The sequence below is a fragment of the Desulfurobacterium sp. genome, from assembly GCF_027028515.1.
Lineage (GTDB): Bacteria > Aquificota > Aquificia > Desulfurobacteriales > Desulfurobacteriaceae > Desulfurobacterium_A.
Genome location: NZ_JALVIW010000078.1, coordinates 1 through 57,671 on the forward strand (window position 1 = coordinate 1; position 57,671 = coordinate 57,671).

Genomic DNA, 57,671 nt, shown 5'->3' on the forward strand with positions numbered 1-57,671 from the left:
GAATTTCTACCAATGGACAGAATGGAAAAAGGGATAGAAGAAGCGGTAGAAAACTTGGGAAAGGCAACCTCTAAAGAGGCTGCCCAGGCTATAATGACAACCGATACGTTCCCGAAAACCGCTTTTTTTGAAGGGAAAGGTTTTACCATCGGCGGAATAGCAAAAGGGGCAGGTATGATAGACCCTGCAATGGCAACGATGCTTTCGTTCATCGCTACAGACGCAGAGATAGACAAAAAATTGCTTGAAAAAGCGTTAAGAGAGGCAAACGAAATAAGCTTTAACGCAATAACCGTTGATGGTGACATGAGCACCAACGATACTGTATTCTTCCTTGCAAACGGTACATCAGGAAAGAGAATAACGGAAGAAAATTACGGCGAATTTTTAGATGGTTTGAAAGAAGTGATGAAATCCCTTGCCTACCAGATTGTAAAAGATGGGGAAGGCGCAACAAAAGTGGTGAGAATTAAAGTCATCGGTGCAAGGACAAAAGAAGAAGCAAGGAAAGTGGCAAGGAAAATTGCCCTTTCACCTTTAGTAAAAACGGCTGTTTTTGGCTGCGACCCGAACTGGGGAAGAATCATAGCAGCAGCCGGCAGCGCAGGCGTAAAATTAGTGGAAGAGAAAACCGAACTTAAAATCGGCGGTTACCTCCTCTTTAAAGGGACAAAGACAGACTACGACGAAACCGTCGTGCATAAGTACATGAAAAAAAGTGAAGAGATTGTGATAGAAGTTAACCTTAACCTTGGCAGCGCATCTTTTGAATATTTAACCTGCGACTTTAGCTATGAATATGTGAAAATAAACGCTGAATACAGGACTTAAAATGGTTGCCCTGATAGATGCAGGAAACAGTTTTGTAAAAGTTGTTTTCTGGAACGGCAAAACGTTTGAAAATGCAATTCAGATACCAACAGGGGAAGTCAGGAAATTTTTTCCTGTAAAAGGTGAATCGGCAGTTATCTCAAGCGTAGTTCCGTCACTTAATGAAACTTTTAAGAAAGCCTTCAAAAAAACAACTTTTGTAAACGCCCGGATACCGCTTCCTGTAAAGATAGACTACAAAAATCCTGAAAGGTTAGGCGCTGACAGAATAGCCCTCGCCTGCGGAATTTTAGACTACGGAAACAGCGGCATAGTTGTGTCTGCAGGAACAACAGTAGTTGTTGATATAGTTATTGAAAAAACTTTTATCGGCGGAATCATTCTGCCAGGAGTGAAAGCAATCCATAGGGCGCTGAATCTTGTTACAGAGCAGCTTCCAGAAGTGGAAAACAGATTTATAGACAAACTCCCTGGAAAGTCAACAGCAGAATGCATAAAAGTGGGAACAGCCCTCGCACTAAAAGGTGCCGTTAAAGAGGTAATGGAAAAGTATTCAGGCTTACCGGTCGTATTTACAGGCGGCTACGGAAATATTTTAAAAGAAATGATTGGAAAAGGAACCTATGATCCGTTCCTGATTTTTAAGGGAATGGTGAAAATTGTGAAGGAAAAATAAAAGAGGGGGCGTATGCCCCCTCTTCTACCTTAAATCTGCCATTAATATTCAGGCATTGGAGGTACGTTCTTCTCTTCTTTTTCAGGAATTTCAGTAATTGTGGCCTCTGTTGTGAGGAGAAGGCCGGCAACTGAAGCAGCGTTTTGAAGAGCAACCCTCTCAACCTTGGTTGGGTCAATTACACCTGCTGCTACAAGGTCTTCATATTCACCTTTTCTTGCGTTGAATCCGTAGTTTATGCCTTTCTCGTTGATAAGCTCTTTAACCTTCTCAACAACAACCTGTCCGGCGTAACCTGCGTTCTCAGCAATCTGCCTTAATGGTGCTTCAACAGCTTTCTTAACTATCTCAACACCGTGCTTTCTGTCAATCTCGTTAGCTTCGTCAAGCTCTTTTATAAGCTCATCAAGCTTCCTTGCAGCGGCAAGGAGTGCTGTTCCACCGCCGGGAACAATACCCTCTTCTACTGCAGCTCTTGTTGCGTGAAGTGCGTCTTCAACCCTTGCCTTCTTCTCTTTAAGTTCAGCTTCAGTAGCAGCACCTACCTTGATGATAGCTACACCGCCTGCAAGCTTGGCAAGTCTTTCCTGAAGCTTCTCTTTATCATACTCAGAAGTTGCCTTTTCAAGCTCTGCTTTAATCTGCTTAATTCTTGCTTCAATCTCTTCCGGCTTACCTTTACCGCCGATAATAGTCGTGTGCTCTTTGTCAACAACAACCTTGTCAGCCTGACCAAGCATATCAAGTGTAACGTTTTCAAGCTTGATGCCAAGGTCTTCAAGGATAGCCTGTCCACCTGTGAGGATAGCAATATCCTGAAGCATAGCCTTTCTTCTTTCACCAAAACCAGGTGCTTTAACCGCACATACGCTTAATGTTCCACGGAGCTTGTTAACAACGAGTGTTGCCAGAGCTTCACCTTCCACATCTTCAGCGATGATGAGAAGTGGTCTTCCCTCTCTTGCAACAGATTCAAGAACTGGAAGAAGCTCTCTTATGTTTGAAATCTTCTTACCGTAGATGAGAATGTAAGGATTCTCAAGAACAGCTTCCATCTTGTCAGGATCTGTTACGAAGTATGGTGAGAGATAACCTCTGTCAAACTGCATACCCTCAACAACTTTAAGTTCTGTCTTGAGACCTTTAGCCTCTTCAACAGTGATAACGCCTTCCTTGCCTACTTTATCCATAGCTTCAGCGATGAGCTCGCCAATCTCTTTATCGTAGTTTGCAGAAATTGTTGCAACCTGAGCAATCTGCTCTTTTGTCTCAACAGGCTTTGATATTGCCTTAAGCTCTTCTACAACCTTCTCAACAGCAGCGTCAACACCTCTTTTAAGCTCAATGGCATTATCGCCGGCAGTTACAAACTTGAGACCGTCGTTAAAGATAGCCTGAGCAAGAACGGTAGCTGTTGTCGTTCCGTCACCGGCCTTGTCAGCTGTCTTTTGAGCAACCTCTTTAACAAGCTGAGCACCAATGTTCTCAATTGGATCCGCAAGCTCAATCTCTTTTGCAACAGTAACACCGTCTTTTGTAACAAGTGGTGAACCGAACTTCCTTTCAATAACAACGTTTCTACCACCAGGACCCATTGTTGCCTTTACAGCGTTGGCAAGCTTATCAACACCTATCTTAACTTTCTGCCTTGCTTCATCAGCAAATCTAATATCTTTTCCTGCCATGGTTCTCACCTCCTCCTTGAATTTTTTTACTCAACGATGGCAAGGATGTCTTCTTCTCTGATGATGAGATACTTTTCACCATCAAGCTCAACTTCGTTCCCTGCATACTTGCTGTAGAGAACCCTGTCACCGGCTTTAACCTTGAGAGGTCTTACCTCGCCATTGTCAAGAAGTTTCCCTTCACCAACGGCAACAACTTCTCCAATTTGAGACTCTTCCTTAGCGGTATCCGGAAGGATAATTCCACCAGCGGTCTTCTGCTCCATCTCAACTTTCTTTACAACCACCCTATCGTAGAGAGGCTTTAACTTCATCGTCACACCCTCCTTTTTCTAGATTTTTAGCACTCATCTAAGGTGAGTGCTAATCAAGCTTACTATATAATTTAAACGAAAGATGTAAAGTGTCAAGAGAATCATTGGATAAAAAGGCAAAAATAAAGGAAGGTTTTTAATGAGCTTGATAACAACGGATAAAACCGTTTACATGTCCGTAAGCAGTATCGATATCACAAACGATTTTTATTCCGTGAACGTGGAAAGTGCAGTTAGAATTGGCAATCTTAATGTAAGAATTTGCCGCAGAAGAATTTGAAGCATTACTAAAATCAATTACCAGAGTACAGGTATCACTGGAATCATAAACTCTACATACCTTTGTAAGTGTTCCGTTATTGGCAAACTGAGCCATAAGCTCTCCGGCACAGGTAATCAAGTCTGACTGCACTCTTGAAACAACAGCTTTTTCTTTATAGTTAACAAATGTCTGAACAGCTATCAGTGAAAGGATAGAAATAATGGAAATAACAATAAGAAGTTCTATTAATGAAAAAGCCCCCTTTTTGTTCATTCAATTCTCCCCTGCATAATTATATACACATAAATAAAACCGCATCCGGGTAATCCGGACGCGCAGATATCAAATTTGACACGAAAATTTATTATTGTGGCGTACAGGTAATGGTATTTGTATTACTGTCAACTGTGCAGGAAACATTATGCCCTTTCACTTTAAAAGTTGTTGGAGTAATAGCTTGAAGTGTACCATTTGCACTTAATGTAATAGTAGCATTGGTATTGTTATCATCTTTTACAGGACAGGTGTAAGTTGTATTGCCCGTATCGGCAAACTTAGCCATGGCTGCAGTCACGCAGGAAGCCAGCGTTGATTGAATATTTGCCGCAGCCGCCTTTCTTACATAGTTGGTGTACTGCGGAATAGCGATTGCGGCAAGGATTGCAATGATTGCCACGACGATGAGAAGTTCAATCAGCGTAAACGCCTTTCTCATGATGTACCTCCTTTTCTATACGAGTTTTTTGTAGGCTTTTTTAAAACCTCACCAACTTGCATTAGCATTAACCGTGCCAGGTTTATGATTTTAATGATAAAAACGAAAGATATATACTGGACACCACAGAATTAGTCTTATTTGCAATTTACAGGCACAGACAAAAATCCCCATAAAGCAGGTGACAAATTTTGTCACTTATCCGGCTGAATTTAAATTCAGGTGACAATAATTGTCATCTTAAAAGATGGTATCATTTGTTAACGCAAGCTCAGGAGAGAAGCAGTGAAAGGAATAACCGAAAAGTTCAGAGGAAAGAAAATACTGGTTATCGGTGATCTGATGATAGACGAGTATATCTCTGGAAAGGTTGAAAGGATTTCTCCGGAAGCACCCGTTCCAGTTGTGGAGGCAAAAGAAATAGCGGCAAAACCGGGAGGTGCGGCAAATGTTGCGGTAAACTTAAAAATGCTGGGAGCAAAGCCTATCGTTCTTGGCGTGGTCGGAAACGATGAAAAGGGAAAGATGTTAGAGCAGATGCTGAAAAAAAGAGGAATCGACACTTCCCTTCTGATAAAGGATGAAATGAGGCCGACAACCGTAAAAACAAGAATCATAGCCGGCGCTCAGCAGCTTTTAAGAGTTGATTGGGAATCAAAAGAGTATTTAAACAGGGAGATTGTCCTTAAAATAATAGAAGAGTTCAGGGAAGATTTTAAAGAGTTTGACGGAATAATTATTTCAGATTACGGAAAAGGGGTTATTACAGAAGAGCTTTTTAAAGCTGCAGCAGAAGTAAAAAAAAGCGGCAAAATTGTAACCCTTGACCCTAAAGAGAGAAATTTTCATCTCTACCACGATGTAACAGCTATGACGCCAAACATGAAAGAGACATACCAGGCTGTCGGCATATACCCTGAAACGGAAGAAACTGCAGAAAAAGCCGGAAAAAAACTGATTGAAAAGTTTAAGCTTGATCTTGCACTGATAACAAGAAGCGAAAAAGGCATGAGCCTGATAAAGAGAGACAAAAGCTACCACATACCGGCAAAAGCCAAGCAGGTTTATGATGTTACAGGAGCCGGCGATACGGTTATAGCGGTTTTCACTCTATCTTTGGTTGCCGGCGCATCACCGGAAAAAGCCGCGGAAATTGCAAACATTGCAGGCGGAATTGTTGTAGGAAAGTTAGGAACAGCCTTTGTTAAACCTGAAGAAATTGAAAAAGCAATAGAGGAAGGGGCGTAACCCCCTCCTTTTTAAAGCTTTTTAAAGCAGAGCCACCAGTCAAAGCACTCAATTTCACCTTTTGAAGCGGCTTCAAGTCTCTGCCTGGCAGATTCAACATCTGTAGCAGGCGGAACAATCACCTTATCACCAATAAGCTCATTCTCAGGCCAGTTAGCAGGAAGGGCAACACCGTTCTTATCGGACACCTGAAGACCTTTAACTGCCCTTAAAATCTCATCAATATTTCTGCCTAACTCCTGAGGATAGTAAAGAATCAATCTTACAACTCCTTCAGGATCAACCACAAAAACCGCCCTAACCGTATTTGTACCTTTTCCCGGATGAATAAGACCAAGTACATCGGCAACTGCACCTGTATCGGCAATTATCGGAAACTCGATTTCAACGCCCAGTTTATCCTTTATCCACTCTTCCCACTTAATGTGCGAAAAAACCTGATCAACGCTCAGGCCTATAAGCTCACAATTTAACTCCCTGAACCTATCATACCTTTTCTGGAACGCTACAAATTCTGTCGTGCACACAGGTGTAAAATCGGCAGGATGGCTGAAAAGGACAAACCATTTACCTTTAAATGCTTCAGGTAACCTAATCTTTCCGTGAGTTGTTTGAACTTCAATTTCTGGAAACTTTTCACCCAACAACGGTATTCCTTTTCTCTCTTCCATAAAAACCTCCTTTTCTGAAAATTATTTTCATTTGCATTTATAAATATAGTCCTTCGAAATACAATTGCAACTAATTTTCAATTAATAAACCCTCCTGAAAGGATCGTGTCAATCTACCTTCTCTTTAAAGTTACCTGTGACAGGCTGTTCGTTAAAGGTGAGCATTTCTAAACTACAATAATACTTTAGATTTATTGACAAAATGCGTTAGAAAATATATCTTTATACATGAAAGATAACAGGAGGAAAAAACATGACTGTAGCCGAACTCAGAGAAATACAGGCACTGAATACGCTGGTGTTTGAAACTTTAGGACAGCCCGAAAAAGGAAGGGAGTTTAAATTCAAAAGCTTAAAAAGGTGGGGACTTGACCTGATAATCGGGAAAAAGAACGGCCAGAAAGCTTTTTTCGTTTCTGAATACGGGAAAAGAAAAGCGGGTGACACATATGAGGAAGAAGGTATTCATTATGAAGTTACAGAAGTGCTTTACGAAATGCCAAAGAATAAAAAACTGTTTGCTCACATAGAAATGAAAAACGGAAGGGCATACCTCGTAGGTGAGCTTATAGAAGGAAGCGAAAACATTGAAATACTTCGTCTTCCCGCACCATCACTTCTGATTGCATATTTAAAAAAACACAAACTTCACCACTTAATAGAAGCCTTAAAAAACATCGGCACGGCAGCGGAGCTTGTTAAACAGCGGGGACAGGAAGGGAAACCTTACCCTTTTGAACAGCTTCCAAATGTTGCAAGAAGGTTTCTAAGAGAAGCGAAAAAAGTAGAAAAGGAAGCCGGTTTTGGAAGAGTAGCCCTTGCATATTTCGGAGAAAATAAAGATGGAGAGCCAAGATTCAGAGTTTCATGGCTTCTTCCAACAATAGCCCTTTTTGAGATAAACATAGCAGAAAAATCCGACAAAATCCTCGCCGCTTTCAAGTAGGGGGAAAATTATGGAGCTGCTGACATGGACTCCTATGGCATTCTATAAAAAACGATTTCCAAGAAATAAGGAAGGTAAACCGTTCATACCTGCAAATGCTTTCAAAGAGGCTTTTACAAGCGCTGTAATCTATTACTACATAAAAAAAGATAGAGAAATAGAACAGCGTGTAAAAAATTACCTGCTTAAAAAAGGGCTTAAACCTGAAGAGGTTGTTGACAAAATAAAAAACATAATTGCAGAAAAGTACAGCCTCCTTCAAGAAATAGAACTTCCTGAAAAGATTTTTATTAATGAAGCGGATCTTTACGAAACGAGAATATCTGTTTTTGACCTTAAAAAGCGGGAAGACACAGGCCACTTTGAAATAGAAGTATTTAAAGGAAGGGCAAAAGTTCCCGTTAAAGTATCGCATCCCGAAAAGCTTAAATCTACATGCCATTCATACTGTGAAGCTTTAGCAAACATAGAGAAGAAAATGTTGAAAGACCATCCACTGGCAGAAAACTTCTATCTTCCCCTTTCTGACTCCATCAAAAAGTGGGAAATACCGCTGAGAATGGGAATGTGGACAGACCTCAGATTCAAAGGATATCTTCTCTTTTTTCTGGAGGATAAAAGAAGTTAGAGAAAAACTTTTCAGGGAACTTAAAACAGACATAAGACCATCAAAAATCATTTATCTGCCTGAAGAAAAGGCAACAGCAGGCTGGTGTGAGCTTTCAATCTAAATAATCTCAAATAAAAGGAGGTGGAGCATGTTGAAGAAACTGTTAAAGAAAGATGACAAGAAAATGGCAGAACTCAACAGGCAGTTGAGAAGCTACATTGCACAGATTGAAGCCCTGCGCGTAGAAATTGCGAACATTGACGACCTGATATCCGAATACAGAGCAACAATAACCACACTCAAAAACCTTAAAGACCTTGGCGACGGTAAAGAAGTCTTACTTCCAGTAGGCAGAATCGCACAGGTTGCTGCAAAACTTGAAAAAGTTGAAAAAGTAGTCATAAGCATCGGAAGCGGAATATCCGTTGAACTGCCGTTTAAAGAAGCAGTATCTCAGATAGAAAAAGAAATTGCCGCTCTAATTGTTCTCAGAGAAGCACTTGAAAAAGCGATGGTTGACCTGTATGCTAAAGTAGAAGAGACAACAGAGAAAATAAGAGAGCACGGACAAGCTGAAGCTTCAGAAGAGGCCAAAGATGAAGAAGAAGAAAAAGCAGAAAAATAAAGAAATCGTAGAATTCCTGAAAAAACTTCCTGCTGAAAGGAAGATATACTACAAAGCCGGAAACATCATGGTAGAAGTTTCCAGAGAAGAGGCGATAAATCTTCTTGAAAAAGAAAACCGCGGGGAGAATTAACCCGCGGTTTTAAATCAAAAATGAGTAATTTTATCAGCCCATTCAACGATTTCATATAAATCTTCCATCGTTGAAAGAGGGCAGGCACCGGTATCAACATATTTCTCAATAACAATGCACGTTCCACAAGTGTAAAGTTGTCCGCCCTTTTCCAGAAAACTCTCCATTCTTTCCTTTAAGTTAACCTCTTCAGCATTAACTATCTTTGTATCAAAATACTCGCCAAGGAAAAAGACCTTTACTTCATTACCGGCATCAACAGCAATGTTGGCAAACTTCATAGCACTGCGGATAGCCTGATTTTATCAGCACCAATAACAACAGCAAGTTTCATGTACTTTCCCCCTCAAAAGGTTAAAAATTATTATTAATTAAAACTGACAACTAATCTCACACAACAGCTTATTGTATACCTTAAAAATGAAATTAATTATGAACTTTAGAGAAAAACCTATCGTTTTTAATCAGCCCTGTTAGAAGGCATAACCGGTCTAATAGGTATAACTTCATTTTGTTCAGGTTTTAAAATCTGTATCCTTTGATTTAGCCAATCAGATACAATAACATCTCCTCTATTATCAACAGCAATATCCGTCGGATAATCAAACCATCCAGGAGCCCAACCAAGACCACCAAATTCAAAAAGAAACTTTCCAGACATATCGTATGCAAGCACAGCGTGCCTCATTGGGTCACAAACATAGATACGCCTGTTATCCTCATCAACTGCAACGGCAGAAGGCTGGCTTAACTGACCGAAATTTGCACCGTGAGTTCCAAATTTAAACAGAAACGCACCATCCTTATCAAAAACGTAAACCTGACCAAAATCAAGTGCAACAAGATAAACACGGCCAAGAGAGTCAACACCAACATTGGAAACTATAGACCCTACCCTTTCACCTTTAACTTTTTTAATTTTTATTTCCGGATATAGAAATCTTGTGAAATTTCCATTTTGATTAAAGCAGACAACAAAATCCTTTCCAGCACCGGTAACGTATATTTCACCCGTAATAGGATTAACTGCCACATGAGTCGGAATAAATTTTGAAGCCCCCTTAAAGCCTTTTATGGGAATTATTTTTTTCAATATAAGAGATGGAGAAAGAACATAGATCTTTCGTTCATTAGAAGAAATAAAATAAAACTTGCCCTTTTTATCCACAAAAAGATCAACGGGATCCTTTATTCCGTACCCTTTACCCAACGCCATAAAAGGGAAGAAATCTGGTGTATAGAAAATAACCTTGGACTTTCCAGGTTCAACAACATAAAGCTGCCGGGATTCTTTGTCATAAAAGATGGAGCCGGGATAGGTCAAGGCCTTCCCGGTCTCATCTATGTTAATGATGCCGAGCACTTTCGTCGAAACAACCTTTTGTCCCTGTGCCTCAACAGTAATAGAAAAAGCAAAAAACAACCCGGCAAAAAGAACAGCTATTAACCTTTTGTTGTATGACATACCATGCATCCGCACTCATTCATAAGAGTAGCATTCGTAGTAGCACTATCAGCAATACAGGTTGAGTAGTCCCATCTGAGAAGGTCGTAGTATGGTGAGCCGTGAGCCCTGTGGCAGGACACACACGTAACTATGGCATCATCACCCGTCCAGGAAATTGTATTGTCCGTGAGAAGTGTATAGTTATCCGTTGCGACAGGAGCAAACATACTGTAAGGAGATGATGTCCCGTTACCGCCGTTGTAGTATCTATATTCTGGAAGGGTGTTGCCATCAACACCTATTGTAGCAGGTCCTGCATTTGAAAGGTCAAAGTCTGTCGGGTGCCTGAGCCATGGCGTTCCTATAGGTGAATCAATAGTATTCGGATCTTTTGAAATTTCAGCACCGCTGTGGAACATACCGTGACATTCTGCACACAGGTATGAAATAGTATGCGGATTAGCCGTTGTGGGATCTTCTGATGTCCTATCAACGCCGTAGTAAATATTGTGGGAGACTCCATTAGCATCTGGAACCGCCGCGTATTCATAATAATCATGCTCATATCCGGCAATACCGGCAAGGAATCTGTAGCTGTTACCTATTGTTCCCGTACCGTTAACCCATCCATACATGTTTGAGTGGTGGGCGCCGTTAACCCCTGCAAAACTATCAAGAGTAGCTGCATTGTGTCTGCCGTGGCATCCGTAAACACCGGCACATGTAAGCTGATGCGTCCACGTAGCTTCTCCATTAGCAACTTTTGAACCGAAAATAGCATCAGTGAAGTGTGTAGCGTTTGAGTCCCATCCAGGTGGTGTAAGACCGATGTTAGGATCAGGAGGCATGCCTAAATCAGCCACATTGTGAGCACATCTTGGATCTTTCGTTCTTCCCCAGTAAAAACTTCCACCAGCAAGAGCTCTATTTTCTCCCCAAGTTGCAGTAGAATAATTACCCGTTGTATAGGCATCACCGGTTGCAGGATACTCGGGCTGAGTTGTTGAATCAACATAAGGCCAGAGATGGTCACCGTAATAAAGAGTAGCTGCTTTTGGTGCTTCTCCGTAAGTATGGCAGTACTGACAGTCACCGCGCAGGAGATTTCTAATAGGCGTTGCATTTGTTGAGTTAAGGTTGGCAAACGTCATAGCCACGACGTTCGTAGAACTCACAGTACCCGTAGCATAAGTAGTATTACTATCCCATGGATATACACCGTGCTGAGAGTTGTGCATTGTGTGACAGTTCACACAGGGACCGACAACAGCACTGGCATTTTGATATAAGATAAAACCAGAACAGGCCAGTGCCGCAAGCGTCCCTGCCAGCAGCTTCTTTCTCATCTCTCCACACCTCCTACATAGTATTCGCGTAACAACAGCACACCCATTTTAGCAGAACTTGCAATAAAACTCCAATTGCCTTTCAATCGTCTCCTTGGCTCTTAATAAGTAAAGCATAATAACATTACCCGTTTTTTAAAATATATATCATAAAGCTGAGAAAATTCAAGAGGACGACCCAGGCAAAAGTTAAAGCAGATATAAACCTTTCCTAATTAGACCACTTTTTATCAAATATATTTCATCACACAGAGCATCCACCACTGCGGGATTGTGACTTATAAAAAGATAACTAACAGAAAACTTTTCCTGAAGCTCCAGAAAAAGATTTATTATTTGAGATTGGATGGACACATCAAGAGCAGAAGTTGGTTCATCAGCAATTATTACTTCTGGTTTTAGAATTATTGCCCTTGCTATTGCAATCCTCTGCCTCTGCCCACCAGAAAGCTGATGAGGATAAAGGTTAAGAACAGATTGGGAAAGTCCACATAAAGAAAGTGTCTCTTTAACTTTTTCCTCTATCTCATCTCTTCTCAAATCAAAGTTGATCTTCAACCCTTCAGCCACTATATCCTTTACTTTCATGCGGGGATTGAGAGAACCATAAGGATTCTGGAACACTGCCTGAACATTTAACCTGTAGGTTTTATAGCGTTTCTTATCCATTTTGTAAATTGAGTTACCTTTGTAGAGGACATCACCCTCATCAGGTTTCTCAAGGTCAAGGAGAATCTTTGCAAGGGTCGTTTTACCACAGCCGCTGTCCCCTAAAATTCCTACACTTTTTCCCTTTTCTATCCGCAGAGAAACACCTTTTAAAACGGAAAGAGAAAAGTTTCTCCTGATAGGAAAAGATTTATAAATGTCCTTACACTCTAAAACAACCATCAGTAAGAATGCTCCTCGCCGGGAAATACGCCGTTTTTCACCTCTTTAACGTAACTTTCAACGGCACTGCGTATCTCTTTCCCGACTTCCGCATAACGCTTGACAAACTTAGGCTTAAACTTATCAAACATTCCTATCATGTCATGAAAAACTAAAACCTGACCGTCACAGTACTTTCCAGCACCGATACCGATAGTCGGAATGGAAAGAGATTCCGTTATCTCTTTAGCAAGGTCTGAAGGTACCTTTTCAAGAACAACGGCAAAGGCTCCTGCTCTCTCAACAGCTTTAGCGTCCTCTACCAATTTCTCTCTCTCCTCTCCCTTCCCTCTTAACACATAACCACCATAGACGTTAACACTTTGTGGCTGAAGTCCTATATGACCACAAACAGGAATTCCAGCATCAACAAGCGCTTTTATCGTATCCTCCTGTTCTTTTCCACCCTCTATCTTAACGGCATCACATCCGGTTTCTTTTAAAGCTCTTCCAGCATTTAAAATAGCATCTCTCTTTCCCGTCTGATAAGAGAGGAAGGGCATGTCAAAAATCACCATTGCCCTTTTTCTTGCCCTGACAACAGCCCTTGTATGGTGAACCATCTCTTCCATGGTTACGGGAATCGTTGAATCGTAGCCAAGCATAACCATACCAAGTGAATCACCTACAAGGATAATATCAACGCCTGCACTATCAACTATTAAAGCAGAAGTGTAATCATAAGCGGTAAGCATGGTAATCTTTTCACCGTTCCTTTTCATTTCAAGCAATGTTTTTGTCGTAACTTTTTTCATCACCGCCTCCAGTTCATGTTTAATCTAATTCTACAAAATAAAAAAAGGGGGCTAAAAAGCCCCCTATCAAGTTAGCGAAAACAGCTATTATAGACCTTCAGGCCTCTTAACATCATAGAGAACATCATCCATAGGATGCCTGTAGAGAGGCATTGCAAGTCTCTTCTCGTCAAGAATGTGGCCTATAAATCCGATAGACCTTCCAAGAACGAAGAACGCGTTAAAGGCACCTGCATTGATAAGCTCGTCAATTTCAGAATCTGAGTATCCAAGGTTTCTGAACATATCAACAAGGAGAACACCTATTGTTCCATCAACGTTAAGGATAAGGTTCTCTTTCTTGGCAGTCGTAACCTTTTCTACTTCAAGAGCATAGTCTAAAAGCTCTGTTGATGGGAACTTTTCCTTTGCAAAGTTTTTGAGAAGTTCAACCCTCTTGTCAGGGTTCTTTGTTGATTTAATTCTGTGACCGATACCTGGAATAGGGATCTTCTCAACATTCTTCATATAGTCAACAAACTCAAACGGATCCATACCCTGTTCTTTAGCAAACTTAAAGTACTTGGCAGCTCCGTCAATAGCACCACCGAACCTTGGTCCTATCGTAAGGATACCTGTTGCAAGAGCTGACATGAGATCTTTTCCTGCTCTTGCAGTAACCTTTGCGTTGTGAGCACCTGAAACACAGGGACCGTGATCCGCAACAACTTTAATAACCATATCTATGAACTTAGAAGCCCAGTCAGGGAACTTCCTCTTAAACCAGAGAAGACCTATAACGTCAGCGATTGAGAATTCTCTCTCAATAACTTCTGAAATTGGAAGTCCACAGTACGTTGCCTCTTCGCCTCTGTCGTCGGATATAGTACAGATAAAGTTGGTAGGCTTTCTAACCTTTCCAGCTTTAACAAGTTTTGCGTAATCTTCAGGAAGTTCTGGAACTTCAGGTTCTTCAATCTCCCCAATTAGACCCTTTGACTTAAGATCTTCGTAAACACCCCTTATAAGTTCAGGGAATTCGTCAAAAGAGTTAGGAACAAGCGCACCTGCAGCCCTTAAAGCAGCATTTTTAGCATCTGCTGTTTCTCTATCAGCACCGGCTTTTGCACCTGCGTGACCAAACTGAACTTCTCCAGCAAAGTGCTTTGAAATAGTTCCAATACACCATGCAATGAGAGGCTTGGTAATAAGACCATCCTTAAGAGCCTCAACAACTCTGTATTCAAGGTCTCCACCAAGTTCTCCAAGCATAATCATAAATTTAACCTGTGGATTCTTCTGAAATCTGAGAAGATGATCGAGGAAATCAGACCCTGGAAATCTGTCACCACCAATAGCGATACCTTCAACAATACCATCAGCATTCCTTGCAATTACATTTGAAAGTTCGTTGAAGAGTCCACCGGAACGGGTAACAAGGCCAACAGAACCGGGTCTGTGAAGCTTTGATTTAACGATATTCTCAATCGTTCCGCCGGCGTTTCCAATCCTAAATGCTCCAGCGGCAATACCACCAACAGTAGCAGGGCCAATGATCACTTTTCCTGCCTTTTTCGCCTTAAGAGCCATATCCCTTGCAAATCTTTCAGGAATACCTTCAGCAGTAATAGCTACTGTTTTTATTGTTGGAATGTTGATAGCCTCAAGTGTAACGTTGTAGGCAGTTCTGAAAGAAGCAAAGTTAACCAGAACATCAGCTTCCGGATGCTTTTCTGCTGCCTCTGCTGTTGACTTGTAGATAGGTATCATAATCTCTTTTGTGCCGTGGAAGAACTTTTCAAATTTCCTGTTCTGAGTAGGTGCAACGATTGCAACGATACTCGGGCTCCTTCCAACAATAAAATCGTAATCGAGCATCCTTTGAATAGCATTTCTGTTTAAGTTCCAGAAAATAGCCTTTGTATTTCTATCAAAAAGAATGTAATCGGGTCTTGCCATTCTTAATCCCTCCTTATTTATTGTCGCTTAAAGCTTTGCTAACTATTGCTGTAATGTGAGTTTCAGGACCGTAAACCTCTATTGGAAGGCCGAGACCTTCAGCCGCTTCTTTTATCTGCTTAAGTCCAAGCTCATAATTTGGACCACCACGTCTAACGTAAATCCTGACACCAACATCTCTAAGCTTATCAGCATACTCCTTCATAGCGTCTATGATTCCGGCAAACGTCTTGGCAACGTCTGTAAAGTTAGCAATAGCACCACCTATGATGAGAATCTTCGGTCTTCCCTGTGGATCTTTATTTCTCGTCATAAGATCAAAAACAGTTTTGACGTACTCCCTCGTTTCAGCCCTTGAAGGGTTACCTGAATACTCACCGTAGTTGGCAAGCTCATCAACATAACCAAGGTCTGCAATTGTATCGGCATAAACAACAGAAGCGCCACCACCGGCAACCAATGTCCAGATTCTACCTTCAGGGTTGAGAATTGTCAGTTTAAGAGAAGCACCTGACTTTTCGTCCATATCTTTAATGTACTTCTCTTCAGGTGTAAGCTCCCTGCCAAATCCGCTCGGGAACTCTATCTCTCCCCACTTTCTTCCAGCAACAAACTGAGCCGTATCATCAAGCCTTGCCACAAAGTCAAGAGGATAAACCTGGTTTCCTGTCATAGCAAGAGGGTTGATTTCAAGGTAGGTAAAGTGAAGGTCTTTAAAGAAGTTATAAAGCTTCTGAACAAAGTTTGCATACTTATCCTTATCTTTTATTTCCGCAGGAACATTTTCTCTTATAAGCTTTTTAATTTCCTCATCCGTTGCAAGTGCAGGAATGAAAACCTCCTTCACCTTATCCCAGTTTTCCTCAACATCAATACCACCGAAGGCAGACATGAAGATTTTGTCACCTTCCCTTTCCATCGTCATAGCAATGTAGTACTCCTCATCATGAGGAACGAACGGCTCAACGATAAAGTGTGTGAGGTAACCTGTCTGCCCTTTAATAGTAACAGGCTCAGACATCTTTTCCTTTATCCACTTTTTAACATCTTCCCACTTAACATCACCTGGCTTTTCAATCTTATAAAGGACAAGACCGAGTTTTCCTCTCTTACCGAAAAGCATGTCAGGCTTTGCGACAAGCGGCATGTGAAGAAGCCACGGATGACGTTCTGGAAGTTTATCAAGGTCTGTTTCCGGTGTTATAAGAACAGATTTGAAATCGTATTTAAAGTCACCGTCAAAATACTCAGACCAGTGGTTAAAAAGCATTCTTTTGGCATCGTATTCTCTAATCCCTCTCTGTGCCATCTATTTCCTCCTTAACAGGTTGAAATTTAAAGGGCACGGCTTAGAAGCCGTGCGAAATTTTTAAATGGAATCGATAATTTCGTTGAATGTTTTACTCGGCCTCATAGCCGCTTCCGCCTTTTCGTCATCAGGAAGATAGTAACCACCAATATCCTTTGGTGAACCTTCCGTTGCCCTTATCTCTTCAAGAATCTTCTCTTCATTTTCTTTAAGAGCTTTGGCTATCGGGGCAAATTTCTCGGCCAACTCTTTATCCTCTGTCTGGTTTGCAAGAGCTTCCGCCCAGTAAAGAGCAAGGTAGAAGTGGCTTCCCCTTGTATCAAGCTCCCCGACCTTTCTCTTAGGCGTTCTGTCATTTTCAAGATACTTACCTACAGCTTCGGAAAGCGTTTCAGCAAGAACCTTAATCTTTTCATCACCGGCTTGCTTGTAAGCAAGCTTCAGAGATTCAACAAATGCAAGGTATTCACCAAGAGAATCCCACCTTAAGTGCCCCTCTTTAACAAACTGCTGAACGTGCTTGGGTGCCGAACCGCCTGCACCTGTTTCAAATACACCACCACCATTAATAAGAGGAACTATTGAAAGACTTCTTGCACTTGTTCCAACTTCAATAATCGGGAACAGGTCTGTAAGGTAGTCTCTGAGAACGTTTCCTGTAACGGCAATCGTATTTAGACCCTGTCTGAATCTCTTGAGCGTGTACTTCATAGCTTCTGGTGGAGCCATTATGTGCCATTCTATACCTGTAAGGTCATACTTTTTAAGCTCTTCCCTAACCTTTCTAATAAGTTGTCTGTCGTGAGCTCTGTAAGCGTCAAGCCAGAATACGATAGGCTCTCCACTTTCTTTAGCTCTGTTTACGGCAAGTTTAACCCAATCTTCAATAGCTATCTTTTTGGTAACACAACTTCTGTAGATATCGCCGGCGTTAACCTCATGTTCTATAAGAACGTTTCCATCTTCATCAACAACTCTCATAATACCGTCAGCCGGAGGGAAGAATGTCTTGTCGTGGCTACCATACTCTTCAGCCTTCATTGCCATGAGACCCACGTTGGCCACGCTTCCAATTGTTTTAGGATCAAACTGTCCGTTAAGCTTTATATCGTCAACAATCTCTCTGTACATTGTTGCGTAGCTTCTATCCGGAACTGTAATAACGCAGTCGTCAACCTCACCGGAAGGTCCCCAACCCTGAATACCGTTCTTTATAACGGCAGGAATAGAAGCATCGATAATAACATCGTTAGGTCTGTGGAGGTTTGTTATTCCCTTATCAGAATCAACCATGTAAAGCCTTGGCTGCTTAGCGTAAATCTCTTCTATTTTTTTCTTAATAGCCTCTTGTTTTTCCTCCGGAAGTTTTGAAAGCTTCTTCTCAAGGTCAACAAGTCCGTTGTTAGGATTAAAACCTATCTCTTCAAGCTCCCTGCCAAATTCTTCGAAAAGCTCCTTAAAGTAAACTCTGATTGCATCACCAAACATTACAGGATCGGAAACTTTCATCATAGTAGCTTTTACGTGAAGGGAGAAGAGAATATCGTTATACTTAGCATCCTCAATTACTTCTGAGTAAAATTCTCTAAGCTTTTCTCTGTTCATGTAAGTAGCATCAACAACATCACCTTCACCAAGCTCTATCTCTTTCATAACGGTAACGTTGCCGTTCTTATCAACGAACTCATATCGGATTTTTGTATCTTTCTGAAGTGTTACAGATTTTTCGTTCTCATAGAAGTCTCCACCTTTCATGTGAGCAACGTAACTCTTTGAATTTTCAGGAACAGGCTTCATCCAGTTGCGCTTTTCTGCAGCTTTTCTGGCATAATCCTTAACAGGCTTTGCAATTCTCCTGTCTGAGTTACCCTGCCTGAGAACCGGGTTAACAACGCTACCAAGACACTTTGCGTAAACTTCCCTTATTTTCTTCTCTTCCTCTGTTTTTGGATCTTCAGGAAAATCAGGAATATCATAACCTTTTGACTGAAGCTCTTTTATAGCATCAACAAGCTGAGGAATTGAAGCTGAAATGTTTGGAAGCTTCATAATGTTGGCTTCCGGTTTCCATACAAGCTCGCCAAGATAAGCAAGATCATCAGGTGCCTTTCCCCAGGCAGCAAGAACTCTTCCACCAAGAGAAATATCTCTCAGCTCAATCTCTACACCGGCATCCTTTGTAAAAGCCCTGACAATTGGAAGCAGGGAGTAAGTTGCAAGTGCCGGCGCCTCGTCAACTTTTGTCCAGACGATGGTAGCCTTTTTAGCCATAGTCTCCTTCCTCCTAAAGAGTTTTATCCATTACGGCAAGTTTCATTGCATTCTCATCGTATAAAGGTCTAAATTAAAGCTTGAGAAATTATATGATTTTTACAAAATTTTTACAAGTTTTTTACAGACAACAGAAAGACCTTGAAACTAAAGGGCTCTAAGGAGGAGAAAATGTCCGTTCTGGTTGAATTTGCCATGTTCCCCACCGACAAAGGAGAGAGCGTAAGCAAGTATGTAAGCAGAATTATAAAGATGATTGATGAGTCCGGGGTAGAATATAAACTCACGCCGATGGGAACCGTGTTTGAAACAGATACAATTGAAGAAGCGTTAGAGATTATCAAAAAAGCGTACAAAGAGTTAGAACCAGACTGTAACAGGATCTATTCCACCGTAAAGTTTGACATAAGAAAAGGGAGAAAAAACAGAATGAAGCAGAAGATAGAATCTGTTGAGAAGAGAATCGGGAAAGAGATTAAAAAGATTTAAAAAGCGGGGAAATTCCCCGCTTAAATCACTTTTCAAGAAGATATTCGTGAATAGCCGCAGCCGCTTTTCTCGCATCTCCCATAGCTTGAATAACTGTAGAGCCACCGTGGATAACATCACCGCCGGCAAAGACGCCTTCAAGGCTTGTTTTGCAGGTTTCAGGATCAACGACAATCTGACCCCATTTACCAACTTCAAGTCCTTCAACGCCTTCCATAACAATCGGGTTTGGCCCCTGACCAATAGCAAGAACAACAGTATCAACATCAAGAACAAAGTTTGACCCTTCTATCGGGACAGGTCTCCTTCTTCCCGATTCATCAGGTTCAGAAAGTTCCATTTTGACACACTCCATACCAACAACCCAACCATCTTTTCCAATAAACTTCACAGGGTTGGTTAATGTTTTGAAAATAACACCTTCCTCTTTTGCGTGGTGAACCTCTTCAACCCTTGCAGGCATTTCAGCTTCGGAACGTCTATAAACGATGTAAACCTCTTCAACACCTTTGAGTCTTTTCGCCGTTCTCGCAACGTCCATAGCGGTGTTACCGCCACCTATTACGGCAACCCTTTTACCAACATAAACAGGCGTATCGTAATCGGGGAACCTTGAAGCTCCCATAAGATTTACTCTTGTAAGGAATTCATTTGCAGCGTAAACGCCGTTAAGGTTAAGTCCCTCTATCTTAAGCAGATAAGGAAGACCTGCACCTGAAGCTATAAATACAGCGTCAAATTCTTTTCTAAGTTCTTCTAAAGTTTTCGTTTTACCTACAACACAGTTGAGCTTTATCTCTACACCAAGATCTTTAAGAATCTCCAGCTCTCTGTAAACAATTTCGTTTGGAAGTCTGAACTCAGGGATACCGTAAATAAGAACACCACCCGGTTCATGGAGAGCTTCAAATATTGTTACAGAATGACCGAGCTTTGCAAGGTCAGCCGCACAGGTAATACCACCTGGCCCTGAACCAATAACAGCAACTTTCTTCCCTGTGGGTTCTGCCTTTTCAGGCTTTTCAATACCAACTCTGGCCTCGTAATCACCGGCAAATGCTTCAAGAGCACCAATGGCAACAGGATCACCAATTTTTCCTACGACACATACACCCTCACACTGGTTTTCCTGAGGACAAACCCTTCCACAAATGGAAGGAAGAATGTTCTCCTCTTTTATCTTTCTGGCCGCTTCAACGAATTTTCCTTCGGCAATAAGCTTTACAAACTGAGGAATAGGTACCCTAACAGGACAACCTTCAACACAGGGTTGTGTAGGACACTGAATACACCTCTTTGCCTCTTCCATGGCAAGTTCTGGCGTATATCCAAGCTTTACCTCATTAAAATCCTTTATTCTCTCTTCTGCCGGTCTTTCAGGAACCGGAACTCTGTTCTTTCTTATTTCTCTCTTAGCCATGGCTTACTCCCTTCCGCAACCGCAGTGTTTTTTCTGAAACTCTTTTAAAGCTTCACCTTCTAATGACTTAAACATACGAAGCCTGTTCATAAGCTCATCAAAATCAACCTGGTGGGCATCAAACTCAGGACCATCAACGCATGCAAACTTCACCTCACCACCAACCGTAACACGGCAGGCACCGCACATACCTGTACCATCAACCATTATAGGGTTAAGAGAAGCTACCGTCGGAATGTCGTACTTCTTTGTTAACTCAGCAACTGCTTTCATCATTGGCACAGGACCGGCGGTTATAACCATATCTATTTTCTCACCTTCATCTATCAATTTCTGAATCCCATCTGTAACAAGGCCTTTCATTCCATAAGAACCGTCATTTGTGGTAACAATCACCCTGTCCGAGAGGGCTTTCATCTTATCTTCCCAGAAGATGAGGTCCTTGCTTCTAAAGCCCATAACTGTCGTAATTCTGTTCCCAGCATCTTTTACACCCTGAGCTATGTGGTGAATAGGTGCAAGACCAAGACCTCCACCAACGCAAACAACATGTCCCCAATTCTCAATATGAGTAGGTCTCCCAAGAGGACCAACAACGTCAGGAATAACGTGTCCCTCTTCAAAACATGAAAGGTGGAAGGTAGTTTTACCAACTCTCTGAACCATGAGAGTAATCGTTCCCTGCTCAGGGTCTTTTTCTGCAATTGTTAGGGGAATTCTCTCACCCTTTTTTGAAATCCTTACAATGATAAACTGACCGGGCTTTGCCTTTTCAGCTATCTCCGGTGCTTCAATCACAAACTCGTCAACATTCTCGGCGAGTTCCCGTTTTCTGACTATTCTGTACATGTCCTCACCTCATTCCCGTAATTTTGTCATAGAATTTTACAAAATTTTTACATTTTTCACCAAATCAGACTTTACCTGAAGAAAGAGAGAAGCTTTCTAAAATCGTCTGAAGGATACGAATCCACTATCTCACCAAGAAGCGTTATCGCTAACATTGCCTCGGCAACAACCGCAGCCGCCGGAACAGCACATATATCGGAACGCTCTATAGAAGCTTCATAAGGTTCAAGGGTTTTAAGGTCAACACTCCTCAAAGGCTTGTAAAGTGTTGGAATGGGTTTCATAGCACACCTAACAACAACCGGCTCTCCGTTTGTCATTCCACCTTCTAATCCACCTGCTCTGTTTGTTTCCCTGTAGAAACCTCTTTCCTCAGAGTAGAATATCTCATCGTGAACTTTAGAACCTGGCGTTTTAGCTCCTTCAAATCCAGAACCGATCTCAATACCCTTTATTGCCTGAATACTCATCATAGCCTGAGCTATCTTACCGTCAAGCCGCCTGTCCCACTGAACGTAAGAACCAAGACCAACAGGAACGTTCAGAGCAAAAACCTCAAAAACACCACCAAGACTTTCTCCCTTTTCTTTCATACTGTCAACATAGCGCTTAAACTCTTCTTCAATAGCTTCATCTTTTACAGGAAGCCTGAGCTCCGAATTTTCGGAATTATCAAACCGCTCCTTAAAGGAAATATCCTCATAAAGTTTCCTGTCAACCTGCTTTTCACCAATTGAAACAACGTAACTTCCTACAAAAATACCTAAATGCCTCAATAGATTCTTACAGAGGGCACCGGCAGCCACCCTACCTGCTGTCTCTCTTGCACTTGACCGTTCAAGAACGTTCCTTATATCATCAAAACCGTACTTAATAAAACCTGTTAAATCTGCATGCCCCGGACGGGGTCTCAAAACCTTCTTTTCTTCCGGAAGCTCTCCCGGTTCCGGTTTCATTATTTCCGTCCAGTTCTCATAATCCCTGTTCCAAACAGCCATCAAAATAGGAGAACCAAGCGTTTTTCCAAGCCTTACACCAGATAAGAACTCAACTTTATCCTTCTCTATTTTCATTCTACCGCCACGGCCATATCCCCCCTGCCTTCTAAGAAGCTCACCGTTAATAAAATCAAAATCAACAGGAAAGTTGGCCGGAAAACCCTCTAAAAAAGCAAAAATACCTTTCCCGTGAGACTCACCCGCAGTAAAAAACCTTAAAGCCACGCTACCTCCCGCAAAAAACTTTTTCAACAGGGAATTATGCCAGATACAACTTGAATTCTAAACCTCTATATCCTATCATTTTTAATGAAGACTTCCGTTGCGGGCGTAGCTCAGCTGGCAGAGCATCAGCTTCCCAAGCTGAGGGTCGCGGGTTCAAATCCCGTCGCCCGCTCCATAAAAATTTTCAGGTGGAAAATCACATTGAAACAGGAAAAGTTTTTTAAGGACGAATACGCCAAATTAGATATTGTTGCCCTCGCCATTTCTATTCTTATACACGCCTCCATTTTAAGCATATTTCACATTAAAAACAGCATACTCAAAACAACAGAGTTTGAAGTTATAGACTTTAACGCCTTCAGCCTTGACACAGAAGTCGAATCAAACCTCATAGCTTTAAAAAGTAATCCCGGCAAGTCAACCTCTCTTTCTAATGCAGACATAAGAGTTGAAATTCCCTCAGGATTGATTACAAAGAAAAACAGCAGAGGAAGTTCTAAAAACAGCTTAATCTCAAAAGTTTTAAAAAAAGGCGAAATAAAAACCACAAATATTTATAAAACCGGAAACAAAAATGCACCTAGTTCAGAAAGAGAAAACAGCAAATCTTTAGGAAATACCGGCTACACTTTATCCATTTCTGACAGCACAAGCGGAACAGGGAAAAATTCCTTTTCAGATCTCAAAGTGAAAGGCTCCTCTATTGCACCCTATGCGCTTATGATAAAAAAGATAATAATGAGCAACTGGAAAAACCCCTACGCCGGAACTCGAAAGGACTTAAAGGTAGAACTCTCCTTTACAATAGACAAACAGGGAAAAATGACTTCTTTCAACATTGAGAAGCTATCAACCGACAGCCTCTTCAACGATGCTGCAATAAACGCCATTTACAACTCTGCACCATTTCCGCCAATACCCAAAAACATCCCAATAAAGAGCCTCACCTTAAAAGTAAAGTTTGAGGTTAAATAGCGTGAAGGAAACATTCACTACTTTGATTTTAAATGCATATCTCAAAACACTTAGAATAGAAATTCACCTTAAAAAAGGAGCAAGGCTCCCTTCACCTGAAAACCCGGGAATATATATATTCTGGCATGGAAGGATGTTAATTCTCCCATTCGTATTTAAAGACAAAGGGCAACTTGTAAAAGTTCTTATAAGCCGACACCGTGACGGAGAAGAAATAGCAGGAATAATACACAAACTCGGTTTTGGAACAGTGAGAGGCTCAACAGGAATAAAAAAGGGAGGAGATAAAGCTTTTAGAAATCTCGTAAAAGCACTTCAAAACGGCTACAGCATAGCGATAACACCTGACGGACCCAGGGGACCCAGAGAAAAATTAAAAGCAGGGGTGGCAAAACTTTCAATGATAACTAAAATTCCTGTATTTCCGGTAACCTTCTCGACAAATAGGGGAAAGGCTCTTGGTTCATGGGATAGATTTTTAGTACCCTACCCATTTTCAAAGTGCAAAATTGCAATCGGTGAACCGTTAATTCCAGAAACCGATGAAGATTTAAAAACTTTCGTTAATAGGTTAGAATTAAGCTTAAAGAGTCTTACACAACAAACGGACGGAGAGATGGGATGGAAAACCTGATAGCTGTAATGAGCGATTACGGCCTTAAAGATGCCTACGTTGGAACTTTAAAGGCAACGCTTTACATGAACAATCCCGAAGCACGGGTTGTTGACATAACTCACCATATCAGACCCTTTGATTTAGTGGATGCAGCAATCAAACTAAAGTGGTCTTACAGATACTTTCCATCAGGAACAGTTTTTCTAATAGCTGTAGATCCAGATCCTTCAGCAGAATTGATAATCATTTCAACTGAAAAATATTACATAGTAACACCAAACAACGGCATTCCAAGTTTAATGTTAGAGGAAGAACCTGCAGACTCTGTTTATATTATTACTGCCGATCACTACTTCATTGAAGGAAAAGGCAACTTCAGAGGAAGAAACCAGCTTGCTCCCATCGCTGCCCAGCTTGCAAAATTCCAATCGCCATTTTACCTTGGTGACCAGAAAAAACTTTCAATCATCAAAAGGTTTAGAATACCGTCTCCAAAAGAGATAGAACCCGGAAAATTTGAATGCATTATTATAGACGTGGACAGTTTTGGAAACCTAATACTTAATATGGAATACAACGGACAACTTCCTTCGCGAATCGAAATAAACGGCGTCGAAATCACATCCTCCTCTTTAAATTTTAGGGGTAAGAAAAAAGGAGAATTTTTCATATCAGTTAACCCGGAAGGTCACTATCAGCTGATATCCTATATGGCCTCTGCCGCAAGGCTATTAAAAGCCACAAGGGGAACCAAAGTAGTGGTGGAGTTTTAAATGTGGGACGGCATCTATGACGTAATAGTTGTTGGAGCCGGCCATGCAGGATGTGAAGCAGCACTTGCTGCAGCGAGAATGGGATGTAAAACCGCTCTATTCACCATAAATATTGACAAAATAGCCGAAATGTCCTGCAATCCATCAATTGGCGGCGTGGCAAAAGGAACGGTGGTTAGAGAAATTGATGCCCTGGGTGGCGAAATGGCAAAAAACATTGACGCCACAGGCATCCAGTTTCGAATCCTCAACAGGAAAAAAGGACCTGCTGTCAGAGCTCCAAGAGCACAGGCAGACAAGGAAGCTTACCGTAAAAGAATGAGAATGGTTATAGAAAATACTGAAAACCTTGACATAATACAGCAAATAGTTGACGATATAATCGTTGAAAACCAGGAAGTAAAAGGTGTTTTAACACACATAGGGGCAAGATACGCAGCAAAGGCGGTAGTAGTTACAGCCGGAACGTTCCTGAAGGGAAAAATTATCATCGGATTCGAAGAATTCGAAGGCGGCAGAATGTGGGAGCCGTCTGCCAACAAACTTTCCGATTTCTATGTAAGGCACGGCTTTCGCGTTGCAAGACTTAAAACAGGAACACCGACAAGGTTAGACGGAAGAACCATTGACTTTTCAAAAATGGAAGAGCAGCCTGGCGATGAACCACCTCCGTTTTTTTCCTACTGGACAGAGCCAAGGGAAATCAAGCAGATACCCTGCTATATAACATATACAACACCTGAAACCCACGAAATCATAAGGAAAAACCTTCATCGTTCCCCGATGTATGGTGAAAAAAAATTAATAACAGGAACAGGCGTTAGATACTGTCCCTCAATAGAGGATAAAATTGTAAAGTTCCCCGACAGACAGAGGCACCACGTTTTTGTGGAACCTGAAGGCAGAGATACTATAGAGTTTTATCCGAACGGAACGTCAACAAGTTTACCTTACGATATTCAGGAAGCAATAATTCACTCAATACCGGGATTGGAAAACGCAAAAATAATAAGGCCGGCTTACGGGATTGAGTACGACTTCATAGATCCAACACACCTATATCCAACACTTGAAACAAAAATAATAAAAGGGCTTTTCAACGCAGGTCAGGTAAACGGAACAACAGGATATGAAGAGGCAGCGGGACAAGGAATCGTTGCAGGTATTAACGCAGCGCTAACTGCAAAGGAAAGTGACGAAAGATTTGTTCTTGGAAGAGACGAAGCTTACATCGGTGTTATGATAGATGACCTTGTAAACAAAGGAGTCAGAGAACCTTACAGACTCTTCACCTCAAGGGCAGAATACAGGCTTATTTTAAGGTACGACAACGCTGATCTCAGACTGGCAAAGTACGGCTACAAGTTTGGTCTAATCACAAAAGAGCAGTACGAAAAAGTAAAGAAAAAGTACGAAACTGTCAAAGTTTTCATAGAAAAATTAAAAGAGCTTAAAGTCAAACCGGAAGAAATAAACCCTATACTTGAAAAAGAGGGAACAACACCCGTAAAAGAAACGGTCAGCTGCTACAACATTCTAAAAAGACCGGAAGTTAAACTCTCTTCCCTTCTTAAAATAGTCAACCTTCCAAAACCCTCAGAAGTAGATGAAAAAACGATAAAAGAAGCACTTGAAGAAACAGAAATAGAAATAAAGTACGAAGGCTACATAAAGAGACAACTTGAAGATGTCAAAAAATTTAGAAAGCTGGAAAACATAAAAATACCTGAAGGCTTTGATTATGATTCTGTTCCCATATCAACGGAAGAAAAGCAAAAACTCAAGGAGGCAAAACCTCTAACACTCGGGCAGGCATCAAGACTTGAAGGTATAAGGCCTGCATCAATATCTATTCTTTCCGTTTACATAAACAGATGGAAGTCCCGTAGAGAGGGAAAAGGTGCTTGAGAATCTCTGCGCCCTAAATGGCATAACCCTGCCAGATGAAGGTTTTGAAAAGCTTGAGATTTATAAATCCCTTTTAAAGAAGTGGGGGGAAAGGATAAACATCACATCTATACTTTCAGACGAAGAGATTGAGAAAAAGCACTTTCTTGATTCGTTGACAGGAATCAAAGCTTTTGAAAAAGCTGGAATTAACTTAAAAGATAAGCATGTGGCAGATGTTGGTTCAGGTGGCGGATTCCCAGGAATGGTGCTTGCCATTGCGCTTCCTGAAACAATGTTCACTCTTGTGGAACCAAGGCACAAAAGGTGCGTTTTTTTGGAACAGGTGAAAAGGGAACTGAAAATTAACAACGTTTCAATAGAGTGCACAAGGATTGAGGAGTTAACAAATAAAAATTTTGATATTTTAACAATGCGGGCCGTGGAAGACCCCAGAAGTGCTGTTAAAATCACAAAGCCTTTTTTAGAAAACCGTGCCGTGCTGTGTATCTACCGGGGAAAAGAGCCGTTTACAGGCGAGATTCCCGGATTTATAATTGAAAGGATAGATCTTGACCTTAAAGGAGTAAACTTTAAGAGACACTTTCTCTTCATAAGAGAGGAGGAGCCCGTTGGAACCTGAAATTGTTGGCGAAAAAATTGTCCTCAAGTTAGGAGAAGAAGAGGCATTTGTAAAGTTTAAGATTGAACAAAACATAATAATGGTAACAACAACCTACGTCCCTGAATCCCATAGAGGAAAGGGCATTGCCGGAAAACTCAATGCAAAATTGGTAGAAATGGCTAAGGAAAAGAGAATGAAAATCTACCCGCTCTGCGAATACACAAGAAAATACCTTGAACGCAAACAGCTACACGAGCTGATTTATGAATAAAACGCAAACAACAATCATTTGCACTTGACTATTAAAGAGAAATGTATTAGTTTGATACACAACTGAACGAAGATTCACAGGATAAGGTGAAGAGATGAAAAGGACGATAGCACTGCTGCTTCTTTTAACGGCAAATGGCTACAGCATGACCATAGGAGAGCTTAAAGAGGCTCTCAAGAATAACAACCTCGAAGTTAAACAGTCCATAAAAAGCCTTGAATCAGCGCAGTTCCAGAAAAGAGCAGACCTAAAAAAATTCTTTCCTGTTTTCAACATTCAGGCTTCAGCCTCAAGGTTTTATCCGTACACAACCACAACGGGGAAAGCGTGGGAAAACGACTATAATGCCGGAATAACAGCAACGGCAAACATCTGGAACTTTCAAACAAGAACAAAGGTAAAAATTGACACGGCTCAGATAGAAAGCCAGAAATTAGCAATAGATAAAACATTTGAAGACATATACCTTCAAGGAATAAGCTACCTGTTGCAATTAAAAGGAGCAGAAAAGAAGATAGCGTTAAGAAAAAAAGAGCTTGAAAATGCCCAAAAAATATACAGGGTAGCAAGGGCAAGGTACGACCAGGGACTTGTGCTTATAACGGACGTCTTAAAAGCCCGTGCAAACGTGGAAAAGGCAAAAAGCACCCTGATCGCAGCAGAAAGTGAAAAGGAAAAGATAGAAACGGCACTGCAGAGCCTTTTAAATACCGATAGGAACATAACAGCTGACGTAAAACTTTCTGACAACCTGACAGTCCCTTCCGTAAAGGAACTTGTTAAAAATGCGGTAGAAACCAGAAAAGAGATAGCAATTCAGAAACTGAAGATAAAAATCGCTGAACTGTCAGTTCAATCTGTAAAAGACGGCAACAAACCTTCTGTAACTGTTTCAGCATCGTACTTTAGAGAGAGTCACGACCTGTCATTTGAAAATGAAAACTACAACCTTCAGGTAAGCCTTAACTGGAGGATATTTGACTCATTCCAAACAAAATACGCAGCGCTATCTGCCGAAAAAGAGAAAGAGATGGCAGAAATTGAACTTGCAAAACTTAAAAATCAGATTAAAAAAGAGGTTTTAGATAGCTACACTGACTTCAAAACGGCAAAGGCAAACCTTGAAAATGCCAGAAGTTACCTGAGGTTTGCTCAAAAAACCTACGAAAGAACACTAAATGAATATGAACTGGGCGTTTCTGACCTTGTATCTTTGCTTTCGGCCTACAACGAATACACAAATGCCGAAGAAAACTTTACCGATAATCTGGTTAACCTTAATATAGCTTACTACAAACTACTTAAAAGCGCTGGAATGCTTGGAGGATCAAAGTGAAAAAGATAATAGCCCTGATAGGAATAATCATACTGATAGCTGGTGGTGTGTTTATCGCTAAAAGGGAAAAGAGCAGGGAATTAATACCTGTAAAAACGGCAAAGGTAAAGAGGGGAATGGTAAAAAATGTCGTTGAAGCGTCCGGAATGATGAAACCTCAGGTGGGTGCAAAGGTAAAGGTTGGAGCAAGAATATCCGGTACTGTTTTAAAAGAGAATGTAAAGGTTGGCGACTTTGTTAAAAAAGGTGATCTTATAGCCGTAATAGACAACAGAGAACTAAGAGAAAACTTAAAAATAGCAGAAGCAAACCTGAAAGAAATAGAAAAGAACTATCCTAAGAGAATAAAAACACAGGAGCTTGCCGTTAAAAGTGCAGAAGCAAACCTGAAATCTGCGGAACTTAAACTTAAAACGGAAAGGGCAAACTACAACCTCAAAAAGTGGGAGTTCGAAAGGCAGGAAAACCTTTACAAAACAGGCTACACAACAGAAAACGCCTACAGACAGGCAAAGGCAGCTTACGAAAATGCCAAAAACAGCTTAAAAGCGGCAGAGGAAGCCGTAAAACAGGCGAAGCTTGCACTTGAAAAAGAGAAAGAAGCACTCTCACAGCTTAAAACAGAGTTTAAGGAAAAACTCAAGCAGGCAAAAGCCCAGTATGAACAGGCAAAAATCAGGTTCTCCTACTCATACATCTATGCACCTAAATCCGGTGTTATCTCCTACGTTTCAACACAGGAAGGAGAAACCGTGGTAGCAGGATTGAACGCACCTGAATTTGTAACAATTCTCGTTCCTGATAAGCTTGAAAACTGGATATACGTAGATGAAACAGAGATCGGAAAGATAAAGAAAGGACAGAAAGTTCAATTCACCGTTGACACGTACAGAAACAAAACCTTTGAAGGAAAAGTCGTTGAAATATATCCGGAACCAAAAGTTCTTAACAATGTCGTTTACTACATCGTCGTTGCAAGAGGATTTAAGAAGGCAGCTCTTCTTAAGCCTGACATGACAACCCATAACGAAATTATTATAGGTATCAAGAAAAATGTGCTGGTTGTTCCAAACAGTGCCGTTAAATGGAAAAAAGGGAAGTACGTGGTTTATAAGGTTGTTAACGGAAAAGTGAAAGAAGTTCCTGTTGAAGTGGGCTGGTCTGACGACAAGTACATGGAAATTGTCAAAGGTCTCAAAGAGGGCGATACCATAGCACTCAAGGTAAAGGTGAAGTAAATGGAACTTATAAGGCTTGAAAACATAACAAAAACTTTCTACCAGGGAGACATAGAAACAAAGGTCCTAAAAGGAATAAACCTGACCATAAACGAAGGTGACTTTGTTGCCATAATGGGTCCTTCCGGTTCTGGAAAATCAACCCTTATGTACATAATAGGTTTCCTTGACAAACCTACCAGTGGTAAATACTACTTCCGGGGCGAAGACGTATCATCGTTTGATGACGACAGAATATCAAGGTTAAGAGGAAGACACATAGGATTTGTTTTCCAGTCTTTCTATCTTGTTCCATACCTGAGTGTAAGAGACAATGTCCTTTTACCAACAATTTACCTCAAAGGTAGTGAAAAAAAAGAAGTATTTAAAGATACAACACCTGAAAAGAAGGCAGAGGAAATACTGACGCGCCTTGGCCTAAAGGAGAGAATACCCTTTAGACCAGACCAGCTTTCCGGCGGGCAGAAACAGAGAGTTGCAATAGCAAGAGCTCTTATAAACTCTCCATCTCTCATCATAGCCGACGAACCTACAGGTGCACTTGACCAGGCTTCCGGAAAAGCGGTTATGGAAATATTTACGGAACTTAACAGAGAGGGGAAAACAATACTTATCGTTACTCACGACCCTGAAGTTGCCCGTTACGCAAAGAGAATTGTCAGAATAAAAGATGGAGTGATTGAAGAGTGAACGGGCTTTACTTTAAGGACTTATTTTCATCTCTATACCACAATAAGGTTAGAACAGCCTTTGCTCTGCTTGGCATTGTAATGGGCGTGGCATCTCTTGTTCTTATTGTTGCTGCCATACAGGGAAGCACCTTAAGGGCGAGAAAGATTATTCAGAAACTTGGACCTGATTCAATATTTATAGTATCGGGAAAGATGGGAGCAGGCCCAAGACACAGAACAATGACACTTACAATGGAAGATGTAAGGGAAATTTCAAGGCTTGAAGGCATCTTCGCACTTACATACGGACTGATAAAACCCGTTAGAATTTCTGCCGGAAAGTACGCAAAGACAACAACCAGCTTTGGCGTCGGTCCAAACTGGATAACCTCCTGGAACTATCATATAGATGTAGGTAGAGATTTCACCCCGAACGACTTTAAAAACTTCAGAAAGGTTTGCATCGTCGGATGGGATGTTGCGAATTTCCTTTTTCCCAATCAAAACCCCATAGGAAAAGTGGTTATAGTTGAAAAAACACCTTTTAGAATCGTTGGTGTCTATAAAAGGCGGGGGAAAACACCTCAGGGAAGAAACATGGACGACAGAATTTTTATACCCTATCCCATATACAAAAAGGTTGTCTTTCCGCTCAAAGAGGATTACATATCACTCATAAGATTCAGAGTAAGAAACATGGATGAATATAATCTCATTTTAAAGGAAACAAAGCAAATACTCTCACGGAGACATAATATAAAAACAGAACTTACAATAATTACACCATCTCTTGTGAAAAAAGTGCTGTCCATGATAAGTGCAAGTCTATCAATGTTCCTGGGACTTGCATCAATAACGGCTTTGGTCGTTGGTGGTTTTGTTCTCTCAAGTATTTTCTACATAAACATCTACGTGAGGCAGTGGGAAATAGGACTTAGAAGAGCAATGGGAGCAACAAAAAGGGACATTCTCATAAGGATAATGGCAGAAAGTGTCGTAATAGCAATACTTGGAGCTATAATTGGAACGGCCGTAGGACTCTTGGGCGTTAAAATCGTCCTTCCGCTGCTTTCCATACCCGTGGTTTATCCTGTTGAAGCCTTTATCCTTGCAGTTGCCTTTTCAATTGCAGTTGGACTGATAGCATCCTACGCACCGGCTAAAAAAGCGGCAGAATTTGAACCGGTAGAATCTTTAAGGTCAAAGGTTTAAGCGATGATAGAGATAGAAACGATACTTCATTATTTTGGAAGTAACAAAAAGAGAACTGTTTTAGCGGTCATAGGCGTTGCCATTGGTGTCTTTTCACTTGTCCTCATGATGGGAATAACAGGCGCCATGCAAAACAAGGTAAATAGGTACCTTGGTGACCTGGGAAGTCAGGTCTTTGTTGTTATTCCCGGAGAAATCAAAAACTTAGGCGGAAGGCTGCTCCAGGTAAAATTCTTTCCAACATTAACGTTAAAAGACGCAAAAGCAATTGAAGAAAGGTGTGTTCTTGTAAAGGAAACATCACCAATAAAAGAGGTCTATCCTCCCGTTCACGCAAATGGAAAGTTCTCAACACCAAAAGTTTTAGGCGTTGATGAAAACTACGCAGAGATAACCTCTTCATACCCTGCAGCGGGAAGATTTATAACAAAAAACGATGTAAAAGAATTTCGGCAGGTAGCTGTCATTGGTGTTGAGGTAGCCAGGGATCTTTTTGGCGAAAAGTACCCCGTTGGAAAAACGCTTTACTTATACAACGCCCCCTACAAGATAATCGGCGTTCTGCCCGAAAAAGGAACAGACATATCAGGTGAAAACTTAGACAACAGAGTTTTAGTCCCGATAAGCTGTGCAGTAAGAAGATTGGAAAACGTTGACTATATAGATGGCATCTATGTCCTACCCGTATCTGAAAAGGTTGTTGACAATGCGATGAAAGAGGTCTCTTCCCTCCTTAAAAAGAGGCACGGAAAAAAAGACTTTTCCATAAGCCGTTACGAAGACCTTGTCAACACTCAAAAAGAAGCTATGAAAATATTTTCTGTTCTTAGCGTAACCGTAGCAACAATAGCTTTCAGCGTCGGTGCACTTGGAATATTAGCAGTGATGACACTATCTGTCTATGAAAGACTTGTAGAAATTGGTGTCAGGAGAGCTTTTGGTGCAACCAAGATGGACATCTTCAAACAGTTTCTCACGGAAGCAACAATTCTCTCTCTAACCGGTTCTGTTTCTGGCGCCGTAATAGCAACGGGGCTTGTAAACATCATCGCAAAAATAGCAAAATGGCAGCCATATATCCCGGTAAAAGGAATACTTATATCCATAGCACTCTCTGTGGCAGTTGGACTTATTGCAGGCGTCTATCCGGCAATGAGAGCCACATCTTTTGAACCGAAGGAGATACTGAAGGATGCATGAAATAAGCGTCGAAATAGATGGAAAGGTGATAACCGTCCCAATAAAAAAGCGTTCCATAAGGGTGGATTCCTTACTTGAAAAACTTTCAATCTATCCTGAAACTGCCGTTGTTATCAGAGGGAAGGAACTTTTATGCGACGATGATAGGATAAACGAAGGGGAAAAGGTTAAAATAGTCGTAGCTACTTCAAAAGGTTAAGGCGGTTTACATGCTATGTAAAATCTGTAAAGCAAAAGGGAAGAGAGAAAAAGCTGTTATTTTTATAAGACACCACAAACTTGCCCTCTGCAAAAATCACTTTTTAGAATGGTTTGAAAAACAAACGCTTAAAACTATAAAACACTTTTCCATGTTTAACAGAGGAGAAAAAATTGGCGTTGCCGTTTCCGGTGGTAAAGACAGTCTATCTTTATGGCAGCTTTTAACAGAAGCTGGTTTTGAAACGGTAGGTATTCACATATCTTTAGGTATAGGTAAAGATAATTACTCAGAAAAATCTCTAAAACTCTGTGAAAAACTTTCAGAAAAGTTAAATCGTCCGCTTATCGTCTTTGACCTAAAAGAAGAATTCGGTTACACAATAGAAGAGATTGCAAAGCTTTCGGGAAGAAAAGACGTCTGTTCTGTCTGTGGAACGTTTAAAAGATACCTGATGAACAAAATAGCCATTGAGGAAAACCTATCAGTAGTAGCAACCGGACACAACCTTGACGACGAATCTGCAGTTCTGCTTTCAAACACCATAAGATGGGAAACGGGATACCTTGGCAGACAATATCCTGTTCTTAGTGAAAGAGAAGGCTTTGCAAGGAAGGTAAAACCTTTCTGCTTTCTAACAGAAAAGGAGATTGTAAGCTACGCCATTTTAAAAGGAATAGATTTCATGGAAACGGGCTGTCCCAACGCAAAAACTGCAACTTCTCCCGTTTACAAACAGGCCCTTGCCTTCCTTGAACACAAAATGGCAGGGACAAAACTCAGGTTTTACAAAGAATTCTTAAAGAAAGCTAAACCACTGTTTGAAAAAGAGGCAAAAGAGGAATACAATCTTACACCGTGCAAAATTTGCGGAATGCCAACAACTGCAAATGTGTGTTCCGTCTGCAGAATTCTTGAGAAGATAAGAGGTGTAAATGCTAAAAGTGGGAAAAATTGAATATATAAACGTTCTACCTGTATACTTCGGATTTATTGACAGCGCCGTACCCTTTGACTACCAGTTCACAGAGGCAGTACCCTCTGCCCTAAACGAGTTTTTAAGAGAAGGAAAAATAGATGTAAGCCCCATATCTTCCTACGAATTCATAACAAACAGTGAAAGGTACCTTCTATTTCCAGACCTTTCAATATCATCTTTTGGAAGAGTAAAAAGTGTTCTCTTCTTCTCAAAACTGCCAATCCATCAGCTCCACAGAAAAGATGTATGGCTTACAAAAAGTTCAATGACCTCAAGGGCACTTATTGAATACCTTTTAAAAAATCGGTATGGTGTCGAACCTAACTACTACTACTACAGCATGAAGGAAGGCAATCTTCCAAAGAGTGCAACAGCCGTTCTGGCAATAGGTGATGACGCCTTCAAACTTCTAAAAGACAAAAACTACCGCTTCATATACGATTTAGGGGAGGAATGGCACAACATCTACGATCTTCCATTTGTCTTTGCCGTCTGGGCAGTAAGAAGGGATACTGCTGAAAATCATCCACTATCTGTTAAAAAAATCTTTGAAAAATTCATAGAATCAAAAAGTTACGGTCTGGCACATCTTGAGAAGATAGCTAAAAGGTATGCTAAAAAAGTTGGACTAACGGAAGACGAATGCATGGAATACTTTAAGTGCCTCAACTACGACCTGACAAACCTTCATAAAAAAGCTATCAATAAGTTTGCAAATCTTTTAGGTTTTGAAATAGACGTTGAAAAGTTCCTGCTTTCTACCTGAATTCCTATATTTTTCTCTAACAAATCACCGCGGAGATCTGCATGCACATAGACTTTTTCAGACTCTATTTAATGATAATATCCTCAATAACCTTTGGATATCTGATAGCTGCCATAAGTGTTGAAACGGGTTTTATTAACTGGCTCGGACTCAAAACGGTAAAACTTTCTAAAATAGGCATTCATCCGCTACTATCGCCCATCCCCATTCTCTACCTTGTAAGTCCCCGGGCAGCACACCTTCACGCCTCTAAACTGCTGAAAGAGGGAAAGATAAAACCGAGAGACCTTTATATTACCGCTGCCGCTTCAAACTTTCCTATGAGAATAACTTTTCTCTACAGATACTACTTTCTTGTTCTGATACCGTTAATAGGATGGATTGCCGTTTACTATGGCCTTTTAAGACTCCTCTTTGACACTGTAGTTCTGTTTATCGTACTTATAACAGGAAGACGCATCTACAAAAACATAAAAAGACCAGGAAACGACAGTGAAACGATAAAAATTCAGCTTAACTACGAAACTTTAAAAAAAGGAATAGCCTCAGGCCTAAAAGAGGGGGGAAAGTTCATTATAAAATTTTCACCTCTATTTGGATTTGTCACATTTCTTATAAATCACGGCATAATGGACAAAGTGCTTACATTTATGTCACCTCTCCTTAAATGGGCAGGGCTTGACAACCTGTGCGCAACCTACGTAGCAACAGCAGCCATAAGCCCTCCAGTGGCATACGGTCTTATAAAAGTAATGATTGCAAAACACTACCCGCTTATAAAAATTTTAGGCGCTATGTTTATCGGAAACGCATGCTTTACATTTTTAAGAGCCTGGTGGGCGTATGTTCTACCTTATTATCTGGGACTTTATCCCATGAAAGTAACGATAATTCTTATATTTATACAGAGTTTTCTGCCAGCTTTATACAATCTTTCCATGGGCATAATATTCAGCAAGTTTTTATGAGGAAAGGATGGAAAGAGAAAGTGTAAAAAAGCTTAAAAACTGGATTCTGTCCCTTAAAAATTTTTTAAACTCAGCGGAAAACACGGCCGTTGTCGTTGAGGGGAAGAGGGATTTAGCCGCATTAGAAAGGTTTGGCGTTTATCCGGTATTTGCATTAAAAGGCATGGGATTTCACTCTTTCTCAGAAATGCTGGCCGATGAAAAAGGCATAAGGCTTGTAATCCTCATAACAGACTTTGATCCAGAAGGTGAAGAAATAGCGAGAAAACTTCAAAGAGTTCTCTCAAAATACAACATTAAGGTTGATACCTCTTTCAGAGAAAGTTTAAGAGAAACCGGGCTAAAATTTGTTGAGGAGATCCCGGAAAAACTGAGAATGGCTTTTTAAAAAGCCTGTCCGAAGACAGGCATAAAATTCACTGGAACCGCTGACTTACTTCAATCACCTTCTTCAAAACTTCAAAAGGCCTACCTTCGTTTAAAAGGTCAAGAGCAAGCCTCACACCTTCAGAAGGTGAAGCAACTTTCCCTGCAACGTAAAAACCAAACCCGGCGTTAAGGGCAACCATATCCCTTTTAGCAGATTTGTCTTCTCCTTTCAAAATAGCCTCTATCATTCTCTTATTATCGTCAAGAGTTTCTGCAGCAGCTATTTCTTTAATGTCAGCTTTTTCAAAGCCAAAATCTTCCGGAGAAACCACATAGCTTTTAACATCACCGTCCAAAAGTTCAGTTATCTTCGTTCTTTCACAGATTGTAATCTCATCCATACCGTCAAAACCATGAACTATACAGGCTTTCTTAACTCCAAGCTTTGAAAGAACACCGGCAATCTTCTCTGAAAGTTCGCCGTCAAATATACCCATAAGCTGCCTCATGGCACCGGCAGGGTTGGTAAGAGGTCCTAAAATGTTAAAAACTGTCCTGACACCAAGTTCTCTTCTTGGCTTTATAACATTTGCCATAGCCGGATGAAAAACTGGAGCAAACATAAAACCAAATCCCGTTTCTTCTATACATTTCCCAACTTCTTCAGGCTGAAGGTCTATCTTTACACCAAGAGCCTCAAGGATATCGGCACTTCCACACTTACTTGAAACAGACCTGTTGCCGTGTTTCGCAACAGAAACACCACCAGCAGCAAGGACAAAAGCAACCGTCGTAGAAACGTTGAACGTTCCTTTTAAATCACCACCAGTTCCACAGGTATCCACTATCTTCTCTTTAAGGCTCTCTGAAAGATAAACCTTTCTACTTTTTTCTCTCATCGCAGAAGCGGCACCCGCTATTTCCTCTGTCGTCTCACCCTTCATTCTCAGAGCAACCAGAATACCTGCTATCTGCGCCGGCGTAAGCTCACCCCCCATGATCTTTCCAAAAAGCTCTCTGGTCTCCTCATAAGAAAGGTTCTCTCTTTTTATTACCTTCTCAAGAACTGCCCGATATTCCATAACTCACCCCCTGAATTTGAAAACGATGAATGGTAAATCGGAAACAATTTTATCAATTTCAGAAAGAGAATTAACGATAAAAAGGTGAGAAACACAGGAACAATCAGAACAACCAAAGCCTGAAATAGCACTAAAAACACCCTTAAACCTTTCAGCAATTTCACACTCAATTCTTTTTTCTAAAAAACAGTAAACGGCAACTGGAGTAAAAAACCTTGACGTAGAAACGTAATCAAAATGCCAGTGTTTCTTTTTTCTCTTCTTCAAATGTCTATTTAATCTGCTATTTAATCCGCCCGAACCAAAAGCAGAACCAATATAACCGTAAGTCGCTTCAGGAAGAAGAAAAACTCTTCTTTTCGTTTGAATTTTTCTCTCTTTTTTCAGGTTAAAAACAATAATGTAGGTTCCCCTGCTATCTGGAAATTCTATTCTGGACTTCAACTATTATCCTCCAGAATGGAAAGGGCAACATTCATACCGTCAATGGCAGAACTTGTTATACCACCGGCATAACCTGCCCCCTCACCCGCCGGATAGAGATTTTTAAAATTTAAAGCTCTAAACCGCTCATCCCTCAATATCCGAACGGGAGAAGAAGTTCTGGTTTCAACACCTACAACTGTAGCTTCATCACTGACAAAACGTTTTAATTTCTTTTCCCAATATTTAAAAGCCCTTTTAAGCGAAGCTGTAACAAATGGAGGCAGAATACGGTCAACCCGGGCAGGCGAAATTTCAGGAATAAAACCGTGTTTTGGCAGTTTCTTGAAGGGTGTTTCCCTTCCCTTTATAAAGTCCATAAGGTTCTGGGCAGGCATAGCATAGTTACCACCACCTGCCATAAAGGCTGCCCTTTCAAGCTTTCTCTGAAACTCAACTGCCTTAAGGGGATCATTACCAAAATCATCGGGAAGAACCTGAACAACTATGGCACTGTTTGCCATAACACCTTCCCTTGCAAAGTTACTCATACCGTTGGTAACAACCGTGTTCTTCTCTGAGGAGGAACAGATAACAACACCACCGGGACACATGCAGAACGAAAAAACGCCCCTATCCCCGGCCTTTGCAGTTACAGCATACTCTGCCGGTGGAAGGTCAGGATTCTCAAAGTATTTTCCGTACTGCATTCTATTTATCAACCTCTGAGGATGGATAATCCTCACACCAACGGAAAAAGGCTTTGCAGTAAGTTCCACGTTAAAATTTTTAAGCATTGAAAAAGTATCTCTTGCACTGTTCCCAATTGCAAAAATAACTGCATCAAACTTTTCTTCATAAACCCTATCCTCAATTAAGTCCCTCACTCTCAGGGAAGTGACCTTTCCCTCATTTACATTCATACCCACAACAAGCGAAGAAAAACGAAACTCAACACCGCCACTTTCAAGGGTCTTCCTCATAGAAGGAATCACCTTTCTCAGCTTATCGGTACCGATATGAGGTTTAGAAAGGTAAAGTATCTCCTCGGGTGCACCGTGTTCAACAAGCACACTGTAAACAAAATGTTTTTTCTTATCCTTTACCCTTGTAGTTAACTTTCCGTCTGAAAATGTTCCGGCTCCACCTTCACCAAACTGAACATTGGAGTTTTCATCAAGAACTCTTTTTACCCAGAATCTCTGAACATCTTCCTCTCTCTCTTCAATTCTTTTGCCCCTCTCAAAAACAACAACTCTAACCCCACCAGCTAACAGCGCATAGGCAGCAAAAAGGCCGGCAGGACCAGAACCAACAACAGCGACCTTTAAATTCTTATTAACAGACGGAATCTCTATTTCAGGAAGGGGCTTGTGAATGCGACAACCGGACGCAATCAACCTTTCTGCTACCTCTTCGTCAACATCAAAAAGCAAACGGTAAACAAACTCAGGTTTCTTCCTCGCATCAAGTGATTTCTTTAAAATAGCGAACCTTAAAGGATACCCCTTCTCTCTCAGTTTGTCTTCAAGCCTTTCGCCTATCTTTACTTTTACATCTCCTTCTACCAGCATGAGGAACCTCTATCTTAAGCTCTTCAAAAAACTTTAAAAGTCCATCTTCAAAAATCTCTATCTCCCTCTCAAGTTCACAAACAACTTCCTCTTCAAGAGGTTCTATATCAATAATTACAATCTCATCGAACCTTCTTAAACCCAAACGTTTTTCAACCTTCTCCTTAACATATATCAGCGAATCTCTCCTGAGCACCTCTGCTTTCTCAAGGGCATCACCTATAAATTTCTCAGCATTATCAATATCCCTCTGTTTTATCCGACCTGAAAGCAAAAAAGAAAAGGAAACCTTAACAGGTCTCTCTATGGGAAAATGCTCCATCCCGTATTTCTGTTTCTGAATGTGAAACTGGAAAACAGCCTCTCTCTGTGAAGAAAGAACGGAAGGATTATTAATAATAAAAGGCTTCATTTCACCGTAAACCCTTCTGTGAGAAATCTTTTTATAGTTAGCCTTACTTGGAATCTTACCGACAAAATAGAAACGAAATTTCTCCATAAAAAGCACTTCCAGTGTTAATGATATAATTTCCTGAAAATTGTAACAAATAAAAACTTACACAAAAGGAAGGGAAATGTCCGTACAAGAGATAAAGTACCTTAGAAAACATGTAGTAAGAAAGTTTATCCGTATTCTTATACTCTTACTCAGCGTCACTTTATTTTCCACTTTAGGAATAATGCTAATAGAACACTGGTCCTTTTTTGATGCGCTGTGGCACGTAATAATAACTATATCAACAGTCGGCTACGGAGAAATTCATCCCTTAACAAAGACAGGAAAAATATTCACAATAATTATAATAATTGTTGCTTTTAGCGTTTACGCATATAGTGCTTCAACCATAGCATATTTAATCTTCGAAGGTGACCTGAAAAAATACTTTGCGTTGAAGAGGTTGGAAAAAATGATTTCCCAGATGAAAAATCACACGATAGTATGCGGCCTTGGGAGGACAGGATTGGCAGCTATTCAGGAACTACACAAAGAACACATTCCTTTCGTGGTTATTGAAAAAGATCACGAAAAAATAAACAAAGCCTTAGAAACGTTTCACAACATGAGATATATAGTTGGAGATGCAACAAATGATGAAATACTGCTCAAAGCCGGAATAAAATCCGCTGCGAACCTCATAATTACAACATCAAACGACTCCAATAACCTTTTTATAACGCTATCTGCCAAGAACCTGAATCCAAAAGTGAAAATAGTAGCAAGAGCATCGGAAGAATCCAGCATTCCGAAACTCAAAATGGCCGGAGCTGACGAAGTTATTTCACCTAACACTATTGGCGGCATTAGAATGGCATCAATAGCCATAAGACCTAGCGTTGTCAGTTTCCTTGACATCGTTACAAGGCACGGCGAAATAGATCTAAGACTTGAAGAGGTTAAAATTCCCATGGGTTCTCCTGTCCACGGGAAACTCCTGAAAGACGTTCAAATTCCTCAGAAAACAGGCGTAATCGTCATAGGCATCAAAAGAGAAGATGGATCGTTTATCCTCAACCCGGTATCCACAACGATGCTTCTAAGAGGTGATACAATAATTATCATAGGAACTACTGAGCAATTTGAAAAACTGAAAAAACTGATAAGAGGGGAACATTGATGGACATTAAGGAAGAATTGGATAACATTTTAAAATTATTAGAAGAAGAAAATGTGTTGCTTAAAAAGGGAATAGCAGAACCCAAAACAGCAGATATGCTGTTTGAAATTAGCGAACAGAAGAGAAAGATACTCGCAAAAATAGCAAAATTAGAAGCAAAGGATCTCAATCCATTTAGAGATACCATCAAAAAAATTGAAGAACTTAACAAGCGAAATAGTATTTTACTCCTGAACAACATAGATATATTAGAAGAAACCGTTAAAACTTTAATTCCGGAAGAGTATGTTGATGTCTATTCAAAGAACGGGAAAATATCACAAAACCGCTCAATATTCGGGAAGAAGGTATAAAAATTCATCGACTTTAAACGATAATAGAGTTTAGAAGTTTGCCGGAGGGAAAAATGTCACTCTTATACGCGCTATCAATAGCTGGGCAATCGTTACTAACCTATCAAGATGCGATAAATGTCACCAATAAAAACATCTCAAACGCATTCACAGATGGATACTCAAGAGAAGAAGCCATAATTGCAGATCTTCCCGCAAGGAGCGGCGCTTACATACAAAATATAAGAAGGCTATCGAGCAAAATAATATTCAGCAGGTACATAAAAGCAAATCAGGAAACGGAAGGACTAAACGACTACAAAAGCATACTTGATCAGGTTGAAGACGTGTTTAATGAAACAGCCGGAGGCGGTTTTGGAGCTGCCCTTAACGACTTTTTTGCATCCCTTAACGACATAGCAGTAAACCCCGGTGACTTAACAGCAAGATATGCAGCCCTTTCAAAGGCAAAAGCTTTAGTAGGAAGAATAAGGGATTCTTATTCATATCTGACGGACATAAAAGATAAAACAACCTTAGGCGTAAAAGATACAGTGGATAACATCAATCGTCTAACGGAAAAGCTTGCCGACATTAATAAAAACCTCAAGCTCTTTTATGCATCAAACAAAGAAAAGTACAACGAATACCTTGACGAAAGAGATAGAGCGTTAAAGGAACTAAGTGCTCTCGTAGATACAAAAGTTACATTCCACGATGACGGCACCGTTAACGTTTCAACTGCAAAGGGATTCGCGTTAGTAATCGGCATTGACTCAAAAAAACTCTCTTTTTCGACTGATGGAAACAACAACCCGGTAATCAGGTGGAACAACACAGATATAACTTCTGAATTTCAGAACGGAAAACTTGGTGGATACCTGAAAGGTGTCTCATTCATTAACGAAACAATAGATAGACTAAATACATTCACAACAGAGTTCGCCAACGCGATAAACAACCAACATAAAGCTGGATATGATTTAAACGGAAATCCCGGAACAGACTTTTTCACGAGTGACAACGGTTCTTCAACTATAGACGCTTCAAACATAACGCTAAACTTTGAAGATCCAGAACTCATAGCAGCATCAGGAAACGCCACCTATCCAGACTCTGACAATACAAATATCAAAGCCATAATAGCGCTTGAAGATACACCAATATCAGGTCTTAATAATCAAACCTTTTCAGAATACTACTCAACCGAAATCATTACGCCGATAGCGACACAGACAAACCAGACAGACAACTTAATAAAGTCTTCTACAGAGATAAGAGATTCCCTCGACCAGCAGTTAAAAGAGATCTCCTCAGTAAACACAGACGAAGAATTTATAAACCTTACAAAATTCCAGAGAGCTTACGAAGCATCAGCAAAGGTTGTAAGCGTTGCAGACGAACTGATACAAACAATCCTCAACATGGTTTAGTGAGGTAAAGGATGAGAATACCGGATATAGCATACTTTGACATTTTTAAAAAGTACGACCGAATAAGGCAGGAAGAATTAGAAAGGTATAACCTTGAAGCAGCATCCGGCAAAAAACTTTTAAAACCGTCTGATGATCCTGTAAATTTCGTGAGAGCCTTAAGGTACAAAGAGTTAAACAAAAACATTGAGACATACCTCAGAAACAGTGATCTCGTTCTAACAAAACTTGAAGCGGCAGAATCAACAATGGGAACGATAGTGAACACAGGAGAAGCCCTGAGAGTTAAAATAGTTCAAATACTAAATACGGGCGTCATAACCGATGACGAGGCAAAAGCTCTTAAAGATTACTTCTTAAAGATGAAAGATTACATAATAAATCAGGCAAACATCTCTATTGGCGAAGATTATCTTTTCGGAGGCGTAAAATCAAAAACTGCACCTTTTACAGCTGATGGAACGTATCAGGGCGAAACGGAAGAAACCACGGCACCTATATCAAAAGGTGTGGAGCTTAACACCACATACAACGGTGCCGAATACATGGGCGTTAATTATGCATCAGGAAAAATACTTTTAGTCGATGTAATAGATACAATAGTAAACGCCATAGACAGTGGCAATTTAGATCAGCTTAACAACATGACAATAAACGTTGACCTTGATAACACCGGAACGACACAGCAGATGAAGATACTTGACGCTTTCGATGCAGGACTTTCAAAAATAATGGAACACCGCTCGCAGATAGGAAGCCAGATAGCAACCTTAAACGACCTTAAAACGCAGAACGAATCTCTCAAGCTTAAATTCACAAACCTTGTGTCAGAAATGGAAGACGCCGATTACTCAGAAGTTATAATGAATCTTCAAAAGAGTCAAACAGCATATCAAGCACTCCTTGTCGCCATATCAAACACCAAGGATTTAAGCCTGTTAAACTTCCTTAAGTAAATACCGGGGCAGCTGCCCCTTCCCATCCCAATCACCTTTGTAAGAAAATAGACACCGTAGCAAAAATTTGGTGCAGGTTTATATTTCTAACTGCCACTAACTTTCAGGAGATAGCCAATGAAAACCGTCTTAAAGTTCAAATACTTAGACACCGAAAAAATAGGACTCGCACTTGCAACAGATGGATTTAATGCTAACTACAATGAAAAAGTTGTTGTCGAAACGGATAGAGGTGTTGAAATAGTTAAGGTTTTGGGTGTTTATGAAGTGAGCGATGAAACTTTTGAAAGTTTTGGATTTAAGGAAGAAAGTACCTTCAAAGTTCTTAGAAAACCAACAGAGGAAGATTTGAAAAAATTCAGAGAGAACGAACAGTTCTGTACAGAAGCTATTCCGGTATGTAAAGAAAAAATCAAAAAACATGAACTTCCCATGAAACTTGTTAAAGCCTACACAACTTTGAACAGAGAAAGGCTCGTTTTCTACTTCACATCAGAAACCCGCGTCGACTTTAGGCAACTTGTAAGAGACCTTGCATCACACTTCAGGCTCAGAATAGAGCTGAGACAGATAGGTGTTAGAGACGAAGTGAAAATGATAGGTTCTATGGGAATGTGCGGAAAGGAGTGCTGCTGTAAAGAATACCTCGAATGTTTCGATTCAATCTCTCTATCAATGGCAAGAATCCAGGGACTTCCGCCAAACCCGGCAAAACTTTCAGGCGTCTGTGGAAGGCTCATGTGCTGTCTCAAGTACGAAGAGCCCATCTATCGAATAAGGGAATACCTCCCACAGATAGGGGAAACAATCACAATAAACGGTGTAACTGGAAGGGTGGTTGACGTAAACATCCCGACTGAAACTGTAACACTTGAAATAGATTCAGGCGTAAAAAGGCAGATAGATATAAAAACGTTTATTCCTGAAGATGAATGGGAAAGATACACGGAGGAGGTGAAAAAATTCATAGACGACACATTCAAATGCTTTACAAAGGCAAGCGCAGACCATGAAGCTGAAGAAGAGATACCAGAGCAAGTTGAATAACCTCTTTGTTTATGAAACAGAGGATGGCTACCATGTAGAATCTGTTTTCTACAGAGGTGATACTCTTTGTATATCCACTCAGGTTGGCTGTCCTATTGGATGCTACTTTTGTGCTTCGGGAAGTAGAGGCTTCTTCAGAAATCTATCTGCCGAAGAGATCAAATCACAATTCTTGCTCTTAGAGAAAACGCTTCCAATCAAAGGAATCGCCATAGCCGGTATAGGTGAACCGGCCGCCAACGTGGAATCGGTTCTGGACGCCCTGAACTTTTTCAAACAAAGAAATTTAAAAGTAACCATCACAACAACGGGATTTCCTGAAAGCGGATTTAAAAAGCTTCTCTCATGTGAACACGACGGTATAACATTTTCAATTCACGGCTTTTCAGAAAGGGTCAGAAAAAAACTATTCAAGCTGAACTTTCCTTTTAAAAAAACAGGATCAACATTTATAGACCACATCGAACCCCTGTCAAAGACAAAGAGGAAAAAGTACCAGATCGGTTATCTCTTACTTGAAGAGATAAACGACTCAAAAGAAGAACTGACACAACTTGCAGAGTTTGCCCAAAAATATAGCCTGTCCGTTATGCTCATGATGTACAATCCGGTTGAAACGAGTCCTTTCAAACCCGTATCACCTGAAAAGTATGAGAAATGTTTCAAATTTTTGAGAAAATACGGTATAAGGGTAACTTTAAGCAACAGGTTCAGAACTGACCCGCTTGGCGGATGTGGAACATTAACTATAGCAAGGAATTAAAGATGAACCGTTTTAGTTGTTACGTAGATGTGGAAAGATTCCTTGGTGAACCCGTCAAGGAACTGGCACAGTTTCTATGTTGCCTCAGAAGGGGGAAGAGGTTTGAAACGATTTTTTCAGTTGCGAATTTCTTAAAAAAAGTTAACAAAGTTGGGGACTTTTACCAATTCAAAAACTCACCTGAAAAAATAAAATTCATGGAAGAACTTCCCCTCCCGAAGGAAGACAGAGAAATTCTCTGGAAACTCATCAGCCGCTTTTTCCTGAAACATTGTGAAAACTCATCAGGAATAGAAATCCCCCAAAACGACCTCATTTCCCTCAGAAAAGGCAGGCTTTTTGAAGAAATTATCTACAGAATAGGCCCCGCCAAAAGGTGGAAGGTTGACCTCGTTTCAATGCACTGTCAACCAATGATAAACGGGAGAAAGGCTGACATAAAATGTGGCGATAAGATCATATCCGGCAAAAACTTAGACGTTGTTTTCTGGGGAAAAAACTACGTCGAAGGATACGAGTGTAAGTCCAACGTTGCATTCTTTATACAGCTCGGGATGGGACACGGAGAAAGAGCAAAGAAAATAAGAGACAAAGTGAGATACTTAAATCAACTTGCCATATTTTTAAAGAGACACTTTAGAGAAGCAGAAATAACACTTGCAAGCTTTGCCCCTGACAGAAATTATGAAAAATTTATCCCGGTAATAAAAGAGTGGATTTCTAAATGTGGTGATGAGGACAAAATTCATTTTAAAATAAAAACGATAGAAGATATCTTAAAAGAAGTAGAGTAGCGGGGCCGAAAGCCCCGACGAATACTGTTATTCAAGGTCAACTATTTTTACATTATCTACTTTAACAGGATCAACATCCCTGCTCTTCAAACAGATGAATCCATACCTGTTCAATGCAGGATCGTTATCTGTAATATCAATTACCCCTTTATCATCAACAAATACCTCTATCCTGTTCCCTTTAACTGTCAATCTTACCCTATACCATCCGTTCACCAGCTTTGGCTGAAAGCGGTTTTCCGCAACTTTCACCCTACTGCTACCTGCAAATTTATAAACCGCAACCTTGTTAGATGCATAAAAAGTAACTTCATAACCGGCAGAAGGATTCTCCGAAGCTCTAAAAATTATTCCGACAGATTTATAACCACCGGATTCCTTATCAAAAGCTAAATCAAAATCCTTGTAAGTTTTCCCTGTCAAACATACTTTACTTTGAAAACTTAAAGGAAAGGTACAACCAGCCAGAAAGAGCCGTAAATCCAGACATACACAGGATAAGAGTGTGGAAATAGACTGCGTAAAGAAGAGCCTTTTTAGCATTCATCCCTATAAGAGAAAAGCCACCAACCATTCCAGCTTCAAATGTTCCAAATCCGCCTATGCTGTGTATGGGAAGGACAGTCGTAAATTCTGCAAACGTTGAAACAAAAATAGTTTTAAAAAAGCCAAGCCCGAGATGAGCTGCATTTAGAATAAACATAAACGCTGTGAACTTCAAAATCCATATACAGATAGAGAAGAAAAACATCTGCATTAATTTATCTACCCTGAAAAGAACTGCAGAAGCGATGATTAATTTATCAAAAAAAGGAATTCTTTCCTTAAAAAAGTGTAGAAATTTATAAGCAACAAACAGAGCAATCCCGACAAGAGCAACCGCCAATATGGGGAAGAAAATCAACCTTTTATCAGAAAAAGAAACGGAAAATAGAGAGAATAGAAAGAGAATAGAAAGAGATAAAAGATCAAATACCCGTGCCCCAAAAAGGACAACAGAAGAACGCGTCATATCTATACCGTAAAGCTTCTTCAAAATAAGGGGAAAAGAGGTTTCGCCGGAGCGAAAAGGCATCACATTATTAAAAAACGTGTGAACACCTATAACAGAAGCCATCTCTGAAAGGGGAATCTCTTCAATGTAAAGTTTAAGCCTCAAAGCCCGAAAAATATAAACAAACACGTAGATAAAAAGGGAAAAAGCAATATCCCTGTAACTTAAATCCTTTAACATGCTGGAAATTTGAGAAAATACATCGTACCTATAAAGGATGTATCCAAAAATTACTAAAATTAAAAGGGAAATAACTAACTTACTCTTTCTCACTATTAATAATTCTCCTTATCACGTAGGGTTTTTTACTCTGAGACTCAAAATAGATACGCATGAGAATCTCACTGATAATACCTGTTGTTAACATTTGAAGTCCGGAGATGATGAACATAACCGATATAATAAGAAGAGGTCTGCCTCCTATTGGATGCCCCATAATCTTTATACCCATAAGGTAGGAAAAAAAGACAAGACCAATAAACAGAAGCGTTAAACCTATACCGCCAAAAAAGTGAATCGGTTTCTGCATATACTTTTTAACAAACCAGACATAAAACAAGTCAACAATTACCTTAAAAGTCCTTGAAATACCGTACTTTGACTTACCATACTTCCTTGGATGGTGCTTTACGGGAATTTCTATAATTTTATCCGGAGAAGTAACAGTAGAAACAACGGCAGGTATAAACCTGTGCATTTCACCGTAAAGCCTGACCCTCTTTATCACAGAACTTCTGTAAGCCTTGAGAGAACACCCGTAATCGTGAATTTTTATACCTGTCAACCTTCCTATCAACCAGTTTGCTATCTTGGAAGGAAGTTTTCTTGAAATCGCAGCGTCCTTTCTATTTTTTCTCCAGCCGCTCACAACATCATAGCCTTCTTCTATCTTCTCAAGAAGTCTCGGTATATCCTCAGGATCATTCTGAAGGTCACCATCCATTGTTATAATCACGTCACCACCGGCAAGATCCATTCCAGCCATCATCGCCGGTGTTTGACCAAAGTTTCTTGCAAACTCAATAACTTTTACCTTTTTATCTTTTGCGGCAATTGCCTCAAGCTTTTCAGCAGTTTTATCCGTACTGCCATCATCAACAAAAATTATCTCATAGTCAAGAGGCAGGGAATCAACAACCTTCTTAATACGCTGATAAAGTTCATTAACGTTATCCTCTTCGTTGTAAAGGGGAACAACTATTGAAATCTTTTTTACACCTTTCATCTTTTCTCTCCTGAAGTTATTATTACTAACCTGTGTTTTGTGAGAAGCTCCTGCCTGACATCAACTACCCTGTATGGAACTTTCAACCTTTTGAGCCTGTTTTCCCTCGTAACTATCAGCACATTCTTATCTTTAAGGAGTTCTGCAGCTTTTCTAAAATCTATCTGTGGAATCTTCCCTTCACCGTAATAATAGACAATCTCAGGACTTGTATAGGCAAGCGAATAGACAGAGAGATTCGGATTCTTTAACTTCATATGTCTTAATTCTTTTCCAATTAAAGGCTTTGCCCTGTAAGGTTCAAGAACGGGAAGGGTAACCCATTTAAAGAGAATCATCGTTGATAAAAATCCATAGAGGAGCGGTTTGTACGGCTCTTTGCTTCTAAAGATGAAATAGATAGAAACGGCAATAGGAACAACCATGACTGCTGCAGCCAAGGGCAGTTTTTTCACAGCAAGTGCCGCAGGGACGGCAATAATCAAAAAAAGTAGAAGAACCGCTGTTAGATAGTAAGGAAGCTTTTCTCTATAATTTCTAACATAATAAGCGGTTAAGATTGCAAATGCAGGAAAAGACGGAAGTAAGTAATGTGCAAGTTTAGTGTGAGCTATTTGAAAAAATCCACAAATAATTAGAAACCAGACAACCGCAAACATAAATAAATCATCCACTAATAATTTTTTCCTATCTGTCCAGAACCGGTAAACAGCAAATACAAAAATCACGGAAAACGGAAGGAACATCCATGGATAGTTGACAAAATAGTACCACCACTCGGTCGGATGACCCGGAATTTTAGACGTGAATCTCTCTATGTTGTGGAAGATAATGAAATCCTTAAAGAAAAGGTAACCGTGCTTCTTCAAAATTGCCGCATACCAGGGGGCAACTATGACTGTGAAAATGGCAAAGCCGGAAAACCACGGAATTTTTTTAAATGTTTTTATCAAATCACGTCTTAAAATCAGATAAACAACAGCAACAAGACCGGGAAGAGCAAGTCCAACGGGACCCTTAGTTAACGTTGCAAACCCTGCCGCCGCAAAAGCCGCTAAATAACACCGTTTCCTGTTTTCATGATAGCCGTTATAAAACGCCATAAGAGAAGCGGCTATGAAAAATGTTAAAACTATATCAGGCATAGCCGCCGACGACATCACGATAAAATCAAGAAGAGAAAGTAATATAAGCGAAGACCAAAAAGCAAACTCCTCATCCTTCCACTTTTTAATCCAGAGATACAAAAGTAAAACCAGCGCTACACCAAAAAGAGAAACGAAGAATCTTCCACCAAACTCATTAACATCAAAAAGTTTATAACCTGCAACGATGAGCCAGTAAATGAGAATCGGCTTGTCAAAGCGATATTCGTAGTTGTAGTAAGGGGTTATATAGTCACCACTTTTAACCATCTCGTGAGCAGCCTCAAGGTACTTTGGCTCATCCTTGTCAAAGGCTGAGTAAAAGCCGTTCGGAGCAACAAGTAAAAGGATCGAAACAAGAGCTAAAATTAGAAATTTCCTGTCTTTTAATATCTTCCTCATGTAAACCTCTCTATAGTCTTAAAACGGAACTGATGTAATTATAACTGAGATAGTATAATTCAACGGGAAATATTATGGAGGTTTGAATTGAAATTCAAGAAGCTTCTTAAGTGTTCTAACTGCGGAAACATAGGAGAGTTCGAATACATCGGATCAAGGAACTTGAATAGAAACGGTGAAGTGAAAGAGATAGTGGGCGATAAAGAATTGTGGGTAAGCTATTATAAATGTCCAAACTGCAACATTATAGATATAGAGATGCATCCGTCAGGAGAAAAACCCGACATACCGGAAGAATTTTTCAAAGAGGTGCTGATTGATGAAAAAAGTGAAGAAGAAACTTCCAGCGATAGATAGAAAAACCCTGAATCTGTTTTTAATCATGCTCTTTCTTGCAGGAACGGTGAACCTCTGGCTTTTAACACTCCATCACGAAGAACCGAGGCGGGGTATCGTTGCTCTTGAAATGCTGTTCAGACATAATTTTGTTCAGCCAACTGTACTGATGGTTCCCTACTTTAAAAAACCACCATTACATAACTGGATAACCATTCTATTTGCAGGGTTCAACCCTCACTGGATAAACGAATTCACACTGAGATTTCCATCACTTGTAGCGACAGGTCTAACCGCTCTCTTTCTCTACTACTTTGTAAAAGAAAAACTCGATGAAAGAAGAGCTGTCTTTTCATCAATAATATTTATGACAACGTGGACAGTATTAATAGGTTACTCAACCAAATGTGAACCGGATATGCTGTTTACTTTATTTACATTTCTTTCCATAAGCCTGTGGTACCATTTTTTTGACAAAAATAGAAAATTCATTGCCTGGACTGTGGGATATTTCCTTGCATCTCTTGCACTTTTAACAAAAGGACTGCCGGGAATTCTTTTCTTCATCATTTCCTATATAGTGGTATTGTTTTCAAGAAAAGAGCTGAAAGAACTCCTAACACTTCAGCACATAGCAGGAATAGTAATAGGACTTATGCCATTTTTTTTATGGGTTATGGCAGTGTCTCCAGAAAAAGCGGTTTTAACACTATGGCACGAAGCGGTAAGGAGAACTGCGGTAGACAACCCTGTAACAAAGACATTAAAGGGCATAATCCTGTTCATTCCAAGGTTTATACTTGCCCTATTTCCATGGTCACTATTTGTCATCTATGAAATAATAAAGGATAAAGGCAGGGTAAAAGTTATTGAAAATCCATTCATGAAAGAGATAGCTTTCATAATAATAGCAAATATAACCGTGTATCTTTTCTCACCCGGAACAAGAATGAGATATATAATTCCGCTTATACCGTTTATATCTATCCTGTTAGCAGAAATTTTAAAAGATAAAAAAGTCAATCCTCAGAGGAGCATATCAAACATCCAGTTTTTAATGGATATCCTTCTATTTTTAGGAATTATTACAACAATATGGCTGACACTTCATGCAGAAATAGCTCTAAACTCTACAATTTTCTTCCTCATAGTGGCTTACTTTATCTATTTTTACGCAATGAAAAGGATAGATGTAACAAACTTTATCCTCATGGCAGGTTGCACACTCTTTATAATTAGAGGATTTTATAGCGGTTACTATCTATCAATAGCTGAATTCAAATATCCAAAATATAAAAAAGCAGCCTGGGAAATTTCTACAATTACAAAAGGGGATAAACTATCAACGCTGATACCGGAACTGAAAACGGGATTCTACATCGAGAAATTTAGACAACAGCCTTTACCACTCAAAAGAAAAACAGAACTGGAGAAAGGTGAATTCTTTATCACGGAAAAACCTTTTGACAAGCAGGTAAAAGAGTTTAAATTGGGCAACAGGGTTCTCTACCTATGCAAAAAAGAATAAATTAAGAAAACTACAAATAATGCAAAGAGGTGTGAGCGTTGAAAACCGCTACCTTTCGAGTGTTTAGATTTAATCCTGAAACAGACAGAAAGCCTCAATACCAGGATTACGAAATTCCTATCACAAAAGGAATAACAGTTCTTAAAGGATTAACATACATAAAAGATAACATAGATCCCACACTCGCTTTCAGGGCTTTCTGCAGAAGCGGAATATGCGGTTCGTGTGCCGTAAACATCAACGGGAAACCCCGCCTTGCATGTAAAACACCTATTGAAAAAATCATGGAGGAGTTTAGTTCTAAAACTATTATTATAGAACCCCTCTCAAGATTTAAAATCATAAAAGACCTTGTCGTTGACACAGAAGGTAAAAAAGAAACGATAAAACGCTTTAACCTGTGGCTTGAGGAAAAAGAGCCTCCCAGAGATGCAGAATTTACCGTCTCACCTGAAGAGGTGAAACAGTACGAGAAAGAAACAGACTGCATCCTATGCCTTGCCTGTTGCAGTGTTTGTGAAGCGTTAAAAGAAAACATTCCATTCTCAGGTCCTTTTGCGTTTGTCAGAACCTTCAGGTTTCTGTCAGATTCAAGAGAAAAGGAAGAGATAAAAGAGAAAAGACTTGAAATAGCACTTAACGCCTCCGTATGGTCCTGCCTTCAGTGTCAGAAGTGCGTTGCAGTCTGTCCAAAAAACATTGCACCTGCAGATGATATACAGAAAGTTAGAAGAACACTCGTAAGAAGCGGGAAGAAAGAATCTCCTGGTGCAAAGAAGCTCTCCCACTACCTTAACTGGATATACGCAACAGGACAGATTAACCGCCTATTTTTGCCGGCTGATGTTTACAACAGTGAAAAAGCTGTAAAAGAGTTTATAAAAACGTGCAGAGAACACGGCATTGAAGTGTGGGACATTCCACACCTTCCCGACGGATTCCTGGCGCTGAGAGACCTTATAATCAGGGCACTGGTGGAAGAAGGGGACATTGAAGCAATAGACTTTAAAAAGATACGGAAAATAGACGAAAAGATAGAAGCACTCCTTAAAGGAGAAGAGAAGTGAGAAGAATTGGATTTTATAGAGGCTGCTGTTTTCAGGGACTTGATTTCATCCTGTTTGAAGTCATAAAAAACGTACTCAACAGGTTTAATGTCGAACTTCCCGAATTGAGAAAGACCGTGTGTTGCGGTGGAAATGTCATTGATGAAGAAAGCAGATTTCTATCGGTTTTAATTAACGGCAGAAACATGGCCGCTGCGGAGAAAGAAAACCTTGATCTGTTAATAAGCTGCAACACCTGCTTCATGGTTATAAACAGAGTGAAAAAAGTTCTTGATGAAAATGAAGAAATAAAAGAAAAGATAAACAGAATCCTTAAGGAGGAAGAGCTCACCTACACCGGCAACCTTAAACTCTGGCACATTTTACCCTTCCTGACACGAAAAATTGGTTTTAAAGAAATAGAAAGAGAAGTAAGGAGGAAACTTCCCGTAAAAATGGCACCTTTTTACGGATGCCACCTGAGATATCCTGAAAAGGTCATTAAAAACGGTGAACTTGAAAAGCTTATAGAGGTATGTGGAGGCGTACCAACAGAGTTTGAAGAATCAAACACATGCTGCGGCTACCATGCAATATATACAGACAGGGCAACTGCTCTTAAAAAAATTAAAAAGATTGCTGAAAGTGCGAAAGAAGCCGGAGCAGAAGTAATAGTAACACCATGCCCCTTATGCTTTAAAGCTTTTGATCTCTATCAGGCAGACGCAAAAATAAAAGAAAAACTACCTGTCCTATTTTTACCGGAGATGGTAGCCCTTGCTTTTGGAATGGATGAAATAGAATCAGGGATAAAGTACCACAAAATCCCTGTAGAGATATAAAAACCCCGCCCTTAAAAGGCGGGAACCGTTAATCCTTAATGGGACCAACTATAGCTATGAAAGCCACCAAAATTCCCCACGCCTTAGCTGCAAGAGCAAGAGCATCCATTTTGAACCTCCCCATCTTCTGGTATTAATTGTAATTTACCAGCTATTCTTATATATGTCAAATATTATGGTTGAAATAAAAAAGAAAGAAAGCTTTTATCTATCAAGCAATTTCAACAAAGTTTTCATTTCCCTTAAAGCGGTACTTTATTAAATCCTTAAGGTCATCAAAACCTTCAAGGTTCGGATTTTTCTCAACAAACTCAAAAGCATCTTCTCTTGCCATCTTTAAAAGTTCAAAGTCCCGCCTTAAATCCGCTATTTTAAACTCACCTATACCAGACTGCCTTGTTCCCATAAGTTCTCCGGGACCTCTAAACATAAGGTCCGCCTCTGCAACCTTAAAACCGTCTGTCGTGGCTTCAAGGACTCTCAAACGTTTTATCGCATCTTCACTTACGGTTCTTTTTGTTATGAGAAAACAGAAAGACTGCCTGTCACTCCTGCCAACTCTGCCTCTCAACTGATGAAGCTGGGCAAGCCCGAACCGTTCAGCATGTTCAATTACCATAACAGTTGCCTCAGGAACATCAACACCAACTTCTATAACAGTCGTTGAGACAAGCACATGAAACTCACCGGACTTAAATTTTGACATAACTTCATCCTTCTCTTCCTGTTTCATCCTGCCGTGAAGAAGCCCAACGGAAAAATCTTTAAGCTTCTCACTCCAGAAGTGAAACATCTCTGTTGCTGCCTTAAGTTCAATCTTTTCAGACTCCTCAACAAGCGGATAAACAATGTATGCCCTGTTCCCCTTCAAAAGCTCTTTTCTTAAAAAAGAAACTACCTTTTCCATCTCATCATCAAAAACAATCTTTGTTTTCACGGGTTTGCGTCCTGCTGGCATTTCATCTATAACAGAAACATCAAGATCTCCATAGGCGGTAAGGGCAAGAGTCCTCGGTATAGGCGTCGCTGTCATAACAAGAACATCCGGACGGCTCCCCTTATTTTTAAGTTCCGCTCTCTGCTTGACGCCAAACCTGTGCTGTTCATCAATAATAACAAGACCTAAATTTTCAAACTCCACCTTTTCCTGAATAAGAGCGTGAGTGCCAACAATCACCTTAAAATAGCCCTTTCTTATCGCTTTGAGGGTAGTCTCCTTAGCTTTCGGCGTCATGCTGCCTGTCAAAATTCCAACAGGAATACCAAAGTGAGAGAAAAACTCCTTAAACTTCTTAAAGTGCTGCTTGGCAAGAATTTCCGTCGGTGCCATAACCGCAACCTGATATCCACTCTTTACAGCAAGATAGGCAGCAGCTGCAGCAACAACCGTTTTACCACTACCAACATCTCCCTGAATCAGGCGGTTCATAGGTTTTTCACTCTTCATATCCGCTACTATTTCCTTTAGAACTCTCTCCTGAGCACCAGTTAGACAAAATGGCAGATTCTTCTTAAATTCGTCCAACATCTTTTCCGTTACAGGAAAACCTATACCCTTTTCTTCCTTTATACGTCTTCTCACGAGGGCCAATGCCACCTGGAACAGGAAAAATTCATCGTATATCAAACGCTGCTGATAAGCCGTCTTGAACTCCTGAAGTTCTTCAACAGGTGATGAAGGAAAGTGAACCTCCCATATTGATCGAGATATAGAAGGCAACTTTCTCTTTTTTACTATTTCTCTTGGAAGATACTCCGGAAAACGGAGAAGTGTTTTCTTCACAACAAAGGCTATATCTTTTCTTACAAGGTTCTGCTTCAATCCCTCCATTAGATGGTAAACAGGCAGTATAACGCCAACCTTTGAATAACTCTTTTTCTCTTCAAAAATCTCAACTTCTGGATGAACCATGGTGAAAGAAAGACCACTCCTTTTAACTTTACCGTAAGCTACCACATCCTTTCCCAACTCTCTGGCCTGAGAAAAGAGCTTTTTGTAAAACCCAAAAACTCTCTGCTGCAGAAAGAGAAGCGTTACCTTCCCGTGCCTATCGTAGAGTATAACTTTCAAAAGCTTTTTTCCTCTTTTAGTAACCGTATCTACAATCCCTGCAACCTTTCCTTTTACGAGGGCAGTTTCTCCATCTCTCAGGAGATTTAGAGGCGTTATAGTCGTCCTATCTTCATACCTGAAAGGAACATAAAAGAGAACATCTAAAATGGTGTTAAGACCCAACTTTTTTAACCGTGAAATGGCGTATTTGTTCAACCCCTTCACCGTCTCCGGCGGCTGGAAAAAAGCTTTTAAAGGATACTTTTCCGCTTCCTCTACGAATCCTGAAGAGGATGAGGATACAATCTTTTCTAACTTTTTTTTCTGAACCTCTCTTTCTATCTCTTCAAGAGAAAACCTCAAAACAAAAACTGTATGAAGTTCTTTAATAAGCCGCTTCCTATCACTATCAGAAAGGTACCTGTAACCCTTCAAAAACTTCTCGGCCTTTTCAACAAAAGAGAGTCTCTTTTCTGAAAGAAAAGGTTTTAACTTTGAAAACATTGCAAGGAGAGCTTTATCAGGATCTCTAACCCTATCAAAGTATCTAAAATCCTCTTTTACAAGAAGGGTAAGCAACCTTTTTATGTTCTCCAGGGTTTCCCTCATAAACTTTACCTTTGAAGGTGGTATAATTTGCTATAGTAAAATATCCCTATTTCAGAGGATAACCATATGAAAAAACTTGCCGCTCTGCTATCTGCCTTCATACTTGCATCTTCCTGCGCAACTCAGCAAAAGCCGGTTACAAAACCGCCAAAGTTAACAGAGAAAAAAAACGATGACTTCCTCTACTATTATATGAATTTCTCAATAGCGACAAAGGAAGGAAAGAGAGAAGAAGCAGAAAAGTACCTTGAAAAAGCCCTAAAAGTAAGACCAAACAACACAGAATTAAAACTTACAGCTGCCATGTTTTATGCATCAATCGGCGACCTGAACAAAGCGATAGAAACGGCAAAATCCATAACAAATGAATCTGAAAAATCCCTTAGAATTTTAGGAAAACTCTTCATAATGAACGGCATGAACAAACAAGCGGCACATGTATTTTTAAAACTGACTCAAAAATCTAAAAAACCTGATGATTTTGTAATCTGTGGAAAACTTTTAATAGGTGAAAAGCGGTATGACGAAGCTGCCAAAATACTGGAAAAAGGACTAAAAATCGACCCCGAAAATTCTTTTCTTAACTTCCTGACAGGATACAGTTACTACAAGGAAAAACAGTACAAGAAAGCT

The 57,671-nt window shown here is 40.2% G+C and carries 61 protein-coding genes and 1 tRNA gene (1 of these 62 running past the window's edge); 37 read left to right on the forward strand and 25 right to left on the reverse strand.

From position 1 onward, the window contains the following. Positions 1–831 (forward strand): bifunctional glutamate N-acetyltransferase/amino-acid acetyltransferase ArgJ (gene argJ, locus MV676_RS06795; RefSeq protein ID WP_297446085.1); only part of this gene is annotated, 831 nt, incomplete at its 5' end. A 1-nt stretch (position 832) separates the two neighbouring features. Beyond that, entirely contained in the window at positions 833–1,507 is a 675-nt protein-coding gene (locus MV676_RS06800; RefSeq protein WP_297446087.1) for a type III pantothenate kinase, read from the forward strand. Positions 1,508–1,548: 41 nt separating this feature from the next. Here MV676_RS06800 and groL read toward each other — a convergent pair whose 3' ends face one another. From groL to MV676_RS06820, 4 genes are all read right to left on the reverse strand, one after another. Further along, positions 1,549–3,192, reverse strand: a complete 1,644-nt coding sequence (groL, locus tag MV676_RS06805) for a chaperonin GroEL (protein WP_297446089.1) — start codon at positions 3,190–3,192, stop codon at positions 1,549–1,551. Between the two features lie 26 nt (positions 3,193–3,218). Then, the gene (gene groES / locus MV676_RS06810) at positions 3,219–3,506 is read right to left on the reverse strand and encodes a co-chaperone GroES (protein ID WP_022847014.1); all 288 of its coding nucleotides are present in this window, start codon (positions 3,504–3,506) and stop codon (positions 3,219–3,221) included. Between the two features lie 136 nt (positions 3,507–3,642). After that, positions 3,643–4,041, reverse strand: coding sequence for a prepilin-type N-terminal cleavage/methylation domain-containing protein (locus tag MV676_RS06815; protein ID WP_297446091.1), 399 nt, complete (start codon positions 4,039–4,041; stop codon positions 3,643–3,645). 91 nt (positions 4,042–4,132) lie between these two features. Continuing rightward, positions 4,133–4,483 (reverse strand): prepilin-type N-terminal cleavage/methylation domain-containing protein, encoded by a 351-nt coding sequence (locus MV676_RS06820; protein ID WP_297446093.1) that lies wholly within the window; start codon positions 4,481–4,483, stop codon positions 4,133–4,135. A gap of 285 nt (positions 4,484–4,768) precedes the next feature. Between MV676_RS06820 and rfaE1 the strand changes: the two genes are divergently transcribed. Continuing rightward, positions 4,769–5,731: a D-glycero-beta-D-manno-heptose-7-phosphate kinase gene (gene rfaE1, locus MV676_RS06825; protein ID WP_297446095.1), complete on the forward strand. Its 963-nt coding sequence runs from the start codon at positions 4,769–4,771 to the stop codon at positions 5,729–5,731. Positions 5,732–5,742: 11 nt separating this feature from the next. Here the strand turns inward: rfaE1 and MV676_RS06830 are convergent, their stop codons facing one another. Then, entirely contained in the window at positions 5,743–6,402 is a 660-nt protein-coding gene (locus tag MV676_RS06830; protein WP_297446097.1) for a peroxiredoxin, read from the reverse strand. Between the two features lie 253 nt (positions 6,403–6,655). On the opposite strand from MV676_RS06830, the gene MV676_RS06835 reads away from it, so the two are divergent. From MV676_RS06835 to MV676_RS06850, 4 genes are all read left to right on the forward strand, one after another. Further along, positions 6,656–7,348, forward strand: a complete 693-nt coding sequence (locus MV676_RS06835; RefSeq protein WP_297446099.1) for a TIGR00703 family protein — start codon at positions 6,656–6,658, stop codon at positions 7,346–7,348. Between the two features lie 10 nt (positions 7,349–7,358). Next, positions 7,359–7,976, forward strand: coding sequence for a hypothetical protein (locus MV676_RS06840; RefSeq protein ID WP_297446101.1), 618 nt, complete (start codon positions 7,359–7,361; stop codon positions 7,974–7,976). Between the two features lie 130 nt (positions 7,977–8,106). Further along, positions 8,107–8,583 carry a prefoldin subunit alpha gene (pfdA, locus tag MV676_RS06845; RefSeq protein ID WP_022847021.1) on the forward strand — a complete coding sequence of 159 codons (477 nt, stop codon included), beginning with the start codon at positions 8,107–8,109 and terminating at the stop codon, positions 8,581–8,583. Continuing rightward, entirely contained in the window at positions 8,555–8,716 is a 162-nt protein-coding gene (locus tag MV676_RS06850; RefSeq protein ID WP_022847022.1) for a prefoldin subunit, read from the forward strand. The genes pfdA and MV676_RS06850 overlap by 29 nt, the downstream gene beginning before the upstream one ends. Before the next feature lie 14 nt (positions 8,717–8,730). Here the strand turns inward: MV676_RS06850 and MV676_RS06855 are convergent, their stop codons facing one another. From MV676_RS06855 to MV676_RS06890, 8 genes are all read right to left on the reverse strand, one after another. Further along, a complete protein-coding gene (locus MV676_RS06855) occupies positions 8,731–9,009 on the reverse strand; it encodes a DsrE family protein (RefSeq protein WP_297446213.1) in 279 nt (92 codons plus the stop codon). A 167-nt stretch (positions 9,010–9,176) separates the two neighbouring features. Continuing rightward, positions 9,177–10,181 (reverse strand): NHL repeat-containing protein, encoded by a 1,005-nt coding sequence (locus MV676_RS06860; protein ID WP_297446106.1) that lies wholly within the window; start codon positions 10,179–10,181, stop codon positions 9,177–9,179. Beyond that, positions 10,160–11,509, reverse strand: a complete 1,350-nt coding sequence (locus tag MV676_RS06865; RefSeq protein ID WP_297446109.1) for a hypothetical protein — start codon at positions 11,507–11,509, stop codon at positions 10,160–10,162. Before MV676_RS06865 ends, MV676_RS06860 begins: the two co-directional genes overlap by 22 nt. Before the next feature lie 189 nt (positions 11,510–11,698). Further along, entirely contained in the window at positions 11,699–12,400 is a 702-nt protein-coding gene (locus tag MV676_RS06870; protein WP_297446111.1) for a dipeptide/oligopeptide/nickel ABC transporter ATP-binding protein, read from the reverse strand. Then, positions 12,400–13,194: a 3-methyl-2-oxobutanoate hydroxymethyltransferase gene (gene panB / locus MV676_RS06875; protein WP_022847027.1), complete on the reverse strand. Its 795-nt coding sequence runs from the start codon at positions 13,192–13,194 to the stop codon at positions 12,400–12,402. Before panB ends, MV676_RS06870 begins: the two co-directional genes overlap by 1 nt. A gap of 87 nt (positions 13,195–13,281) precedes the next feature. Next, positions 13,282–15,132, reverse strand: a complete 1,851-nt coding sequence (locus MV676_RS06880) for a citrate/2-methylcitrate synthase (RefSeq protein WP_297446114.1) — start codon at positions 15,130–15,132, stop codon at positions 13,282–13,284. Positions 15,133–15,145: 13 nt separating this feature from the next. Continuing rightward, positions 15,146–16,441: an ATP citrate lyase citrate-binding domain-containing protein gene (locus tag MV676_RS06885; RefSeq protein ID WP_297446116.1), complete on the reverse strand. Its 1,296-nt coding sequence runs from the start codon at positions 16,439–16,441 to the stop codon at positions 15,146–15,148. Between the two features lie 60 nt (positions 16,442–16,501). Beyond that, positions 16,502–18,712, reverse strand: a complete 2,211-nt coding sequence (locus tag MV676_RS06890) for an NADP-dependent isocitrate dehydrogenase (RefSeq protein WP_022847030.1) — start codon at positions 18,710–18,712, stop codon at positions 16,502–16,504. A 171-nt stretch (positions 18,713–18,883) separates the two neighbouring features. Between MV676_RS06890 and MV676_RS06895 the strand changes: the two genes are divergently transcribed. Beyond that, a complete protein-coding gene (locus MV676_RS06895; RefSeq protein WP_297446118.1) occupies positions 18,884–19,201 on the forward strand; it encodes an MTH1187 family thiamine-binding protein in 318 nt (105 codons plus the stop codon). A gap of 25 nt (positions 19,202–19,226) precedes the next feature. Here the strand turns inward: MV676_RS06895 and gltA are convergent, their stop codons facing one another. The 3 genes from gltA to aroC all read right to left on the reverse strand — a co-directional run bounded on the left by gltA (position 19,227) and on the right by aroC (position 22,693). Further along, the gene (gene gltA / locus MV676_RS06900) at positions 19,227–20,621 is read right to left on the reverse strand and encodes an NADPH-dependent glutamate synthase (RefSeq protein WP_297446121.1); all 1,395 of its coding nucleotides are present in this window, start codon (positions 20,619–20,621) and stop codon (positions 19,227–19,229) included. A gap of 3 nt (positions 20,622–20,624) precedes the next feature. Next, positions 20,625–21,470: a sulfide/dihydroorotate dehydrogenase-like FAD/NAD-binding protein gene (locus tag MV676_RS06905; protein ID WP_297446123.1), complete on the reverse strand. Its 846-nt coding sequence runs from the start codon at positions 21,468–21,470 to the stop codon at positions 20,625–20,627. Between the two features lie 71 nt (positions 21,471–21,541). Continuing rightward, a complete protein-coding gene (gene aroC, locus MV676_RS06910; RefSeq protein ID WP_022847034.1) occupies positions 21,542–22,693 on the reverse strand; it encodes a chorismate synthase in 1,152 nt (383 codons plus the stop codon). A 99-nt stretch (positions 22,694–22,792) separates the two neighbouring features. On the opposite strand from aroC, the gene MV676_RS06915 reads away from it, so the two are divergent. The 17 genes from MV676_RS06915 to MV676_RS06995 all read left to right on the forward strand — a co-directional run bounded on the left by MV676_RS06915 (position 22,793) and on the right by MV676_RS06995 (position 36,797). Further along, positions 22,793–22,868: transfer RNA gene (locus MV676_RS06915), tRNA-Gly, on the forward strand. 26 nt (positions 22,869–22,894) lie between these two features. Continuing rightward, positions 22,895–23,668, forward strand: a complete 774-nt coding sequence (locus MV676_RS06920) for a TonB family protein (RefSeq protein ID WP_297446127.1) — start codon at positions 22,895–22,897, stop codon at positions 23,666–23,668. A 1-nt stretch (position 23,669) separates the two neighbouring features. After that, positions 23,670–24,302 (forward strand): lysophospholipid acyltransferase family protein, encoded by a 633-nt coding sequence (locus MV676_RS06925; protein ID WP_297446131.1) that lies wholly within the window; start codon positions 23,670–23,672, stop codon positions 24,300–24,302. Continuing rightward, the gene (locus tag MV676_RS06930; protein ID WP_297446134.1) at positions 24,290–25,057 is read left to right on the forward strand and encodes an SAM-dependent chlorinase/fluorinase; all 768 of its coding nucleotides are present in this window, start codon (positions 24,290–24,292) and stop codon (positions 25,055–25,057) included. The genes MV676_RS06925 and MV676_RS06930 overlap by 13 nt, the downstream gene beginning before the upstream one ends. Beyond that, positions 25,058–26,965, forward strand: coding sequence for a tRNA uridine-5-carboxymethylaminomethyl(34) synthesis enzyme MnmG (gene mnmG / locus MV676_RS06935; protein ID WP_297446136.1), 1,908 nt, complete (start codon positions 25,058–25,060; stop codon positions 26,963–26,965). Then, complete coding sequence (rsmG, locus tag MV676_RS06940) at positions 26,958–27,587, forward strand: 16S rRNA (guanine(527)-N(7))-methyltransferase RsmG (RefSeq protein ID WP_297446139.1); 630 nt, start codon at positions 26,958–26,960, stop codon at positions 27,585–27,587. The genes mnmG and rsmG overlap by 8 nt, the downstream gene beginning before the upstream one ends. Next, positions 27,577–27,840 (forward strand): GNAT family N-acetyltransferase, encoded by a 264-nt coding sequence (locus tag MV676_RS06945; RefSeq protein ID WP_022847040.1) that lies wholly within the window; start codon positions 27,577–27,579, stop codon positions 27,838–27,840. The genes rsmG and MV676_RS06945 overlap by 11 nt, the downstream gene beginning before the upstream one ends. Before the next feature lie 94 nt (positions 27,841–27,934). Continuing rightward, positions 27,935–29,176, forward strand: coding sequence for a TolC family protein (locus tag MV676_RS06950; protein ID WP_297446143.1), 1,242 nt, complete (start codon positions 27,935–27,937; stop codon positions 29,174–29,176). Beyond that, positions 29,173–30,414, forward strand: a complete 1,242-nt coding sequence (locus MV676_RS06955; RefSeq protein ID WP_297446145.1) for an efflux RND transporter periplasmic adaptor subunit — start codon at positions 29,173–29,175, stop codon at positions 30,412–30,414. Before MV676_RS06950 ends, MV676_RS06955 begins: the two co-directional genes overlap by 4 nt. After that, on the forward strand, positions 30,415–31,104 hold the full coding sequence (locus MV676_RS06960; protein ID WP_022847043.1) for an ABC transporter ATP-binding protein: 690 nt from the start codon (positions 30,415–30,417) through the stop codon (positions 31,102–31,104). It abuts the gene before it with no gap. Further along, positions 31,101–32,297, forward strand: coding sequence for an ABC transporter permease (locus tag MV676_RS06965; protein WP_297446151.1), 1,197 nt, complete (start codon positions 31,101–31,103; stop codon positions 32,295–32,297). Before MV676_RS06960 ends, MV676_RS06965 begins: the two co-directional genes overlap by 4 nt. Positions 32,298–32,300: 3 nt before the next feature. Beyond that, complete coding sequence (locus MV676_RS06970) at positions 32,301–33,497, forward strand: ABC transporter permease (protein WP_297446154.1); 1,197 nt, start codon at positions 32,301–32,303, stop codon at positions 33,495–33,497. Continuing rightward, complete coding sequence (locus tag MV676_RS06975) at positions 33,490–33,696, forward strand: hypothetical protein (RefSeq protein WP_022847046.1); 207 nt, start codon at positions 33,490–33,492, stop codon at positions 33,694–33,696. The genes MV676_RS06970 and MV676_RS06975 overlap by 8 nt, the downstream gene beginning before the upstream one ends. Positions 33,697–33,706: 10 nt before the next feature. Beyond that, positions 33,707–34,654, forward strand: a complete 948-nt coding sequence (locus MV676_RS06980; protein WP_297446158.1) for an ATP-binding protein — start codon at positions 33,707–33,709, stop codon at positions 34,652–34,654. Then, positions 34,632–35,441, forward strand: coding sequence for a menaquinone biosynthesis protein (locus MV676_RS06985; RefSeq protein WP_022847048.1), 810 nt, complete (start codon positions 34,632–34,634; stop codon positions 35,439–35,441). The genes MV676_RS06980 and MV676_RS06985 overlap by 23 nt, the downstream gene beginning before the upstream one ends. Positions 35,442–35,482: 41 nt before the next feature. Beyond that, complete coding sequence (locus MV676_RS06990; RefSeq protein WP_297446161.1) at positions 35,483–36,409, forward strand: hypothetical protein; 927 nt, start codon at positions 35,483–35,485, stop codon at positions 36,407–36,409. A gap of 7 nt (positions 36,410–36,416) precedes the next feature. Then, positions 36,417–36,797, forward strand: coding sequence for a toprim domain-containing protein (locus MV676_RS06995; protein ID WP_022847050.1), 381 nt, complete (start codon positions 36,417–36,419; stop codon positions 36,795–36,797). Between the two features lie 28 nt (positions 36,798–36,825). Here the strand turns inward: MV676_RS06995 and trpD are convergent, their stop codons facing one another. Genes trpD through MV676_RS07015 form a run of 4 tightly spaced genes read right to left on the reverse strand, consistent with a single transcriptional unit; the run spans position 36,826 to position 40,356 of the window. Further along, a complete protein-coding gene (gene trpD, locus MV676_RS07000; RefSeq protein WP_297446163.1) occupies positions 36,826–37,860 on the reverse strand; it encodes an anthranilate phosphoribosyltransferase in 1,035 nt (344 codons plus the stop codon). 3 nt (positions 37,861–37,863) lie between these two features. Further along, complete coding sequence (locus MV676_RS07005) at positions 37,864–38,304, reverse strand: DUF123 domain-containing protein (RefSeq protein ID WP_297446165.1); 441 nt, start codon at positions 38,302–38,304, stop codon at positions 37,864–37,866. Continuing rightward, positions 38,301–39,857 (reverse strand): FAD-dependent protein, encoded by a 1,557-nt coding sequence (locus MV676_RS07010; protein ID WP_297446167.1) that lies wholly within the window; start codon positions 39,855–39,857, stop codon positions 38,301–38,303. The genes MV676_RS07005 and MV676_RS07010 overlap by 4 nt, the downstream gene beginning before the upstream one ends. Then, complete coding sequence (locus tag MV676_RS07015; protein WP_297446169.1) at positions 39,811–40,356, reverse strand: hypothetical protein; 546 nt, start codon at positions 40,354–40,356, stop codon at positions 39,811–39,813. Before MV676_RS07015 ends, MV676_RS07010 begins: the two co-directional genes overlap by 47 nt. A 76-nt stretch (positions 40,357–40,432) precedes the next feature. On the opposite strand from MV676_RS07015, the gene MV676_RS07020 reads away from it, so the two are divergent. The 7 genes from MV676_RS07020 to MV676_RS07050 all read left to right on the forward strand — a co-directional run bounded on the left by MV676_RS07020 (position 40,433) and on the right by MV676_RS07050 (position 46,798). Continuing rightward, the gene (locus tag MV676_RS07020; protein ID WP_297446172.1) at positions 40,433–41,473 is read left to right on the forward strand and encodes a potassium channel protein; all 1,041 of its coding nucleotides are present in this window, start codon (positions 40,433–40,435) and stop codon (positions 41,471–41,473) included. Beyond that, positions 41,473–41,826: a hypothetical protein gene (locus MV676_RS07025; protein ID WP_297446175.1), complete on the forward strand. Its 354-nt coding sequence runs from the start codon at positions 41,473–41,475 to the stop codon at positions 41,824–41,826. The genes MV676_RS07020 and MV676_RS07025 overlap by 1 nt, the downstream gene beginning before the upstream one ends. Positions 41,827–41,879: 53 nt before the next feature. Beyond that, positions 41,880–43,238 carry a flagellar hook-associated protein FlgK gene (gene flgK, locus MV676_RS07030; RefSeq protein WP_297446177.1) on the forward strand — a complete coding sequence of 453 codons (1,359 nt, stop codon included), beginning with the start codon at positions 41,880–41,882 and terminating at the stop codon, positions 43,236–43,238. 11 nt (positions 43,239–43,249) lie between these two features. Beyond that, the gene (locus MV676_RS07035; protein ID WP_297446179.1) at positions 43,250–44,194 is read left to right on the forward strand and encodes a flagellin; all 945 of its coding nucleotides are present in this window, start codon (positions 43,250–43,252) and stop codon (positions 44,192–44,194) included. Positions 44,195–44,311: 117 nt separating this feature from the next. Continuing rightward, on the forward strand, positions 44,312–45,241 hold the full coding sequence (gene ricT / locus MV676_RS07040; RefSeq protein ID WP_297446181.1) for a regulatory iron-sulfur-containing complex subunit RicT: 930 nt from the start codon (positions 44,312–44,314) through the stop codon (positions 45,239–45,241). Beyond that, entirely contained in the window at positions 45,204–46,004 is an 801-nt protein-coding gene (locus tag MV676_RS07045; protein ID WP_297446183.1) for a radical SAM protein, read from the forward strand. Before ricT ends, MV676_RS07045 begins: the two co-directional genes overlap by 38 nt. Before the next feature lie 2 nt (positions 46,005–46,006). Continuing rightward, positions 46,007–46,798, forward strand: coding sequence for a hypothetical protein (locus MV676_RS07050; protein ID WP_022847061.1), 792 nt, complete (start codon positions 46,007–46,009; stop codon positions 46,796–46,798). Between the two features lie 27 nt (positions 46,799–46,825). Here the strand turns inward: MV676_RS07050 and MV676_RS07055 are convergent, their stop codons facing one another. The 4 genes from MV676_RS07055 to MV676_RS07070 are packed head-to-tail and all read right to left on the reverse strand — an operon-like array spanning position 46,826 to position 50,624. Next, complete coding sequence (locus MV676_RS07055; RefSeq protein WP_297446186.1) at positions 46,826–47,221, reverse strand: family 16 glycoside hydrolase; 396 nt, start codon at positions 47,219–47,221, stop codon at positions 46,826–46,828. Positions 47,222–47,228: 7 nt separating this feature from the next. Further along, positions 47,229–48,125: a lysylphosphatidylglycerol synthase transmembrane domain-containing protein gene (locus MV676_RS07060; protein WP_297446188.1), complete on the reverse strand. Its 897-nt coding sequence runs from the start codon at positions 48,123–48,125 to the stop codon at positions 47,229–47,231. Continuing rightward, a complete protein-coding gene (locus tag MV676_RS07065; RefSeq protein ID WP_297446189.1) occupies positions 48,112–49,077 on the reverse strand; it encodes a glycosyltransferase family 2 protein in 966 nt (321 codons plus the stop codon). Before MV676_RS07065 ends, MV676_RS07060 begins: the two co-directional genes overlap by 14 nt. After that, complete coding sequence (locus MV676_RS07070) at positions 49,074–50,624, reverse strand: glycosyltransferase family 39 protein (protein ID WP_297446192.1); 1,551 nt, start codon at positions 50,622–50,624, stop codon at positions 49,074–49,076. The genes MV676_RS07065 and MV676_RS07070 overlap by 4 nt, the downstream gene beginning before the upstream one ends. 87 nt (positions 50,625–50,711) lie before the next feature. Between MV676_RS07070 and MV676_RS07075 the strand changes: the two genes are divergently transcribed. The 4 genes from MV676_RS07075 to MV676_RS07090 are packed head-to-tail and all read left to right on the forward strand — an operon-like array spanning position 50,712 to position 54,376. Continuing rightward, positions 50,712–50,981 carry a hypothetical protein gene (locus tag MV676_RS07075; RefSeq protein WP_022847066.1) on the forward strand — a complete coding sequence of 90 codons (270 nt, stop codon included), beginning with the start codon at positions 50,712–50,714 and terminating at the stop codon, positions 50,979–50,981. Next, positions 50,944–52,488, forward strand: coding sequence for a glycosyltransferase family 39 protein (locus tag MV676_RS07080; protein ID WP_027720031.1), 1,545 nt, complete (start codon positions 50,944–50,946; stop codon positions 52,486–52,488). Before MV676_RS07075 ends, MV676_RS07080 begins: the two co-directional genes overlap by 38 nt. 38 nt (positions 52,489–52,526) lie before the next feature. After that, on the forward strand, positions 52,527–53,555 hold the full coding sequence (locus tag MV676_RS07085) for a succinate dehydrogenase/fumarate reductase iron-sulfur subunit (protein ID WP_297446198.1): 1,029 nt from the start codon (positions 52,527–52,529) through the stop codon (positions 53,553–53,555). Then, complete coding sequence (locus MV676_RS07090; protein ID WP_297446201.1) at positions 53,552–54,376, forward strand: CoB--CoM heterodisulfide reductase iron-sulfur subunit B family protein; 825 nt, start codon at positions 53,552–53,554, stop codon at positions 54,374–54,376. The genes MV676_RS07085 and MV676_RS07090 overlap by 4 nt, the downstream gene beginning before the upstream one ends. Positions 54,377–54,587: 211 nt before the next feature. Here the strand turns inward: MV676_RS07090 and recG are convergent, their stop codons facing one another. Beyond that, on the reverse strand, positions 54,588–57,038 hold the full coding sequence (gene recG / locus MV676_RS07095) for an ATP-dependent DNA helicase RecG (RefSeq protein WP_297446204.1): 2,451 nt from the start codon (positions 57,036–57,038) through the stop codon (positions 54,588–54,590). 66 nt (positions 57,039–57,104) lie between these two features. Between recG and MV676_RS07100 the strand changes: the two genes are divergently transcribed. Next, positions 57,105–57,671, forward strand: the beginning of a protein-coding gene (locus MV676_RS07100) for a tetratricopeptide repeat protein (protein WP_297446207.1). It continues 1,128 nt past the right edge of the window; 567 of the gene's 1,695 nt are visible here — the first part of the coding sequence; it begins with the start codon at positions 57,105–57,107; its stop codon lies off the right edge, out of view.

Excerpts from the sequence above, each read along its gene's own strand:
- MV676_RS07020 (WP_297446172.1), top strand. The coding sequence starts at position 40,433 with ATGTCCGTACAAGAGATAAAGTACCTTAGAAAACATGTAGTAAGAAAG.
- panB (WP_022847027.1), bottom strand. The coding sequence starts at position 13,194 with ATGAAAAAAGTTACGACAAAAACATTGCTTGAAATGAAAAGGAACGGT.
- MV676_RS06820 (WP_297446093.1), bottom strand. The coding sequence starts at position 4,483 with ATGAGAAAGGCGTTTACGCTGATTGAACTTCTCATCGTCGTGGCAATC.
- MV676_RS07050 (WP_022847061.1), top strand. The coding sequence starts at position 46,007 with ATGAACCGTTTTAGTTGTTACGTAGATGTGGAAAGATTCCTTGGTGAA.
- groL (WP_297446089.1), bottom strand. The coding sequence starts at position 3,192 with ATGGCAGGAAAAGATATTAGATTTGCTGATGAAGCAAGGCAGAAAGTT.
- MV676_RS06800 (WP_297446087.1), top strand. The coding sequence starts at position 833 with ATGGTTGCCCTGATAGATGCAGGAAACAGTTTTGTAAAAGTTGTTTTC.
- MV676_RS07045 (WP_297446183.1), top strand. The coding sequence starts at position 45,204 with ATGAAGCTGAAGAAGAGATACCAGAGCAAGTTGAATAACCTCTTTGTT.
- MV676_RS06990 (WP_297446161.1), top strand. The coding sequence starts at position 35,483 with ATGCACATAGACTTTTTCAGACTCTATTTAATGATAATATCCTCAATA.
- MV676_RS06860 (WP_297446106.1), bottom strand. The coding sequence starts at position 10,181 with ATGTCATACAACAAAAGGTTAATAGCTGTTCTTTTTGCCGGGTTGTTT.
- mnmG (WP_297446136.1), top strand. The coding sequence starts at position 25,058 with ATGTGGGACGGCATCTATGACGTAATAGTTGTTGGAGCCGGCCATGCA.
- MV676_RS06950 (WP_297446143.1), top strand. The coding sequence starts at position 27,935 with ATGAAAAGGACGATAGCACTGCTGCTTCTTTTAACGGCAAATGGCTAC.
- MV676_RS07070 (WP_297446192.1), bottom strand. The coding sequence starts at position 50,624 with ATGAGGAAGATATTAAAAGACAGGAAATTTCTAATTTTAGCTCTTGTT.
- MV676_RS06865 (WP_297446109.1), bottom strand. The coding sequence starts at position 11,509 with ATGAGAAAGAAGCTGCTGGCAGGGACGCTTGCGGCACTGGCCTGTTCT.
- MV676_RS06995 (WP_022847050.1), top strand. The coding sequence starts at position 36,417 with ATGGAAAGAGAAAGTGTAAAAAAGCTTAAAAACTGGATTCTGTCCCTT.
- MV676_RS07035 (WP_297446179.1), top strand. The coding sequence starts at position 43,250 with ATGAGAATACCGGATATAGCATACTTTGACATTTTTAAAAAGTACGAC.
- groES (WP_022847014.1), bottom strand. The coding sequence starts at position 3,506 with ATGAAGTTAAAGCCTCTCTACGATAGGGTGGTTGTAAAGAAAGTTGAG.
- MV676_RS06850 (WP_022847022.1), top strand. The coding sequence starts at position 8,555 with ATGAAGAAGAAGAAAAAGCAGAAAAATAAAGAAATCGTAGAATTCCTG.
- gltA (WP_297446121.1), bottom strand. The coding sequence starts at position 20,621 with ATGGCTAAGAGAGAAATAAGAAAGAACAGAGTTCCGGTTCCTGAAAGA.
- MV676_RS06895 (WP_297446118.1), top strand. The coding sequence starts at position 18,884 with ATGTCCGTTCTGGTTGAATTTGCCATGTTCCCCACCGACAAAGGAGAG.
- MV676_RS06830 (WP_297446097.1), bottom strand. The coding sequence starts at position 6,402 with ATGGAAGAGAGAAAAGGAATACCGTTGTTGGGTGAAAAGTTTCCAGAA.
- pfdA (WP_022847021.1), top strand. The coding sequence starts at position 8,107 with ATGTTGAAGAAACTGTTAAAGAAAGATGACAAGAAAATGGCAGAACTC.
- MV676_RS06975 (WP_022847046.1), top strand. The coding sequence starts at position 33,490 with ATGCATGAAATAAGCGTCGAAATAGATGGAAAGGTGATAACCGTCCCA.
- MV676_RS06840 (WP_297446101.1), top strand. The coding sequence starts at position 7,359 with ATGGAGCTGCTGACATGGACTCCTATGGCATTCTATAAAAAACGATTT.
- recG (WP_297446204.1), bottom strand. The coding sequence starts at position 57,038 with ATGAGGGAAACCCTGGAGAACATAAAAAGGTTGCTTACCCTTCTTGTA.
- MV676_RS07080 (WP_027720031.1), top strand. The coding sequence starts at position 50,944 with ATGAAAAAAGTGAAGAAGAAACTTCCAGCGATAGATAGAAAAACCCTG.
- MV676_RS06970 (WP_297446154.1), top strand. The coding sequence starts at position 32,301 with ATGATAGAGATAGAAACGATACTTCATTATTTTGGAAGTAACAAAAAG.
- MV676_RS07015 (WP_297446169.1), bottom strand. The coding sequence starts at position 40,356 with ATGGAGAAATTTCGTTTCTATTTTGTCGGTAAGATTCCAAGTAAGGCT.
- MV676_RS06815 (WP_297446091.1), bottom strand. The coding sequence starts at position 4,041 with ATGAACAAAAAGGGGGCTTTTTCATTAATAGAACTTCTTATTGTTATT.
- MV676_RS06835 (WP_297446099.1), top strand. The coding sequence starts at position 6,656 with ATGACTGTAGCCGAACTCAGAGAAATACAGGCACTGAATACGCTGGTG.
- MV676_RS07065 (WP_297446189.1), bottom strand. The coding sequence starts at position 49,077 with ATGAAAGGTGTAAAAAAGATTTCAATAGTTGTTCCCCTTTACAACGAA.
- MV676_RS06905 (WP_297446123.1), bottom strand. The coding sequence starts at position 21,470 with ATGTACAGAATAGTCAGAAAACGGGAACTCGCCGAGAATGTTGACGAG.
- MV676_RS06930 (WP_297446134.1), top strand. The coding sequence starts at position 24,290 with ATGGAAAACCTGATAGCTGTAATGAGCGATTACGGCCTTAAAGATGCC.
- ricT (WP_297446181.1), top strand. The coding sequence starts at position 44,312 with ATGAAAACCGTCTTAAAGTTCAAATACTTAGACACCGAAAAAATAGGA.
- trpD (WP_297446163.1), bottom strand. The coding sequence starts at position 37,860 with ATGGAATATCGGGCAGTTCTTGAGAAGGTAATAAAAAGAGAGAACCTT.
- MV676_RS06880 (WP_297446114.1), bottom strand. The coding sequence starts at position 15,132 with ATGGCAAGACCCGATTACATTCTTTTTGATAGAAATACAAAGGCTATT.
- flgK (WP_297446177.1), top strand. The coding sequence starts at position 41,880 with ATGTCACTCTTATACGCGCTATCAATAGCTGGGCAATCGTTACTAACC.
- MV676_RS07010 (WP_297446167.1), bottom strand. The coding sequence starts at position 39,857 with ATGCTGGTAGAAGGAGATGTAAAAGTAAAGATAGGCGAAAGGCTTGAA.
- MV676_RS06980 (WP_297446158.1), top strand. The coding sequence starts at position 33,707 with ATGCTATGTAAAATCTGTAAAGCAAAAGGGAAGAGAGAAAAAGCTGTT.
- MV676_RS06890 (WP_022847030.1), bottom strand. The coding sequence starts at position 18,712 with ATGGCTAAAAAGGCTACCATCGTCTGGACAAAAGTTGACGAGGCGCCG.
- MV676_RS06870 (WP_297446111.1), bottom strand. The coding sequence starts at position 12,400 with ATGGTTGTTTTAGAGTGTAAGGACATTTATAAATCTTTTCCTATCAGG.
- MV676_RS06960 (WP_022847043.1), top strand. The coding sequence starts at position 30,415 with ATGGAACTTATAAGGCTTGAAAACATAACAAAAACTTTCTACCAGGGA.
- MV676_RS07025 (WP_297446175.1), top strand. The coding sequence starts at position 41,473 with ATGGACATTAAGGAAGAATTGGATAACATTTTAAAATTATTAGAAGAA.
- MV676_RS06885 (WP_297446116.1), bottom strand. The coding sequence starts at position 16,441 with ATGGCACAGAGAGGGATTAGAGAATACGATGCCAAAAGAATGCTTTTT.
- MV676_RS06985 (WP_022847048.1), top strand. The coding sequence starts at position 34,632 with ATGCTAAAAGTGGGAAAAATTGAATATATAAACGTTCTACCTGTATAC.